Annotated in this window: 56 protein-coding genes (2 of these 56 cut by a window edge); 36 read left to right on the top strand and 20 right to left on the bottom strand. The window is 68.5% G+C overall.

Annotation, left to right across the window (positions count from 1 at the left end; genetic code table 11):
• Nucleotides 1–563: the start of an AI-2E family transporter gene (locus NVV90_RS13285; RefSeq protein ID WP_396125402.1), read on the bottom strand. The gene continues 622 nt to the left of window position 1, outside the view; 563 of the gene's 1,185 nt are visible here — the first part of the coding sequence; the start codon lies at nt 561–563; its stop codon lies off the left edge, out of view.
• A gap of 284 nt (nt 564–847) precedes the next feature.
• Between NVV90_RS13285 and NVV90_RS13280 the strand changes: the two genes are divergently transcribed.
• From NVV90_RS13280 to NVV90_RS13240, 9 genes are all read left to right on the top strand, one after another.
• Nucleotides 848–2,608, top strand: a complete 1,761-nt coding sequence (locus NVV90_RS13280; RefSeq protein ID WP_258437749.1) for a hypothetical protein — start codon at nt 848–850, stop codon at nt 2,606–2,608.
• Nucleotides 2,609–2,646: 38 nt separating this feature from the next.
• Complete coding sequence (locus NVV90_RS13275; protein WP_258437747.1) at nt 2,647–3,639, top strand: tetratricopeptide repeat protein; 993 nt, start codon at nt 2,647–2,649, stop codon at nt 3,637–3,639.
• The gene (locus NVV90_RS13270) at nt 3,639–4,742 is read left to right on the top strand and encodes an NADH:flavin oxidoreductase/NADH oxidase (protein ID WP_258437746.1); all 1,104 of its coding nucleotides are present in this window, start codon (nt 3,639–3,641) and stop codon (nt 4,740–4,742) included. The genes NVV90_RS13275 and NVV90_RS13270 overlap by 1 nt, the downstream gene beginning before the upstream one ends.
• A 22-nt stretch (nt 4,743–4,764) precedes the next feature.
• Nucleotides 4,765–5,568, top strand: coding sequence for an ABC transporter ATP-binding protein (locus NVV90_RS13265; protein WP_258437745.1), 804 nt, complete (start codon nt 4,765–4,767; stop codon nt 5,566–5,568).
• Entirely contained in the window at nt 5,550–7,121 is a 1,572-nt protein-coding gene (locus NVV90_RS13260) for a transporter (protein ID WP_258437744.1), read from the top strand. Before NVV90_RS13265 ends, NVV90_RS13260 begins: the two co-directional genes overlap by 19 nt.
• Before the next feature lie 154 nt (nt 7,122–7,275).
• On the top strand, nt 7,276–8,058 hold the full coding sequence (gene nagB, locus NVV90_RS13255; RefSeq protein WP_258441169.1) for a glucosamine-6-phosphate deaminase: 783 nt from the start codon (nt 7,276–7,278) through the stop codon (nt 8,056–8,058).
• Nucleotides 8,059–8,080: 22 nt separating this feature from the next.
• Complete coding sequence (locus NVV90_RS13250; protein ID WP_258437743.1) at nt 8,081–8,422, top strand: DUF3039 domain-containing protein; 342 nt, start codon at nt 8,081–8,083, stop codon at nt 8,420–8,422.
• Nucleotides 8,422–9,831, top strand: coding sequence for an MFS transporter (locus NVV90_RS13245; protein WP_258437742.1), 1,410 nt, complete (start codon nt 8,422–8,424; stop codon nt 9,829–9,831). The genes NVV90_RS13250 and NVV90_RS13245 overlap by 1 nt, the downstream gene beginning before the upstream one ends.
• On the top strand, nt 9,828–11,609 hold the full coding sequence (locus NVV90_RS13240; RefSeq protein ID WP_258437741.1) for a DEAD/DEAH box helicase: 1,782 nt from the start codon (nt 9,828–9,830) through the stop codon (nt 11,607–11,609). Before NVV90_RS13245 ends, NVV90_RS13240 begins: the two co-directional genes overlap by 4 nt.
• Nucleotides 11,610–11,673: 64 nt before the next feature.
• On the opposite strand, the gene NVV90_RS13235 is transcribed toward NVV90_RS13240, so the two are convergent.
• Together NVV90_RS13235 and NVV90_RS13230 are read right to left on the bottom strand one after the other, a co-directional pair.
• Entirely contained in the window at nt 11,674–12,300 is a 627-nt protein-coding gene (locus tag NVV90_RS13235; protein ID WP_258437740.1) for an isochorismatase family protein, read from the bottom strand.
• Complete coding sequence (locus tag NVV90_RS13230; RefSeq protein WP_258437739.1) at nt 12,300–13,628, bottom strand: nicotinate phosphoribosyltransferase; 1,329 nt, start codon at nt 13,626–13,628, stop codon at nt 12,300–12,302. The genes NVV90_RS13235 and NVV90_RS13230 overlap by 1 nt, the downstream gene beginning before the upstream one ends.
• Nucleotides 13,629–13,807: 179 nt before the next feature.
• Between NVV90_RS13230 and clpS the strand changes: the two genes are divergently transcribed.
• From clpS to rdgB, 6 genes are all read left to right on the top strand, one after another.
• Nucleotides 13,808–14,170 (top strand): ATP-dependent Clp protease adapter ClpS, encoded by a 363-nt coding sequence (gene clpS / locus NVV90_RS13225; RefSeq protein WP_258437738.1) that lies wholly within the window; start codon nt 13,808–13,810, stop codon nt 14,168–14,170.
• Complete coding sequence (locus tag NVV90_RS13220; protein WP_258437737.1) at nt 14,163–14,729, top strand: DUF2017 domain-containing protein; 567 nt, start codon at nt 14,163–14,165, stop codon at nt 14,727–14,729. Before clpS ends, NVV90_RS13220 begins: the two co-directional genes overlap by 8 nt.
• Nucleotides 14,730–14,784: 55 nt before the next feature.
• A complete protein-coding gene (murI, locus tag NVV90_RS13215) occupies nt 14,785–15,882 on the top strand; it encodes a glutamate racemase (RefSeq protein ID WP_258441168.1) in 1,098 nt (365 codons plus the stop codon).
• A complete protein-coding gene (locus NVV90_RS13210; RefSeq protein WP_258437736.1) occupies nt 15,879–16,676 on the top strand; it encodes an MBL fold metallo-hydrolase in 798 nt (265 codons plus the stop codon). The genes murI and NVV90_RS13210 overlap by 4 nt, the downstream gene beginning before the upstream one ends.
• A gap of 130 nt (nt 16,677–16,806) precedes the next feature.
• Nucleotides 16,807–17,565, top strand: a complete 759-nt coding sequence (rph, locus tag NVV90_RS13205) for a ribonuclease PH (RefSeq protein WP_258437735.1) — start codon at nt 16,807–16,809, stop codon at nt 17,563–17,565.
• Nucleotides 17,562–18,200, top strand: coding sequence for an RdgB/HAM1 family non-canonical purine NTP pyrophosphatase (gene rdgB / locus NVV90_RS13200; RefSeq protein WP_258437734.1), 639 nt, complete (start codon nt 17,562–17,564; stop codon nt 18,198–18,200). The genes rph and rdgB overlap by 4 nt, the downstream gene beginning before the upstream one ends.
• A gap of 75 nt (nt 18,201–18,275) precedes the next feature.
• On the opposite strand, the gene NVV90_RS13195 is transcribed toward rdgB, so the two are convergent.
• Nucleotides 18,276–19,052: a VTT domain-containing protein gene (locus tag NVV90_RS13195; RefSeq protein ID WP_258441167.1), complete on the bottom strand. Its 777-nt coding sequence runs from the start codon at nt 19,050–19,052 to the stop codon at nt 18,276–18,278.
• Nucleotides 19,053–19,239: 187 nt separating this feature from the next.
• On the opposite strand from NVV90_RS13195, the gene NVV90_RS13190 reads away from it, so the two are divergent.
• Nucleotides 19,240–20,256, top strand: coding sequence for an exonuclease domain-containing protein (locus NVV90_RS13190; protein WP_258437733.1), 1,017 nt, complete (start codon nt 19,240–19,242; stop codon nt 20,254–20,256).
• Between the two features lie 62 nt (nt 20,257–20,318).
• Complete coding sequence (locus tag NVV90_RS13185) at nt 20,319–20,858, top strand: DUF4395 domain-containing protein (protein ID WP_258437732.1); 540 nt, start codon at nt 20,319–20,321, stop codon at nt 20,856–20,858.
• A gap of 13 nt (nt 20,859–20,871) precedes the next feature.
• On the opposite strand, the gene NVV90_RS13180 is transcribed toward NVV90_RS13185, so the two are convergent.
• Nucleotides 20,872–21,942: an ADP-ribosylglycohydrolase family protein gene (locus tag NVV90_RS13180; protein ID WP_258437731.1), complete on the bottom strand. Its 1,071-nt coding sequence runs from the start codon at nt 21,940–21,942 to the stop codon at nt 20,872–20,874.
• Between the two features lie 166 nt (nt 21,943–22,108).
• Here NVV90_RS13180 and NVV90_RS13175 point away from each other — a divergent pair, with 166 nt between their 5' ends.
• From NVV90_RS13175 to NVV90_RS13150, 6 genes are all read left to right on the top strand, one after another.
• Entirely contained in the window at nt 22,109–22,465 is a 357-nt protein-coding gene (locus NVV90_RS13175) for a YidH family protein (RefSeq protein ID WP_258437730.1), read from the top strand.
• Nucleotides 22,462–22,812 carry a DUF202 domain-containing protein gene (locus NVV90_RS13170; protein WP_258437729.1) on the top strand — a complete coding sequence of 117 codons (351 nt, stop codon included), beginning with the start codon at nt 22,462–22,464 and terminating at the stop codon, nt 22,810–22,812. Before NVV90_RS13175 ends, NVV90_RS13170 begins: the two co-directional genes overlap by 4 nt.
• Before the next feature lie 163 nt (nt 22,813–22,975).
• Nucleotides 22,976–23,923 (top strand): MIP/aquaporin family protein, encoded by a 948-nt coding sequence (locus NVV90_RS13165; protein WP_258437728.1) that lies wholly within the window; start codon nt 22,976–22,978, stop codon nt 23,921–23,923.
• A 70-nt stretch (nt 23,924–23,993) separates the two neighbouring features.
• Nucleotides 23,994–25,208: an exonuclease SbcCD subunit D gene (locus tag NVV90_RS13160; RefSeq protein ID WP_258437727.1), complete on the top strand. Its 1,215-nt coding sequence runs from the start codon at nt 23,994–23,996 to the stop codon at nt 25,206–25,208.
• The gene (locus NVV90_RS13155) at nt 25,205–28,285 is read left to right on the top strand and encodes an SMC family ATPase (RefSeq protein ID WP_258437726.1); all 3,081 of its coding nucleotides are present in this window, start codon (nt 25,205–25,207) and stop codon (nt 28,283–28,285) included. The genes NVV90_RS13160 and NVV90_RS13155 overlap by 4 nt, the downstream gene beginning before the upstream one ends.
• A 116-nt stretch (nt 28,286–28,401) precedes the next feature.
• On the top strand, nt 28,402–29,850 hold the full coding sequence (locus NVV90_RS13150; protein ID WP_258437725.1) for an MFS transporter: 1,449 nt from the start codon (nt 28,402–28,404) through the stop codon (nt 29,848–29,850).
• Nucleotides 29,851–29,893: 43 nt separating this feature from the next.
• Here the strand turns inward: NVV90_RS13150 and NVV90_RS13145 are convergent, their stop codons facing one another.
• A complete protein-coding gene (locus NVV90_RS13145) occupies nt 29,894–30,643 on the bottom strand; it encodes an IclR family transcriptional regulator (RefSeq protein ID WP_258441166.1) in 750 nt (249 codons plus the stop codon).
• A gap of 134 nt (nt 30,644–30,777) precedes the next feature.
• On the opposite strand from NVV90_RS13145, the gene NVV90_RS13140 reads away from it, so the two are divergent.
• From NVV90_RS13140 to NVV90_RS13130, 3 genes are all read left to right on the top strand, one after another.
• Nucleotides 30,778–31,332 carry a flavin reductase family protein gene (locus NVV90_RS13140; RefSeq protein WP_258437724.1) on the top strand — a complete coding sequence of 185 codons (555 nt, stop codon included), beginning with the start codon at nt 30,778–30,780 and terminating at the stop codon, nt 31,330–31,332.
• 72 nt (nt 31,333–31,404) lie between these two features.
• Nucleotides 31,405–32,859, top strand: a complete 1,455-nt coding sequence (gene hpaB / locus NVV90_RS13135) for a 4-hydroxyphenylacetate 3-monooxygenase, oxygenase component (RefSeq protein WP_258437723.1) — start codon at nt 31,405–31,407, stop codon at nt 32,857–32,859.
• A gap of 166 nt (nt 32,860–33,025) precedes the next feature.
• Nucleotides 33,026–34,357: an MFS transporter gene (locus NVV90_RS13130; protein WP_258437722.1), complete on the top strand. Its 1,332-nt coding sequence runs from the start codon at nt 33,026–33,028 to the stop codon at nt 34,355–34,357.
• Between the two features lie 316 nt (nt 34,358–34,673).
• Here the strand turns inward: NVV90_RS13130 and NVV90_RS13125 are convergent, their stop codons facing one another.
• On the bottom strand, nt 34,674–35,222 hold the full coding sequence (locus tag NVV90_RS13125; RefSeq protein WP_258441165.1) for a carboxylesterase family protein: 549 nt from the start codon (nt 35,220–35,222) through the stop codon (nt 34,674–34,676).
• On the opposite strand from NVV90_RS13125, the gene NVV90_RS13120 reads away from it, so the two are divergent.
• Entirely contained in the window at nt 35,112–35,588 is a 477-nt protein-coding gene (locus tag NVV90_RS13120) for a site-specific integrase (protein WP_258437721.1), read from the top strand. The genes NVV90_RS13125 and NVV90_RS13120 overlap by 111 nt on opposite strands.
• Here the strand turns inward: NVV90_RS13120 and NVV90_RS13115 are convergent.
• Nucleotides 35,578–36,762, bottom strand: coding sequence for an RtcB family protein (locus NVV90_RS13115; RefSeq protein WP_258437720.1), 1,185 nt, complete (start codon nt 36,760–36,762; stop codon nt 35,578–35,580). The two genes, NVV90_RS13120 and NVV90_RS13115, sit on opposite strands and share 11 nt — an antisense overlap.
• A 17-nt stretch (nt 36,763–36,779) precedes the next feature.
• Nucleotides 36,780–37,436 (bottom strand): phosphoribosyltransferase, encoded by a 657-nt coding sequence (locus tag NVV90_RS13110; protein ID WP_258437719.1) that lies wholly within the window; start codon nt 37,434–37,436, stop codon nt 36,780–36,782.
• Nucleotides 37,437–37,523: 87 nt separating this feature from the next.
• On the opposite strand from NVV90_RS13110, the gene NVV90_RS13105 reads away from it, so the two are divergent.
• Nucleotides 37,524–37,937 carry a MarR family transcriptional regulator gene (locus tag NVV90_RS13105; protein WP_258437718.1) on the top strand — a complete coding sequence of 138 codons (414 nt, stop codon included), beginning with the start codon at nt 37,524–37,526 and terminating at the stop codon, nt 37,935–37,937.
• 27 nt (nt 37,938–37,964) lie between these two features.
• Here the strand turns inward: NVV90_RS13105 and NVV90_RS13100 are convergent, their stop codons facing one another.
• The 5 genes from NVV90_RS13100 to NVV90_RS13080 form a co-directional block, all read right to left on the bottom strand.
• Complete coding sequence (locus tag NVV90_RS13100; RefSeq protein ID WP_258437717.1) at nt 37,965–38,789, bottom strand: alpha/beta fold hydrolase; 825 nt, start codon at nt 38,787–38,789, stop codon at nt 37,965–37,967.
• Nucleotides 38,790–38,793: 4 nt separating this feature from the next.
• On the bottom strand, nt 38,794–39,123 hold the full coding sequence (locus NVV90_RS13095) for a biotin/lipoyl-containing protein (protein WP_258437715.1): 330 nt from the start codon (nt 39,121–39,123) through the stop codon (nt 38,794–38,796).
• Complete coding sequence (locus NVV90_RS13090) at nt 39,116–40,213, bottom strand: alpha-ketoacid dehydrogenase subunit beta (RefSeq protein ID WP_396125305.1); 1,098 nt, start codon at nt 40,211–40,213, stop codon at nt 39,116–39,118. Before NVV90_RS13090 ends, NVV90_RS13095 begins: the two co-directional genes overlap by 8 nt.
• Nucleotides 40,206–41,252 (bottom strand): thiamine pyrophosphate-dependent enzyme, encoded by a 1,047-nt coding sequence (locus NVV90_RS13085; protein ID WP_258437714.1) that lies wholly within the window; start codon nt 41,250–41,252, stop codon nt 40,206–40,208. Before NVV90_RS13085 ends, NVV90_RS13090 begins: the two co-directional genes overlap by 8 nt.
• 137 nt (nt 41,253–41,389) lie before the next feature.
• Entirely contained in the window at nt 41,390–42,766 is a 1,377-nt protein-coding gene (locus NVV90_RS13080; protein WP_258437713.1) for an amino acid permease, read from the bottom strand.
• Between the two features lie 177 nt (nt 42,767–42,943).
• Here NVV90_RS13080 and NVV90_RS13075 point away from each other — a divergent pair, with 177 nt between their 5' ends.
• The 6 genes from NVV90_RS13075 (at nt 42,944) to NVV90_RS13050 (ending at nt 49,404) form a co-directional block, all read left to right on the top strand.
• Nucleotides 42,944–43,417: an Lrp/AsnC family transcriptional regulator gene (locus NVV90_RS13075; RefSeq protein ID WP_258437712.1), complete on the top strand. Its 474-nt coding sequence runs from the start codon at nt 42,944–42,946 to the stop codon at nt 43,415–43,417.
• A 76-nt stretch (nt 43,418–43,493) separates the two neighbouring features.
• On the top strand, nt 43,494–44,213 hold the full coding sequence (locus NVV90_RS13070; protein ID WP_258437711.1) for an NUDIX hydrolase: 720 nt from the start codon (nt 43,494–43,496) through the stop codon (nt 44,211–44,213).
• A complete protein-coding gene (nadA, locus tag NVV90_RS13065) occupies nt 44,210–45,517 on the top strand; it encodes a quinolinate synthase NadA (RefSeq protein ID WP_258437710.1) in 1,308 nt (435 codons plus the stop codon). The genes NVV90_RS13070 and nadA overlap by 4 nt, the downstream gene beginning before the upstream one ends.
• A 54-nt stretch (nt 45,518–45,571) precedes the next feature.
• The gene (gene nadB / locus NVV90_RS13060; protein ID WP_258437709.1) at nt 45,572–47,374 is read left to right on the top strand and encodes an L-aspartate oxidase; all 1,803 of its coding nucleotides are present in this window, start codon (nt 45,572–45,574) and stop codon (nt 47,372–47,374) included.
• The gene (nadC, locus tag NVV90_RS13055; RefSeq protein ID WP_258437708.1) at nt 47,367–48,239 is read left to right on the top strand and encodes a carboxylating nicotinate-nucleotide diphosphorylase; all 873 of its coding nucleotides are present in this window, start codon (nt 47,367–47,369) and stop codon (nt 48,237–48,239) included. Before nadB ends, nadC begins: the two co-directional genes overlap by 8 nt.
• 7 nt (nt 48,240–48,246) lie before the next feature.
• Nucleotides 48,247–49,404, top strand: a complete 1,158-nt coding sequence (locus NVV90_RS13050; RefSeq protein ID WP_258437707.1) for a cysteine desulfurase family protein — start codon at nt 48,247–48,249, stop codon at nt 49,402–49,404.
• 85 nt (nt 49,405–49,489) lie between these two features.
• Here the strand turns inward: NVV90_RS13050 and NVV90_RS13045 are convergent, their stop codons facing one another.
• From NVV90_RS13045 to NVV90_RS13030, 4 genes are all read right to left on the bottom strand, one after another.
• On the bottom strand, nt 49,490–49,972 hold the full coding sequence (locus tag NVV90_RS13045) for a GtrA family protein (protein WP_258437706.1): 483 nt from the start codon (nt 49,970–49,972) through the stop codon (nt 49,490–49,492).
• Between the two features lie 17 nt (nt 49,973–49,989).
• Nucleotides 49,990–50,838, bottom strand: a complete 849-nt coding sequence (locus NVV90_RS13040; RefSeq protein ID WP_258437705.1) for a fumarylacetoacetate hydrolase family protein — start codon at nt 50,836–50,838, stop codon at nt 49,990–49,992.
• A 103-nt stretch (nt 50,839–50,941) separates the two neighbouring features.
• Nucleotides 50,942–51,541 (bottom strand): DM13 domain-containing protein, encoded by a 600-nt coding sequence (locus tag NVV90_RS13035; RefSeq protein ID WP_258437704.1) that lies wholly within the window; start codon nt 51,539–51,541, stop codon nt 50,942–50,944.
• A 116-nt stretch (nt 51,542–51,657) separates the two neighbouring features.
• Nucleotides 51,658–52,329, bottom strand: coding sequence for a DUF1684 domain-containing protein (locus NVV90_RS13030; RefSeq protein WP_258437703.1), 672 nt, complete (start codon nt 52,327–52,329; stop codon nt 51,658–51,660).
• A gap of 158 nt (nt 52,330–52,487) precedes the next feature.
• On the opposite strand from NVV90_RS13030, the gene NVV90_RS13025 reads away from it, so the two are divergent.
• Together NVV90_RS13025 and NVV90_RS13020 are read left to right on the top strand one after the other, a co-directional pair.
• Nucleotides 52,488–53,318, top strand: coding sequence for a hypothetical protein (locus tag NVV90_RS13025; protein ID WP_258437702.1), 831 nt, complete (start codon nt 52,488–52,490; stop codon nt 53,316–53,318).
• 72 nt (nt 53,319–53,390) lie between these two features.
• Entirely contained in the window at nt 53,391–54,197 is an 807-nt protein-coding gene (locus NVV90_RS13020) for a transglutaminase family protein (protein ID WP_258437701.1), read from the top strand.
• Nucleotides 54,198–54,250: 53 nt separating this feature from the next.
• Here NVV90_RS13020 and NVV90_RS13015 read toward each other — a convergent pair whose 3' ends face one another.
• Nucleotides 54,251–54,712, bottom strand: a complete 462-nt coding sequence (locus tag NVV90_RS13015; protein WP_258437700.1) for a MarR family winged helix-turn-helix transcriptional regulator — start codon at nt 54,710–54,712, stop codon at nt 54,251–54,253.
• Nucleotides 54,712–54,859: the end of an LLM class flavin-dependent oxidoreductase gene (locus NVV90_RS13010; RefSeq protein WP_258437699.1), read on the bottom strand. It continues 971 nt past the right edge of the window; 148 of the gene's 1,119 nt are visible here — the last part of the coding sequence; its start codon lies beyond the right edge, outside the window; its stop codon occupies nt 54,712–54,714. The genes NVV90_RS13015 and NVV90_RS13010 overlap by 1 nt, the downstream gene beginning before the upstream one ends.

Here is a 54,859-nt window from a genome sequence, read left to right as displayed (position 1 = left end):
CCCATGGCCTCGGGGTTCTTGACGAACTTGTCCAGTTCCGCCGTGATGCGCTCGCGGACGCCGAATTGGCTGTCCAGGGAACGGAAGAAATCGGAATCCAGGAATCCGCGGATCCAGTCCGGCGCCTGGCGGACGATCTCAGAGACCTGTTCCACGATGGTGGGGATCAGGGTGGCGAAGAATCCGGCGACGCCGAGCACCAGGGCGGAGACAGCGATCAGGATGCCGGCGGGCCGGGGCAGCTTGCGGCCCTCAAACCAGCGCACTACCGGATCCAGGCCCAGGGCGATGAACAGCGCCGCCACAATCCACAGCAGCAACTGGGCTGTGTTGATGCCGATGTAGTAGAGAAGCAGCGCGGCACCCACGCCTGCGGTTCCCAGGAAGCCTACGTACAAGGGGTGCTGGGCCGAGATCTTCGGCCCGGGGGAGCCAAAGCGGTCCTCGTCCTGACCGGGCTCGAGATGCTCCTCTTCGGGAGGCATCTCGAAACGGACCCTGGTCCTGGCGCCGGGGATCGGCTGGCGCAGTTTGCGTGCCACGGAGGCCAGGCGTGCCTGCACTCCGTCCCCCTTGGTTCCGGAGCCTTCCGTGGACGCCGGCCCGTCAGCCGTGCCGGGCTGTTCGGCGGGGCTCGGGTGCTTGTGCTCGTTCACGGGGATCTGCTGCCTTTTCGCTCCGCGGCCATGCCCTCGGCAGGCCGGTTTTCATGATCATCGCCACAGTACCAGCAGCCCCGAATGGCGCTTCCGCAGCGCGCTGGCGCGGCCTGGAATGCCATTGCGCTCATGCCCGGATCAGGCTCCTTCGTAACAAAACGGTTACCCTAGAACTTCAACGACCGCTGATGATAGGTATTCCTGTGCGATTGAAGACTGCAGCCACGCTGGCTCTGCTGGGCCTCCTGGCGCTGCTGGCCGGCATCGGCCAGCTGACTTTCTGGGCCCCCGCCGAGACCGTGACCGTTTCGGCCCCCGGCGACACGAAAGCCGCCCCGCTGACCGTGATCGACGAGAAGCTGATCGCCCTTCACGGCGGTGCCATGAAGATCAACATCAAGGGCGAAGGAAACTTCCTGGTGGCCACCGGCCGCCCGGACGACGTCGACGCCTGGGTGGGCAAGACCGCCCACACCACTGTGACCGGAGTGTCCGAGGACCAGAAGTCCCTCCAGGTTGCCTCCACCGAGGGCGAGGCCACCGCGCCGTCACCGGCGGGCTCCGATCTGTGGGTCACCGTAGAGAACGGCAGCGGCGAGCTGGACTACACCTGGAACCCGCCGGCCGGCGGCGACTGGACGCTGCTGCTTGCCAGCGACGGCACCAAGGCCGCGCCGTCGTCGATCTCCATGACGTTCCCCAACAAGGCCACCATGCCGTGGGCCGTGCCCCTCATCGTGCTGGGCATCCTCGTCATCCTTGCCGGCCTGGCCTTCCCGTTCCTGGCCAGGTTCCTCAGCGAGCGGCGTGGCAAGGGCAAGGGCCCCGACGGCGGCACCCCCGAAGGCGGGTCCGGACCGGAAGCGGCCCGGACCGGCGACGCGCAGCCCGAGGGCCGCCGCGGCCGGGCCGCAGGATCCAACGGGCAGGCGCTGCGGGTATCCCTCGCCGCCGGGCTCGCAACCGTGCTTGTTGCCGGCTCCGCCGCAGGCGCACAGGCCACCACCACGCCCGCGCCGAGCCCGGCGCAGGGCAGTTCCTCCGCCGCTGCCGAGGAAGCGCCGGTAGTGCCAGTACTGCTGGACGCCCAGCTCAAGCGGGTCCTGGAGCAGGTGGCCAGCGCAGTCGCCGCCGGGGACGCCGCACGGGACGCTGCCAAGCTGGCGCCGCGCGTGGACCAGATGGAACTGCAGGTCCGCACCCAAAACTACAAGATCCGTTCATCGGTATCCGCCTATGAGGCCCGCATGCCTGTCCAGGCAAGCAAGCTGCTCAGCAGCGTGGTCACCACCCAGCGGAGCTGGCCGCGCACCGTGCTGGCCGTGACCCAGGGCGAAGGAAACGTGGTTCCCCAGGTCCTGACGCTCACCCAGGTCTCGCCTCGGGAGAACTACAAGCTCACCGCCAGCGCCCCGCTGCAGCCCGGAACCACCTTCCCGTCCATTCCCCGCGACGGCACCGCTTCCGCTGACCCCGCAGGCAAGGACGGGCTGGCGTACAGCGGAACCGAGGCCCTGGCGGCCCTCGCGGACCGCCTGACCACCGCCGATTCCGCCTTCAAGGACAAACTGGTCGAGACGGGTTCCTCGCCGTACATCGCCGGCGCCCTGGCCTACCAGGCGGACACGATCGCAGCCGGGACCAGCGCGACCTTCAAGGTCACGCACACGCCGGTGCCGGCGCTGACGTCCGTCCTGCGGACCTCCGACGGCGGTGCCCTGGTGATCGGGCGGCTCGATTTCGCGCTCGACGGCACCCCGAAGGCCTCCGGCGACAAGCTGCTGCTGGACGATGACTCCGCAGTGTTCGCCGGCGGCAAGGAAACCACCACGGGCATGGTCCTGACCTTTGCCGAGTCCGTGGCGGTCTACATCCCGCCGGCGGGTTCGACCGAACCCATGAAGCTGATTGCCGCCACGCGCGGCCTGGTGGGCGCCAGCTTCAAGTAGGACATGAGGCTGCCCTGGCAGCGGCTAGAGTTGACCGTATGAGTTCGCCCGGATCCCGTCCCGTCACTCCAGCCGCTGCCAGCCAGCTCAACCTGCGCGGCGCCGTCGACCTCTCGTCGCTGAGGCGCCCGGCGCCCGCCCCGCCGGCGCCTTCCGCCCCGCCGTCGCCTGCGGGAACCGGCAGCGCCACCGAACCCCCTGCCGGCCGATCGCCGCTCCGCGTCGAAGCCGGCGAAGAGAACTTCCAGGACCTTGTGCAGCTTTCTGCCCAGGTCCCGGTGGTCTTCGTCCTGTACTCGCACTATGCCCCGGAATCGCCGGCATTGCTGGACACCATGGAGCAGATTGTCGAGGGCTTTGCCGGCAGGCTGGTGCTGGCAGCGGCCGACGTCGATGCCTTCCCCCAGCTGGCACAGGCCTTCCAGGTCCAGGCCGTCCCCACCGCCATCGCCGTCCTCAAGGGGCAGCCGGTTCCGCTGTTCCAGGGCGCCGCCGAGGAGGAACAGGTGCGTCCGCTCCTCGATGAACTCCTCACGGTCGCCGAGGCAAACGGTGTGACTGGAAGCATCGGCGGAGCCGGTGGGCAGGGGCCCGCCGAGGCGCCCCCGCTGGCGCCGCTGCACCAGGCCGCCTTCGATGCCATCGAGGCCGGCGACTACGCCGCAGCCGCCACCGCCTTCCGGCAGGCACTGGCCGAGTCGCCCGCCGACGCCGAGGCCAAGGCCGGGCTGGCCCAGGTGGAACTGATGGGCCGCCTCGAACGGCTCTCCGCCCCCGAGGCCGAGGCCCTGCGCCAGCTGGCGGCCCAGGAACCGGACAATGCCGAAGCGCAGCTCGGCGTGGCCGATCTGGACATCTCAGGCGGGCATATCGAGGACGCCTTCCAGCGGATCATCACGTACATCAGCCGCAACTTCGGCGCCGAGCGGGAAGCCGCCCGTGTCCGCATGCTGGAGCTCTTCGACGTCGTGGGCACCTCCGATGAACGGGTTGCCAAGGCGCGCCAGGGGCTCGCCCGGGTCCTGTTCTAATGGCCCCATCCGCACTCTTCACACCGCTCCGGCTGCGTTCACTCACCCTCCCGCACCGCGGCTGGGTCTCGCCCATGTGCCAGTACAGCTGCCACCCCGAAACCGGCGAGGGCGTGCCGAACGACTGGCACCTGATGCACCTGGGCTCCTTTGCCACCGGCGGTGCCGCGCTGATCCTCACCGAGGCCGCCGCAGTAAACCCTGCGGGGCGGATCAGCCCCCTCGACGCCGGGCTGTACTCGGACGCGCAGGCGGCGGCCTGGGAGCGGATGGTGCACTTCGTCCACCGGCACAGTGCCGTGGACGGCAAGATCGGCGTCCAGCTGGCACATGCAGGCCGGAAGGCCTCCACCTACTGGCCGTTCTCCGGGAAGTCCGGTTCCGTTCCGGCGTCCGACGGCGGCTGGACCACCGTGGGCCCGTCCACTGAGGCTTTCGACGGCTATGCGGTTCCCGAAGCCATGGGCGAGGAAGACATCCAGGACGTCATCGCCGACTTCGCCGCGGCCGCCACCCGTGCCGTGGACGCGGGCTTCGACACGGTGGAGATCCACGGCGCGCACGGCTACCTCCTGCACCAGTTCCAGAGCCCGCTCATCAACACCCGCACGGACGCCTGGGGCGGCAACGAGGAGGGCCGGAACCGGCTCATGCTTGCCGTGGTGGACGCCGTCCGGGCCGTCATTCCTGACTCCATGCCCCTGTTGCTGCGCATCTCGGCCTCCGACTGGGCCGAGGGCGGCGTGGACATCGGCGCCTCCGTGCGGCTTGCCCGGACGGCGGCCGAACACGGCGTGGACCTGGTGGACGTGTCCAGCGGGGGAGCCGTGGCGCACCAGGAGATCAAACTCGGCCCCGGATACCAGGCCGGCTTCGCCGAACGGATCAAGCGGGAAGCCGGGGTGCCCGCCGGGGCCGTGGGGCTGCTGACGTCGCCCGGGCAGGCCGAGGCAATCGTGTCCCAAGGCCGGGCCGACGCCGTCTTCATTGCACGTGCCGCCCTGCGCGACCCACACTGGTGGCTCCGGGCCGCCCACGAACTGGGGCACAACATTGCGTGGGTTCCCCAGTACCAACGGGCGATTCCCCGGCACGGTTTCTAGGCCCCGAGGCTAGGCTGGAGCCATGACTGACCCGAGCAGCGTCCCCTATCCCGCGCCATCGCCCGGACCGGCGGTGCCGGCACTTTCGATCCGGGGCCTGGCCAAGCGCTTCGGCGGTAAGATCGCCGTCGACGGCATCAGCCTGGACGTCCCGGCCGGTTCCTTCTACGGCGTCGTGGGGCCTAACGGTGCAGGCAAAACCACCACGCTCTCGATGGCGACGGGGCTACTGCGCCCGGACTTCGGCACGGCCTTGGTCCACGGGATCGACGTCTGGTCCCGGCCGCTGGAAGCCAAGAGGCTGATGGGTGTGCTGCCCGACGGCGTGCGGCTGTTCGACCGGCTGACGGGCGAACAGCTCGTCAGCTATGCGGGCCTGCTGCGCGGCATGGACCGCGGGACCGTCCGCTCCCGCGTGCCCGAGCTGCTGGCCGCCCTTGACCTTGGAGCCGACGCCGGCACCCTGGTGGTGGACTACTCCGCGGGCATGACCAAGAAGATTGCGCTGGCATCCGCCCTCATCCACGCGCCGCGGCTGCTGGTCCTGGACGAGCCGTTCGAATCCGTGGATCCCGTCTCGGCCACCAACATCCGCGGCATTCTGGACAGCTACGTGGCCTCCGGCGGAACGGTGATTGTTTCCAGCCATGTCATGGACCTGGTGCAGCGCATGTGCAGCCACGTTGCCGTGGTTGCCGCCGGCCGTGTGCTGGCGGCAGGACCGGTTGACGACGTGCGCAACGGCTCAACTCTCGAGGACCGCTTTGTGGAACTTGTGGGCGGCGGCCGCCCGACGGAAGGGCTGGAATGGTTGCGCACCTTCTGAGCCTGAAGTGGCGCCTGCTGCTCAACGGCTTCAAACGAAGCCCCGGGCAGCTCATTGGCATGGCCATCGGCGGCCTCTACGCCGCGGGCACTGTGCTCACCCTGCTGGTCGGCCTGGTGGCCCTCCGCTGGGCCGACGCCGGAAGCGCCCACACCGTGGTGGTCCTGGGCGGTGCCGTCGCCATGCTCGGCTGGCTGGTGGTGCCGTTGCTGGTCTCCGCGGCCGACATGACTCTGGATCCTGCCCGCTTCACCAGCTCGGCCATCCCGGCACCCCAGATGCTGGCAGGCCTGGCGCTGGCCGGTTTCATCGGCCTGCCCGGACTGTCCACGGCGCTGGTCTCGCTGGCCACGGTGGCCACCTGGTGGCGCAGTGTCCCGGCGGTTGCCGGGTCGTTGCTTGGTGCCGCGCTGGGCGCCCTGAGCTGCGTGGTGCTGTCCAAGGTGGTCACAACGGCCACGGCAAGCCTGGCGTCCTCGCGCCGCTACAAGGACGTCAGCAGCCTGGTCATTTTCGTTCCCCTCGTCCTCATGGGGCCGATCGTGGCGAGCGTGATGCAGGGATTCTCCGGTTCCTCGGACTACCTGCCGGGACTCGCCAAGGGCATTTCCTGGACTCCGCTGGGGGCCGCGTGGTCCCTGGGCGGGGACCTTGAGGCGGGCGACGCCGGCGCTGCCGTGCTCAAGTTCCTGATCGCCGTGGCAACGCTGGCAGGGCTCTTCCTCTGCTGGCACCTCCTGCTGCAGCGGGCATTGGTGACGCCTCCGTACGCCGGCGGCACCTCCCGCAAGGGCGGCAAGCTGGGCCTGTTTGCCCTGCTGCCGGCGACGCCCGCCGGTGCCGTGGCCGCCCGCTCGCTGAGCTACTGGCTCCGGGACCCCCGCTATGCCGGCTCTCTGGTGGTGGTTCCGCTGCTGCCCGTCATCTTCCTGTTCTCCAGCGCGCAGTCCGGCAGCTACGAGATGCTGTCCGTCCTGGCGCCCATGACCGCGTTCCTGCTGGCCTGGTCCATTTCGGCCGACACGTCCTACGACAACACGGCCTTTGCCCTGCACCTGGCTGCGGGCGTCAGGGGCATCCACGACCGCCTGGGCCGCGCCCTGGCCTGCCTGGCGATCTCCCTGCCGGTGGTGCTCCTGTTCGTCATCGGGCCGTTCTTCATCACGGGGGACTGGGTGTGGCTGCCCAGCATCCTGGGGCTCTCCCTGGGCATGCTCTTCACCGGGCTCGGCCTGTCCTCGGTGGTTTCGGCCAGGTACGCCGTGGCCGTGCCGCTGCCGGGCGAGAGCCCGTTCAAGAAGCCGCCGGGCAACGTGGCCCAGACCCTGGCCGTGCAGTTCGGCGGGATGGGTGTCCTGTTCCTGCTGGTGGCGCCCGAGCTGGGCCTGACGATTGTCCAGGCCGTGACCGGCAACCCGGTGCCGGGGTGGATCAACCTCGTGCTGGGGCCGGTCCTGGGCCTGGTGCTGTTTGTGGTGGGCGTGCGGCTGGGCGGGAAGTGGCTGGACGCCCGCGGTCCCGAACTCTTTGCCCAGCTGACCGTGAACCGATGACGACGACGGCGGGACCTCCCGCCGTCGGGCGCCCCGACTGGCACCGGACCCGCCAGGCTTGTTCACTTGTGTTCACCAATGGAGAAGTTATGGGACATGGGATAACCTCTAATTGGATCCTCAACGTAATTTTCGACACAGAAAGGCCGTGACGATGGAAGTTGTCATCCTGCCAGGCAGCAAGCAGATCGGCGCCCTCGCCGCGGACGCCATCGAGGCACTGCTGCGCCGCAAGCCCAACGCAGTCCTGGGCCTGGCGACGGGCTCCTCGCCGCTGCCCATCTACGACGAACTCGCCCGCCGCCATGAGCAGGGCGGCCTGGACTTCAGCCAGGCCCACGGCTTCGCCCTGGACGAGTACGTGGGCCTCGAACCCGGCCACCCTGAGTCCTACCGGGAAGTCATCCGCCGCGAGTTCACCAACCGCGTGAACATCAAGCCGGAAAACGTCCACGGCCCGGACGGCGCGGCCCAGGACATCCTGGCCTCCTGCCAAGCCTACGAGGACGCCATGAAGGCCCTGGGCGGGGTGGACCTGCAGATCCTGGGCGTCGGCACCGACGGCCACATCGGCTTCAACGAACCCGGCTCCTCGCTGGCCTCCCGGACGCGCATCAAGACCCTGATCGAGCAGACCCGCAAGGACAATGCCCGCTTCTTCAAGAGCATCGATGACGTCCCGCACCACGTGATCACGCAGGGCCTGGGCACCATCATGGATGCCAAGCATGTGGTGCTCGTCGCCACGGGTGCGCAGAAGGCCCAGGCAGTCCGCGACTTCGTCGAGGGCCCCGTGTCCGCCATCTGCGCCGCATCCGTGCTCCAGCTCCACCCGCATGCGACCATCCTGATCGACGAGGCCGCGGCTTCCTCGCTCAAGCTGGCCGACTACTACCGGCACACCTACGACAACAAGCCGAAGTGGCAGGGCCTCTGACGGGCACGCCCTAGCGGCTAAGATGGATGCCATGACTACGCTGCCTCCGGATCCATTCGAAAACGACCCCATGCGCGAGCTTTCCGGAGCCGGTACTTCCACTGCCACCATTGAGCGCGAGGAGCTGCGCCAGGAAGTGGAGCCCGGCGACCGCGAGCGCTTCTCGCACTACGTCCGCAAGGAAAAGATCATGGAGTCGGCCATGACCGGCGAGCCCGTGATCGCCCTGTGCGGCAAGGTGTGGACGCCGGGCCGGGATCCGCAGAAGTTCCCGGTGTGCCCTGAGTGCAAGGAAATCTACGAAGGCCTCCGCCCAGGAAATGACGGCGGAGACAAGGGCAGCGGCTCGGGCAACTCCAGGTAGTGGGCGGGGGAGCGCTTTCTCCTGCCCTCCGGCCCCTGACCATCGGCATCCTTGCCCTGGTCAGCTGCGTCGCCTTCGAAGCCATGGCCGTGGCGACGGCCATGCCCCTGGTGGCGCGCGAACTTGACGGTGAGTCCGCCTACGGGCTGGCCTTCTCGCTGTTCCTGACCGCGTCGCTGGTGGCAACCGTGGCTGCCGGGGCGTGGTGCGACCTCAAGGGTCCCCGGCCAGCGCTGCTTGCCGGCCTGGCACTGATCTGCGGCGGCCTGCTGGTCTCCGGCTTCGCCACGGCGTTTGCCGTCATGGCCTTGGGCCGTGCGGTCTCCGGGCTTGGCGGCGGCCTCCTGATCGTGGCACTCTACGTGATCATCGGCGAGGCCTATCCTGCCCGGCTGCAGGCCGTGGTTTTCGGCTGGTTGGCCGCGGCCTGGGTGCTGCCGTCCCTGGTGGGCCCGCTGCTGGCCGGCTACCTGGCCGAAAGCGTCAGCTGGCGCTGGGTGTTCCTGGGCGTCATGCCCATCATTGCCCTGTCCCTGGCCCTGGTGTGGCCGCGGATCAGCTCCCTCGGCGCTCCGCAGCACGGGAGCATGGATGCCGCCACGGGCCGGCGCCGCAGCCTGCTGGGCGCGATCCTTGCCGCCGGCGTCTTTGTGGTCCAGTGGGCCGTCCACGCCCTGGCCGAAGGCCCGGAATGGTACGTGCCCGTGGCCATCGTGGCCGGGGTAGTTGCGGTTGCCCTGACCGTACCCAGGCTCCTGCCCGCCGGTACCGTGGTGCTCAGGCGCGGACTGCCCAGCGTCATGGTCACCCGTGCCCTGCTGGCCCTGGCATTCTTCGGTGCCGAGGCGTTCATCCCGCTCATGCTGGTCACCGCCCACGGGCTGGACGCCGCAGTCGCCGGGCTGGCACTGACCGGCGGCGCGCTGGGCTGGTCGGTGGGCTCATTCCTGCAGAGCCGGGTTAAGATTGAACGGCACCGGATCCTGGTATGCGGTGCAGCGGTGGGAGGCCTGTCCATTGGCGCCCTTTCCCTCCTGTCCGGCCAGGGCAGCCCCTTGTGGCTTGTCATGCTGGCCTGGACGCTGACCGGAACGGTCTTGGGAGCCGCTTTTTCAACGACGTCGGTCCTGGTGCTGAACCACTCGGAACCGCACGAACGCGGCCGTAACTCGGCCTCACTGCAGTTGGCGGACCAGCTCGGCGCAGTCATGGGAACTGCCGGAGCGGGTGCGTTGTTTGCCGCTCTTCGCGATCCGGCGCATCCGGAACAGATTGGTGTTTTTGTGGTTATTTGGGTTTCGCTGGCAGCAGCGGCCTTGTTCGGCATCGTGGCGGCCGCCCGCAGCGGCGTACCTTCGCCTCCGCCCGGTGTACGGATTGTCGAATCCAGGCAGGGGGAGTCCGCATGACCGAAACACTCTTTGGCGGGCCGTCGCTTCCTCCGGCGTACCCGGAACGCGCCGCGTGGGGCACCGCCCCCAAGCTCCGTGCCTGGCAGCAGGAGGCGCTGGACCTGTACCTGCGGACCAGCCCTCGTGACTTCCTCGCGGTCGCCACCCCCGGCGCCGGCAAGACCACGTTCGCCCTGCGCATCGCCACCACACTGCTGGACAGCGGCGCGGTGAACCGCGTGACGATCGTGGCGCCCACCGACCACCTCAAGCGCCAGTGGGCAGATGCGGCCGCGAAGGTCGGCATCGCCATCGACCCCAACTTCAAGAACTCCGACGGCCAGCACGGCCGCGGCTTTGTGGGCGTCGCCGTGACGTACGCCCAGGTGGCCTCCAAGCCCATGCTGCACCGGGCCAAGACCGAGGCCGCCCGCACCCTGGTCATCCTCGACGAAATCCACCACGGCGGCGAGGCCCTGTCCTGGGGCGACGGCTTGCGCGAAGCCTTCGACCCGGCGGCCCGCCGGCTCTCACTGACCGGCACCCCGTTCCGCTCGGACACCTCGCCCATCCCGTTCGTGGAGTACGCCGAGGACCGCGACGGCATCCGCCGCTCCAAGGCCGACTACACCTACGGCTACGGCAACGCCCTGCGCGACCACGTGGTGCGGCCCGTGATGTTCATGGCCTACTCCGGCCAGATGCGCTGGCGCACCAGTGCCGGCGACGAGATGGCGGCCTCCCTGGGCGAAGCCGCGGTCACCAAGGACATCACCTCGCAGGCATGGCGCACGGCCCTGAATCCGGGCGGCGAATGGATCCCGGCCGTCCTGGCGGCAGCCGACAAGCGGCTCGGCGAGGTCCGCCGCTCCGTGCCCGACGCCGGCGGCCTGGTCATCGCCACGGACCACGAGGACGCCCGCGCCTATGCCGCGCAGCTGAAGAAGATCACCGGACAGTCGCCCACGGTCATCCTCTCGGACGACTCGAAGGCCTCGAGCAAGATCGAGGAGTTCACCGCCAGCGAGAAGCGCTGGATGGTGGCCGTGCGCATGGTGTCCGAAGGCGTGGACGTTCCGCGCCTGTCCGTGGGCGTGTACGCCACGTCCACGTCCACGCCGCTGTTCTTTGCCCAGGCGGTGGGCCGCTTTGTGCGTGCCCGCAAGCGCGGCGAGACGGCCTCGGTGTTCCTGCCGTCGGTGCCGCCGCTCATGGCACTGGCCAACTCCATGGAGGCCGAGCGCGACCATGCCCTGGACCGTCCGGAGAAGGAAGACGCCGACGGCCTCTTCAATCCGGAAGACAGCCTCATGGCCGAAGCCAACCGCGAGGACAAAGCGTCCGAGGAACTGACCAAGGGCAAGTTCGAGGCCCTCGACTCACAGGCTTCCTTCGACAGGGTATTGTTCGACGGCGGCGAATTCGGCACCGGAGCGGACATTGGTTCCGAGGAGGAACTGGACTTCCTCGGCATCCCCGGCCTGCTGGACGCCGAACAGGTGGGCACGCTGCTGCGCCAGCGCCAGCACGAACAGCAGTCCCGCAAGAAGCGCCAGTCGCCGCTCGCGGCGGCAGCGGCGCCGCCGCCCGTTACGGACCACCGGATGCTGACGGAGCTGCGCAACGAGCTGGCCAAGAACGTGGCCGCCTGGTCGGCCCGGACGGGCACGCCGCACGGCGTCATCCACACCAAGCTCCGCGAAGTGTGCGGCGGCCCTGCCGTGGCGCAGGCCAGCGAAGAGCAGTTGCAGACGCGCCTGCGCAAGCTCCAGGACTGGTTCATCGGCCGCAAGTAGGCAAACGGGGAAGGGCACCGCAGTTGCGGTGCCCTTCCCCGTTGTTGCCGGAGTTCCGTTCAGCTCAGTCCCGTTCGACCTCGACGCCGTTCTCTTCCATCTCGGCATACGCGGCCTCCAGGTCGTCCGCGATTCCGGCGGTCAGCTCGCCGAGGACCGTCACGGAGTAGCCTGCCTGGACCGCATCCAGGGCCGTGGCCATCACGCAGTAGTCGGTGGCGATGCCCACCACCACAACGTCTTCCACGCCGTGGCTCTGCAGCCAGTCGTCCAGGCCGATGGCGTCCTCGTCCAGGGTCTCGACGGCGGCCGCGCCGGCCTTGAGTTCACCGCTGGGCACCTCATCCTCCGGGGCAAGCACGCCCTCGAAGCCGGAGTAGGCCGCGGTGAACTGGCCTTTCCGGAAGTAGGCCTGGATGTATTCGGTGTCCAGTTCGGGGTGCAGTTCGGCGCCCTTGGTCCCGGCCCTGCAGTGCTGGGGCCAGGAATCCACCATGTCCGGTTCGTCCGAAAAGTGGTCCCCCGGTTCGATGTGCCAGTCCTGGGTGGCCACGATGTGGTCAAAATGCTGGTGGTTGGCGTCCACGTATTCGGTGATGGCGGAGGCCACGTCCGCGCCTCCTGCCACGGCAAGCGAGCCGCCCTCGCAGAAATCGTTCTGGACATCGACAATGATCAGGGCCCGGGACATCAGTCCTCCTCGTAGACGGTGGGGATGGCGGGTTCGCCGCGTTGCAGGCGGTTGACCACGGCGGGCAGCTCGGCCATGGTGGCTGCGTGCCGTTCCTGGGCGCGGACCACGCCTTCGTGGCCGGTCCAGCCGGGGAGGAGCTCTCCGTTCTTGACGAACTGCTGCAGCAGGGCGCGGTCGTTGCCGTCGTCCTCCGGGCGGTGCCCGATGCCGACGATTTCCTGCATGGCGATGCCGCGTTCGTTGAGCCTGCGGAGCGCATACTTCCGGCCGCCCATGCTGGCCTTGTTCTTGGCGGCCTTGGCCACGGAGACGAACTCGCCGGCATCGTTGGTGCGGCTGACCAGCTTGTAGACCATGCTGGCTGTGGGCGCGCCGGAACCCGTGACCAGGGAGGTGCCCACGCCATAGGAGTCCACGGGCGCCGATTGCAGGGCCGCGATGGCGTATTCGTCCAGGTCCGAGGTGACCACAATGCGCGTGTTGACGTTGCCGAGTTCGTCCAGCAACTGCCGCACCCACTGGGCCTGCGCCACCAGGTCGCCGGAGTCCAGGCGGACGGCGCCGAGCTTGTCGCCGGCCAGTTCGACGGCGGTCCGCACGGCGGTCTCGACGTCGTAGGTGTCCACGAGCAGCGTGGTTCCCGGTCCGAATGCGGCGATCTGTGCTTCGAACGCCTCGCGTTCGGTGTCGTGCAGGAGCGTGAAGGAGTGGGCTGCGGTGCCCACGGTCTTGAGGCCGAAGCGGCGCCCCGCCTCGAGGTTGGAGGTGCTGGCAAAGCCGGCAATGACAGCGGCCCGGGCGGCCGCCGTCGCGGATTCCTCGTGGGTGCGGCGCGAGCCCATCTCGATGCACGGCCGGCTGCCGGCCGCCGAGGTCATGCGCGAGGCAGCGGAGGCAATGGCGCTGTCGTGGTTGAGCACGGAGAGGATGTATGTCTCCAGGATGCAGGCCTCGGCGAAGGTGGATTCCACGATCAGGATGGGGGAGTAGGGGAAGTAGGCCTCGCCCTCGGCGTAGCCCCAGATGTCGCCGCTGAACCGGTAGTTGGCCAGGTAGTCCAGCGTCTCGCGGTTCACCACGGCGTTGCGCTCCAGGGACTCCAGCTCGGAGTCGCCGAAGCGGAAGTCGACGATCCCCTCCAGGAGCCGGCCCGTCCCGCCCACCACGCCGTAGCGGCGTCCGTCCGGGAGCCTGCGCGCGAACGCCTCGAACACCGAGCGGCGGTGCGCGGCGCCCGAATGCAGGGCGGCCTGGAGCATGGTCAGCTCGTAGTGGTCGGTGAACAAGGAGGTGCGGGGATGCTCCCACGTGGTGGATCTACTCACGAATTCACTCTAGTCCCCACCGTCTCCCACGTCTCGCTCTGTCCCCACCGGCTCCCACGTCTCGCTCCGTCCCCACCGTCTCCCACGTCTCGCTCCGCTCGACGCGGGGCCCTCGCCGGTGTGGGCCCCCGACGCGGGGCCCTCGCCGGTGTGGGCCCAGGCGGCCATAGAATGGACAGATGACCCCAAGCGTTGCGTTCGGCACGGACATTGATGAGCGGACAGAGGCTGCAGAGCAGACGTTCACAGATGTCCTGACAGCTCCGGACATCCCCTGGAACCTGGTGATCTGGAACGATCCCGTCAACCTCATGAGCTATGTGAGTTTCGTGTTCCAGAGCTACTTCGGCTACTCGGAGGCCAAGTCCAACAAGCTCATGATGGAGGTCCACAAGAAGGGCCGCTCCATCGTGGCGCACGGCAGCAAGGAACAAGTGGAACAGCACGCGGTGGCCATGCACGGCTATGGTCTGTGGGCCACCGTGGAGAAGGCCGCCAGCGGCAACGACGCCCCAGGAAAGGGCGGCAGCGCGCGTGGCTAAGGCATTCAAATACGGGCTCAAGGGCATCACCGGGTACCTCGAACCCGCCGAGCGCGAGCTCCTGCGCGGTCTCCTGAACGACGTCATCTCCATGCTCGAGACGGAGTCGCGCGAGGACGAGGACCCGCTGGCCGCCCTGATCGGCCTGGACATGGACGTCCAGGAACCGAGCGACCGTGCCCTGTTGCGGCTCCTGCCAAACGCCATGAAGGACGACGACGCCGGGTCCCTGGAGTTCCGCCAGCTCACCGAACGCTCCGTCCGGGAAAGCAAGATCGGCGCCCTGCGCGCCACGGCACTGGGGCTGGACAAGGACGATCTCCTGCTGTCTCCGGAAGAAGCGCGCCGCTGGTCCATGGCCCTCAATGACGTGCGCCTGGTGTTGGCCGAGCGCCTGGACATCCGTGACGAAGCCGACGCCGACCACGTCCACAGCATGCAGGACTGGTCCCAGGCCGAGGACGTGGAGAGCTACCTGGCCCTCGTCTACAACTTCACCACGTGGCTGCAGGAGTCCCTGGTGCAGTCCATGCTGGCGGCCCTGGAGCGCAAATCCTGAGGTGCAGGCACCCCCGCCATGTGACAAATCAGACATGAGGCGGGGGCCACAGGTGATGGCTGCAACAGGGGCGAAGCCTTATTCTCGAATAATCATGAGTTCAGCATCGGGCAAGGGGAGCGCCGCATCGGCGGCAACAGAATCCCCAGACAACACCACGGCCGCCAGCCAGCTGGGCTCCCGCCCGATCGGCATCTTCGATTCCGGTGTGGGCGGCCTGACCGTGGCCAGGTCCATCATCGACCAGCTGCCCAACGAATCCATCCTCTACGTCGGCGACACCGCCAACGGCCCCTACGGTCCGCTTCCCATCGCCGAGGTCCGCGCCAGCGCCCTGGGCGTCATGGACGAACTGGTGGACTCCGGCGTGAAGCTGCTGACCATCGCCTGCAACTCGGCCTCCGCCGCCGTGCTCCGCGACGCCCGCGAACGCTACACGGCCCGCTACGGCATCCCCGTCATCGAGGTCATCCAGCCCGCGGTCCGCCGCGCGGTGTCCGCCACCCGCAGCGGCCGGATCGGTGTCATCGGCACCTCCGCCACCGTGGGCTCGCGGGCCTACGAGGACACCTTCGCCGCCGCCCCGGACCTCGCCATCACCTCCGTGGCCTGCCCGGAGTTCGTCAACTTCGTCGAAGCCGGGATCACCACGGGGCCGGAGCTCCTGGCCGCCGCCAACAGCTACCTGGAGCCGCTCAAGGCCGCCGGCGTGGACACGGTGGTGCTCGGCTGCACGCACTACCCGCTGCTGACCGGCGTCATTTCCTTCGTCATGGGGGAGTCCGTGACCCTGGTCTCCAGCGCCGAGGAAACCGCCAAGGATGTGTACCGGGCCCTGGCCACCCACGGCATCCAGCGCTCCGAGGCCAGTGCGCCCAGGCACGACTTCGTGGCCACCGGGGACGCCGGAGAGTTCGAGACCCTCGCCCGCCGCTTCCTGGGTCCCGAGGTTTTGTCCGTCCAGCACGTGGACCACGTGGCCGCGCAGTACCCCACCGGCAGCCTCGCCCGGATCACGCCTGAAATGCTCGAGGCGGCCCGCGCCGGCTCCGGGCGAATCCGCCGATCCAACTTCGTCGAGTCCGCGGCGGGCCTCAACGCGGCGGGCCTCAATGCCGAGGGTCTCAATTCGGCGTCCGGGCGTGGCCTGTGAAACTGACCATTGTGGGCTGCACGGGATCGTTCCCCGGCCCGGGCTCTCCGGCGTCGTGCTACCTGGTGACCGCCCATGATGGCGAACGCCAGTGGAAGATCGTCATGGACCTGGGCAGCGGCGCCCTCGGCGCGATCCAGCGCTACACGGACCTGGAGGACATCGACGCGATCTTCCTGACCCACCTCCACCCGGACCACTGCATGGACCTGTGCGGGCTGCACGTTGCCGTGCGCTGGAAGCCGGGCGGCTGGGGCCGTGGCCGCATTCCTGTCTGGGGACCGGCCGCGACGGCGGACCGCATGGCCACCGCCTATGGCCTGGAGCTTGACCCGGGCATGCATGAGGAATTCGACTTCGCCAACTGGACCGAGCTGCAGTCCGTCACGGTGGGCCCCTTCACCGTGACGCCGTTCGCGGCCAACCACCCGGTGGAGGAGGCCTACGCCCTGCGTGTGGAAGCCACCGAACCGGGCAAGGACGGCGTCCCCGTGACCCGCGTGTTGACCTACTCGGGCGACACCGATTCCTGCCAGGGCCTGGAGGATGCCGCCAAGGACTCGGACCTCTTCCTGTGCGAGGCGGCCTTCGAGGAGGGCCGGGACGATGAGATCAAGGACGTGCACCTCACCGGCAAGCGGGCCGCCGAGGCCGCCACGAACGCCGGTGCCAAGCGGCTGCTGCTGACGCACATCCCGGTCTGGACCTCGCAGACGAAGGTCATGGCCGACGCCCGGCCCGCGTTCGCCGGTGACGTGGCCGTTGCCGTCGCGGGCGTCCACTACACGGTCTAGGCCCAACTGGGTAGCAGTAAGTGACGTTTTGCCCGCTCAAAACGACACTTACTGCTACCCAGTTGGGCGGGAAGTCGGTGCGCTGACCGGCCGGCGTCGGGCGCCTGTGCCGGGTGACTAAGCTTGTCGTATGACTTCTGAAGCAACAACCGCCCCCGTCATCCGTGCCGACGGCCGGACCCCCGATCAGCTCCGCCCCATCAGCATCACCCGCGGCTGGTCCAAGCAGGCCGAGGGCTCGGCGCTCATCGAGTTCGGCAACACCCGGGTGCTGTGCACGGCGTCGCTGACCGAGGGCGTGCCGCGCTGGCTCAAGGGCGAAGGCCGCGGCTGGGTCACGGCCGAATACGCCATGCTGCCCCGGGCCACCAACACCCGCTCCGACCGCGAGTCCGTCAAGGGCAGGATCGGCGGACGCACGCACGAGATCTCCCGGCTGATCGGCCGATCGCTGCGCTCCATCATCGACACCAAGGCCCTGGGCGAGAACACGATTGTGCTGGACTGCGATGTGCTCCAGGCCGACGGCGGCACCCGCACCGCCGCCATCACGGGCGCCTACGTGGCGCTCGCCGAGGCCATCCGCTTCGCGCGCGAAAACAAGATGATCGCCAAGAATGCCCAGCCGCTCATCGACACCATCGCGGCCGTGTCCGTCGGCATCATCGACGGCGTCCCCATGCTGGACCTGCCCTACGTCGAAGATGTCCGTGCCGAAACCGACATGAACGTGGTGGTGACCGGCTCCGGCAAGTTCGTGGAAGTCCAGGGCACCGCCGAGGGCGCCCCGTTCGACCGCGACGAGCTCAACGCCCTGCTGGACCTTGCCCTGCTCGGCACCACCCAGCTGTCCGCCATCCAGCGCGAGACCCTGGCCGAAGCCCCGTGAGCGGGGCAGCCGTGGCGCCCCGGCTCGTCCTGGCGACGCACAACAAGGGCAAGCTGAGGGAGCTCCGTGAGCTGCTGCGCGGCCAGGTTCCAGGGCTCGACGTCGACACCCAGGTGGTGGACGCTGCTGCGGCCGGTGCCCCCGACGTCGCAGAGACCGGCGTGACGTTCGCCGAAAACTCGCTGCTGAAGGCGCGCGCTGTGGCCGAGGCCACGGGGCTGGTGGCCATCGCCGACGATTCCGGACTGTCCGTGGACGTGCTGGGCGGCGCCCCGGGCATCTTCTCGGCCCGCTGGTCCGGGACGCACGGCGACGACACCGCCAACCTCAACCTCCTGCTGGCCCAGCTCTCCGACGTGCCGGACTCCCACCGCGGTGCGGCGTTCGTGTGCGCCGCGGCCCTGGCCGTGCCGGAGGCCGCTGGCGCCCGCGAAGTGGTGGAATACGGCCAGCTCGAAGGGACGCTGCTCCGCGAACCTCGCGGGGCCGGTGGTTTCGGCTACGACCCGGTCCTGCAGCCGCTGGGCATGGACCGCAGCTGCGCCGAACTGAGTTCCGAGGAGAAGAACGCGATCAGCCACCGCGGCAAGGCCTTCCGCGCCCTGCTCCCGGCGATCGTCGCGGCGCTGCAGTAGCCGGTCCCGGACGCACACAAGAAAAGGCACCCCGCCTATGAACCGCGCGGGGTGCCTTTCTGCTTTGTACCGGACTTAGTGGTCGCGGTGGGTTTTCCGCTCGGCCTCGGGTTCGTGCTCTTCGATGAATTCCTCCACGGGGTCCGTGCCCAGGGCTGCGGCCTTGCGCTTGGCGAAGAATCCGCGCGCCACCTCGATAGCCACGGGGATCACCGAGAGCAGCACGATCACGATGAAGATGATGTCCAGGTTGTCCCGGACCCACGGCACGCGGTCGCCCAGCAGGTACCCCAGCAGGGTGACGCCGCCGCCCCAGAGGACGGCGCCGATCACGTTGAAGAGGAAGAACTTGCGCTTGTCCATCTGGGCCACGCCCACGATCACGGGGACGAAGGTGCGGATGATGGGGACAAAGCGGGCCAGGATCAGGGCCTTGCCGCCGTGCTTTTCGAAGAAGGCGTGTGCGCTTTCAACGTTTTCGCGCTTGAACAGCTTGGAATCGGGCTTGTTGAAGATGGCAGGCCCGGCCTTGGAACCGATCAGGTAGCCGGTCTGGTTGCCCAGGACGGCTGAGACGATAATCAGCGCGGCGAAAGCCCACACGTTGAACTTGATGGTGTCCGTGGCCACAAGGAGGCCGGCCGTGAAGAGCATGGAGTCCCCGGGCAGGAAGAATCCGACCAGGAGGCCGGTCTCGGCAAAGACAATGCCGCAGACGAGCAGCACAACCCAGGGCGCCAGGGCCGGGTCAGCAAGGAAGATCTGGGGGTTCAGCCAGTCAGGGAGGAACGAGGCCATGTGCGGCTGCACCGGTCCCGCGCCCCCGATGGTGGATACGGCAAAGTCGCTCATCGCAGAAAAGATCACTGGTCAAGCCTACTTGACGGCCGCCGTCGGGGGCTCTTGAGGGGCGCCTGCTTCCCCGCCGCAAGCGGAGGAGGCCACCTCCGATGTAGCGTTCGCCACAAACAAGGCCGAAGGGGCCGTCCCGCCGCGATTCACGGCAGGGGGCGGCCCCTGCCCGCTGTAACCTTGTGCAGTGGCATTGGACTTTACGGCGATCGACTTTGAAACAGCCAACGGATTCCGGGGGTCCCCGTGCTCCGTCGGCCTGAGCAAGGTCCGCGGCGGGGTGGTGGTGGAAGAGGCCTCCTGGCTCATGCGCCCGCCGGAGAACCACGACCACTTCGAGTTCCACAACACCCGCATCCACGGCATCCGCGCCGAAGACGTCGCCGGCGCGCCGCGGTTCGGCGAACTCTTCCCCGAGATCGGCGCGTTCATCGGCGGCGACGTCCTGGCAGCCCACAACGCCGCCTTCGACCTCGGCGTGATCCGCTCCGGGCTGGAGGTTTCTGGCCTCGCCGGCCCGGCCTACGAATACGTCTGCACCGTCATGCTGTCCAGACGCTGTTATTCGCTGGTCTCCAACTCGCTGCCGTACGCGGCCGAGGAAGCCGGCGTCCCGCTGCTCAACCACCACGACGCCGGTGAGGACGCCCGTGCCTGCGCCGGGATCCTGATCGACATTGCCCGCCGCAACAACGCCAACAGCATCGCCGAACTCTATCTGTCGCTGGGACTCTCATTGCCCAAGCAGCAGGCCTTCGATCCCCGGGACGGACTGTCCAAGGCCACGCTTGCGGCGCTCGCCGGACGCGGCGGGGGAGCCCCCGGCGGCAGCCCGTTCGAACGCACCCTGGAAAACGGGGCAGCGCGCCGCTCCTCGTGGCCCGAGGAAGGCCCCAACCCGCTGCCGAATCCGGGAGCCGAGCCCGGGCACCCGCTCTTCGGGCAGACGGTGGTCTTCACCGGCGACCTCGCCATGGCCCGGTCCGAGGCCAAGGTCCGGGCCGCCGAGATGGGCGCCAGCCCCGAGAGCCGGGTGACGGCCCGCACCACGGTGCTGGTGGTGGGCGATGGCTTCATGGCGGATGATCTGCGCGCCGGACGACTCACCGGCAAAGCCCGGAAGGTCCTGGAACTGCACGGCCGCGGCCAGCAGATCGAGGTCGTCTCCGAGGGTGAGTTCCTGCAAATGGTGGGCGGCAGTTGAGCCTGCGGTCATACGGAGCAACAATGCTTCTCTGCGGAGCCGGCCGCTCCTAGCCTTGACCCATGCGCAACACTGGACAGGTCAAAACCGCCGCTCCCGCCACGCCGGGCCGCGGCGTCGACTGGCGTGCGGTGTTCGCGTTCCCGAACCCCGTCAACGAGTACGCCGCCCGGATCACCGCCGGCCTCGTGGTCCTGCTGGCCGTGGCGACGCTGCTGAGCGGCAACGGCTGGGGCCTGGTGCTCATCGCGGCCGGCTTCTGGCTGCGTGTCCTCTTCGGCCCCCGGATTTCACCGCTGGCCCTGCTCTCCGTCAAGGTCCTCGCGCCGCGCATCGGCCATGCCCGCCTGGTGGCGGGTCCGCCCAAGCGCTTCGCGCAGGGGATCGGTGCCGCACTGACCACGGCCGCCGTCGTGCTTTACTTCACCGGCTTCGCGCCGGCAGCGTGGATTCTGCTGGGTCTGCTGATTGTTGCGGCGTCGCTGGAATCGTTCGTCGGTTTCTGCCTGGGCTGCGTGATTTTCGGATTCCTGCAGCAGCGCGGTCTCATTCCAGAGGAGATTTGCGAAGCGTGCAACAACATCACGCTCCACCAGTCCTGAACCGCCGGCCCTTCTAGCCCGTGGTCACGGCGAGCAGCCGCCCGGCCATCCCGCGGATGACCTCGGGGCCCTCCAGTGCCTGCAGCCAGTCGGCCGGAAGCGCCTCCTCGCCGTACAGGGCGCCCAGGATGTTCCCCGCGATCGATCCGGTGGAATCGCTGTCCCCGCTATGGTTCACGGCGACGCCGATCGCGTTCCGGAAATGCTCGGCCGGGCCCGCTCCCTCCGTTGAGAGCACCGCGTAGAGCCCGACGGCGAGTGCCTCCTCCGCCACCCAGCCCTCGCCGAGCGCCGCGGTGAGTTCCTCTGGGGCCAGCACGGTGCCGGCGGCGCTGAGTGCCAGCGCGGCTTCCAGCCGTTCCGGCAGTTCGGGTGCCTTGGTGGGCACGCCATTCACGTAGGAGAGGGCTTCGGCGGCCGCCTCGCGGACCCCGCTGCCGGCAATGATGTGGTGGATCAGCAGGCTGAAGGCCGCGGCGCTGAGCCTGGCGGAGGGATGCCCGTGGGTCAGGGACGCGGCGTCGGAACTGAGCTTGTAGACGGCTTCGCGGGAAATGTGCGGGATCAGCCCGAAAGGTGCCGAGCGCATCACGGTGCCGCAGCCCTTGGAATCGGGATTCACGGGTCGGCCCACGGTTCCCATGGTCCCGCCGGAGAGGCCGCTGAGGCAGGCATTGCCGGGGGCCCGGCGGTGGTGCAGCACTTCCTGGGCGTCGATCCAGCGTGGCTGCGGGGCCGGGGCCGAGTCCGGGACCGGAACGCCCTGCGTCGCAAGCCACCGGAGGTAGGCCAGCCACAGGCACGCGAGTTCATCGGCGGCCACGCCGTCGTTGGCCCACTCGAGGGCTTCCACCAGGCCGTCAACGGTGTACAGCGTCATCTGGGTGTCGTCCGAAAAGTGGCTGCCGCCGTCGAGCTGTCCGAAGGAGGTGAGCCCCGCGGCGCCGAAGCGTTCCCGGATGGCGCCGATCTTGTCGAACTCCACCGCGTAGCCGAGGGAATCGCCCAGGGCGCCGCCCAACAGGCAGCCGTGGACACGGGATTCGAACGACGGCGGGACGGGCGGGAGGGCTTCAACACTCATGCCTGTAATTTACCGTGGACCCCACGCAGGCGTTGACCCGCCGCTGCTAAGGTGGGGAGGCTGCCGCAGGGGCGGCACTGCCCGATTGCCCCGTTGTTGGGTGCCCTCAGTTGGGTGCCCTCAGCAAAGGTGATCGCTGCCGACTCGAAGGCCTGGAGGACACAACGTGCGGGAACCGGCATGGCGTAAGACGGGGCAGACCCCTGACTACAGATTCTCCCTCGCGAACGAACGCACCTTCCTGGCCTGGATCCGCACCTCGCTGGCCCTGCTGGCGGGTGCCGTGGCCATCGACCAGCTGGCCCCCAACATCGCCCCGCAGCCCGTCCGCGTGATCCTGTGCGTGGTGCTCTCCGTGATCGGGGCGGGGCTCGCGGCGCTGTCCTACCGCCGCTGGGGACAGAACGAGGCGGCGATGCGCAACGACCAGGCCCTGCCGTTTTCGCGCGTCATGCTGTTCATGACCATCGTGGTGGCCGTGGCCGCTTTCACCTTCGCCGTGCTGATCCTGGTGGCGCGTTGAGCCTGGACGTCCGTGATCCGGGGCTGCAGCCCGAGCGCACCACGCTCGCGTGGCGCCGGACGCTGATTTCCCTGCTCGTTGTGGACCTGTTCATCTGGCGGAACTGGCTGACGTCCGAGGCGGAGCCGGGGCAGAGCCCCACCGGCATCCCCGGGCTGGACTACCAGGGCCTCTGCGCCCTCATGGCCGCAGCGGCCACGATCGTCCTGGGCTGCGTGGTGTGGATCCGCTCCCGCCAACTCCATGCAGGCACTGTAGCGCCCTCCCATGCCCTGATCCTGGCCAGCACGCTCTCGGTGATCGGGCTTGGCGCGACGGCAGTCGCAGCCATCGCGCTGGGCGGCTAAGCTCGGACCCGGGACTCAGCCCGGACTCAGGACCAGGCCCAGACTCAGGAACTGTCCAGACTCTGGTGACAGGATACTGCGGGGCCGCTGCCCGTCTGCCGCCTCGCACGCTGCCGTTCACCAACACGACACTGCACCAACATAAACGAAGGATTCATCCGCCATGACCTCTCCTGCGCCAGTCTCTGCCGTACGCGGCCCGGGGCTTGTTGCCCGGTTGTCCGCCGAAGCTCTTGGGACGCTGTTCCTGGTGCTCGTTGCGATCGGCGTGCCGATGTTCACCCTTCCGCAGTCCAACCCACTGCCGGCCTCCCTGGCCGCCGGCTTTGCCGTGACTGCCGGCATGCTGGCCTTCGGCTACATCTCCGGCGGTCATTTCAACCCCGCGATCACGCTGGGCAACCTCATCGCCGGACGCATCCGCCCGCTTGCCGCCGCCGCGTACGTCGGTGCGCAGCTGGTGGGCGCGGTTCTGGGTGCCCTGCTGCTCTTCGGCGTGCTGCGCACTCTTCCGGGCATCCCGGACAGCCGCGCCGCCTTTGACACGGTTGCGGCCGGCTTCGGCGAACACTCCACGGTCCAGGCACCCATGGCCGGCGTCCTGCTGGTCGAGGTGGTGGGCGCCGCCCTGCTGGTGGCCGTCTTCCTGGGCACCACCACGGGCCGGAAGGCTTCCCCGGCCATGGCCCCGTTCGCCGTCGGCCTGACCCTTGCCGTGCTGCTGCAGTTCGGCCAGTCGATCGGCAATACGCCGTTCAACCCGGCCCGTGCCACCGCGCACGCACTGTTCAGCTCCTCGTGGGCCGTCGAAGGCCTCTGGCTCTTCTGGGTTGCACCACTGGTGGGCGCCGCCCTGGCCGGCCTGGTGTACCGCGGCTTCGCTGATGCCGCCGCCCTGGTTCCTGCTGCGGCTGCGGTACCGATTGACGGCGACGACGATATTGACGAGGACGACGACGAGACTTTCGACGCCGATGCTGCGCCTGCTGCGGCCGCCGCTGCCGCCGAGCCGGCCGGGGAAGCCACGGCCGCTCCGTCCGCCGCACCGGCCTCGCCTGCTGCTCCGGCAGCGGACGAAGCCCGCGATTTCTTCGACGGCAAGAAGGCCTGATTCTGCTGCGGTACCGGCAGTGTGGGCCTGTCGGCCCTATATTGTCGGTGCCCGCCGCTAACTTGAAAACATGCGGTTACTCCATACCTCGGACTGGCACCTTGGCCGGTCGTTCCACGGCGTTGGCATGCTTGATGCCCAACGGGACTTCGTCGACCAACTCGTGGCCTGTGTGCAGGAACGCTCCGTCAACGTCGTCCTGATCGCAGGCGACGTCTACGATCGCGCCCTGCCCGGGCTGGACGTCGTGAAACTCCTGGACGACGCCCTCGTCCGGATCACCGCTGCCGGTGCCCAAGTGGTCCTGACCAGCGGGAACCACGATTCCGCGATCCGCCTTGGCTTTGCGTCCCGGCTGCTGGAGCGCGGCGGCGTGTACCTGCGCACGCGTGTGCAGGATCTCGATGTCCCGGTGCTGCTGCCCCTTGACGGCGGTAGCCAGGGGACCGGCAGCCAGAAGCCCGACGCCGGAAGTCCGGCAGGTCCAGCCGTTCTGGCGGTCTACGGCATCCCGTATCTGGAACCGCGGCTCGTCGCTGAGGAACTGGGTGTGGACACGGCCAGCCATTTCGAGGTCACCAAGGCCGCCGTCAGGCGGATCCGCGAGGACATCCGGCAGCGCAGCGCGGACGGAGCCATCCACTCGGTGGTGCTGGCACACACCTTTGCCAGCGGCGGCATCACTTCGGACAGTGAGCGGGATTTGAGCATCGGCGGGCTGGGCGCGGTGCCGCTGGACCTCTTTGCCGACTTTGGGTACACCGCGCTCGGCCACCTGCACGGACGTCAGGAGCTGGCGCCCAACGTCCGGTACTCGGGCTCCCCACTGGCCTACTCCTTCTCAGAAGCAACGCACCGCAAGGGGGCCTGGCTGCTCGACGTGGACGAGTCAGGCATCGGCGCCGTGGAGGAAATCTTCTGGGACGCGCCCAGGACACTCGCGGTACTCCGTGGAAAGCTCACCGGGCTGCTGGACTCCGAAGAGCACGCGTGGGCCGAGTCCGCCTACTGCCAGATCACGCTCACGGATTCCCAGCGGCCGGCGCAGGCCATGGAGCAGCTCCGCGCCCGCTTCCCGGACACCCTGGTCCTCGCCTTCGATCCTGAAGGCGCCCAGGCCCGCAGCAAGAAGAGCTACAGCTCCCGGATGGCTGAAGCCGTGGACGACCTCGGCGTCTGCTGCGGATTCCTGGACCACGTCCGGGGCCGCAGCGCCGGGGAAACCGAGCAAACCGCGCTCCGCGAGGCCCTCGAGGCCGTGCGCGTGGAAGGGGCGGAACTGTGAGAATCCACCGCCTCGAAATCGAAGCGTTCGGCCCCTTCGCCGGGCTCCAGGAGATCGACTTCGACCAGCTCGGTGCCCAGGGACTGTTCCTCCTGAACGGGGCCACCGGCGCAGGCAAGACCAGCATTCTGGACGCCATCTGCTTCGCGCTCTACGGTTCGGTCCCCGGCGCCCGGCAGGATGGCAAGCGCCTCCGCAGCGACCACGCAGCTCCGGCCGCCGAACCCCGCGTGGTGTGCGAATTCTCCGCCCGCGGCCGCCGCTTCGAGGTCAGCCGTTCCCCGGCCTGGGAGCGGCCCACCGCCCGCGGCAAGAACGGCTTCACCACGCAGCAGGCCAAGACGCTGCTGCGGGAACGGGTGGGCGGCGCCTGGATCGACAAGTCCTCCCGCAATGACGAGGCCGGAGCCGAACTCAGCGACGTCCTGGGCATGGACCGTGAGCAGTTCACCCGGGTAGTCATGCTGCCTCAAGGAGACTTCGCCGCGTTCCTGCGATCCAAGGCCGGGGAACGGCTGGACCTGCTGCAAAGGCTTTTCGGCACCCAGCGCTTCGAGGCCATCGAGCAGCAGCTCTCCCGGCAGGCGGCCGCCGCACGTTCCAAAGCGGACGGCAATGACGCCGGCCTCGAGCTGCTGCTGGGCCGGGCCAGGGCCGAGCACGCCCAGTTGGGTCTGCGCCCTCTGGTTGCGGAACACAGCCTGGGTGCGGGACCCGGCGACGGGCCTGGAACATCAGGTGGGGCCCCGTCGGGCACGGCCTCATCGGGTGCGGCAGCTGCGGAGGAACCCGAGGCCTGGCTCGAAGGCCTTGAACAGGAAGCCCAGGACGAATGGGATCGCCGGCAGGACGAAGCCCGCGCCGCCGAATCCAGCAGGCTCCAGCTCGCCGACATCCTTCAAGGTGCCCAGGAAAGGGCACAGCGGCACTCACGCCTGGCAGCCGCCACCTTGCGCCGGGAGGCACTGGAAGCCGGGGCCGCCCCAGCCGAGGAGAAACGGGACCGGCTCGGCCGGCACCGGAGGGCATCCGTCCTCGGCGGCCACCTCGACGCCGTCGACGCCGCAGCACAGGGAGTGATGGCGGCCGGAAGCCGCGCAGACGAGGCACTGTCCCGCCTTGAGGCGGCGTCGCTCGATGCCGCCCACCCTGCCGCCGCCCTGGAAGCAGTGACGGCCAGCTGCGCTGTTCTGCTCGCGCGGGTTCCGGAGGAACAGAAGCTGGAGGACATCGCCGCGCAATTGCTGGCGCTCAGGGAAGAATCGGCGGAACGGCAGGCAGCCTCCGAGGCGGCAGCGGCACGACTCGCCGGGCTGCACGCGGAAGAGGCGGCTTTGCTGGCGGCCATGGAGCCGCTCCACTCGGTGGCCGCAACCCTGGCGGAACGGGAACGTGGGCTTGGCGCAGCCGAAGAACTGGTAGACACCATCGCCAAGCATGGATCCGCGGGGTCAGTCCTGGCTGAAGCCACGGAGCAGCACGGACTGGCCAAGGCGGAATCCCTCGATCTGCGCCAGGCATGGCTGGAACTGCGCGAGGCCCGGCTCACCAACGCTGCCGCCGAACTGGCCGCGGAGCTGAAAGAGGGCCAGGACTGCCCCGTCTGTGGAAGCGCCGAGCATCCCTCGCCTGCCCAAGGTGCCAGATCTGCGCTCGCCATTGCCCAGGAAGAGGCGTCTGCACGCAGCCGCTTCGAGGATAGCGAACGGGAGCTCGAGCGCCTGGCAGCGGAACTGTCCGCGGCGGCGCAGGCTGTCGCCGGACTCGCAGCCCGGGGTGGTGCCGCTGACCCGCAGTCCGCCGCAGCCGAAGCCGCAGCCGCTCTTTCCTCGCTGGACACCGCACGGGCCGCCGCAGACACCCTGGCGAAGCTCTGCCAGGAACACGTGCTGCTGCAGGCCGCCGTCGACCGCCTGGAACAGGAACAGCTGCAGGCCCGGACCGACGCCGTCCGCTCGGCAGCTGACGCAATGTCCCTGCAAAAGCAGCACACCGAACTGGAAGCCACCCTCGCCGGACTGCGGGAAGGGTTCCCGTCCCTGCGGGAACGCATCGAATCCCTGTCCACGCAGCGCCAGCTGCTGCAGGCCGCGGTGGCCGCCGCGTCGCAGCTGGAACGCGTCACCGAGACCCTGGACGATGCCGGAAGGGCGCTGCAGAAAGCCCTTCCTGCGGCGGGCTTCGAATCTGCGGACGCGGCCCGCGCCGAACTGCTGGCCCCCACGGAGGTGCTGGACCTTGAGGACGCCGTGGAAGCCTTCACCGCCGAGCGCGCCCGCGTTGACGAGTTGTTCGCGGGGGAGGACCTCGTGCTGGCCGCCAAGGAACTCCGCGTCGGCGACGTCGCCATGTCCGCTGCCGAACTCCTGGATCTGAGGACGGAAGCCGAGGCCGGGGAGGCGGCCGCCCGTGCGCTGGAGCTGTCCTCGGGCCTGGCAGGGAAATCGGTGGCCGCCCTGCGGCGGATCCGGGCCGAATACCTGGACCTCTCGGCCGCCGGGCGAGGACCCCGCGAACACGCACGGCTGCTGGGCGAGCTGGCCGAAACGGCCAGGGGCTCCGGCGACAACAGCTACCGCATGAGCCTGAACAGCTATGTCCTCGCGGCGCGGCTGGAGCAGGTAGCCTTCGCCGCCTCCGAACGCCTCGTGGCCATGAGCGACGGTCGGTACACGCTGCGGCACAGCGACGCGAAGGCCGCACGCGGTGCCAAGTCCGGGCTGGGCTTGGAAGTCGTGGATGAATGGACCGGACAGCGCAGGGACACCTCCACCCTGTCCGGCGGCGAATCCTTCATGGCCTCCCTGTCGCTCGCGCTGGGCTTGGCCGACGTCGTTCAGCAGGAGGCCGGCGGCGTGGACATCGAAACCCTGTTCGTCGACGAAGGCTTTGGCAGCCTCGACGAGCAGGCATTGGAACAGGTCATGGATGCCCTGGAGAGCCTCCGTGACGGCGGCAGGGTGGTGGGGCTGGTCAGCCACGTCTCCGAGATGAAGCAGCGCATCGCCAGCCAGCTACAGGTCATCAAGGGACGCAACGGGTCCACGGTTCGCATCGCCACATCCGCGCTCCCCTGAAGGGCGGGACCGCCCTCCATGGGAGGCTTGCGGCCGTCCGGTAGAATTATGGGGTTACACCGGGTTCCGCGCATCGGGAGGAGGGACGATGCGCAGACTTTAGCGAACCCGGAATCATGAACAACCCTCTGGCTCCACAGAACCCCGCGGCAGAAGCCGCCACCCTCCTGACCGAAGAAGCACCCGGCGCGCCAGCCTACGCCGCAGCACCCGATGCCCCGGCGTCAGCCGCGCCAGCAGCTGCTGCCCTGGCACCAGCTGCCCAACGCAACGCCGGCCGCCGGCCGTCCCGCCTTCCGGGCCGCCTCGCCAGGCTTCCCGAACTGGCCGGCCCCGGTTTCCTGCCCCTTGGCCTTTTTGCCCGGCTGCCGCTCGCCATGCTCACCGTCGGCACTCTGACCCTGGTCACGGCCGTCAGCAACTCCTACGCCATCGGCGGCATGGCCGCCGGCGCCGTGGGCATCGGCTCCGCGCTGGGTGCCCCCGTCCTCGGTGGCCTGGCGGACCGCGCCGGCCAGCGCATGGTGCTGCTGGTCGCCGCCGTCGTCAACGCCCTGGCCGTGGCCGGACTCCTCGCAGCGGCGTACCTGACCCCCGCCTTCGGCTCTGTGGCAGACGCGGCAACCGTACTCGTAGCCGCCTTCCTGGCCGGAGCCAGCTGCCCGCAGGTGGGCCCCATGGCACGCGTGCGCTGGATGGCCCTCACCACGAGGAACCTGGCCAAGGAACGGAACAGCGTGGCGGCCAACCGCGCGGACCTGGACACCGCACTGTCCTACGAAGGCACGGCGGATGAGATCACCTTCGTACTGGGCCCGGCCCTGGTGGGCGCCCTCGCCAGCCTCGTCGCGCCCTGGCTGCCGCTGGCCATCGCCGCCCTCCTGACCATCACCCTGGTTCCCGCCTTCGCCGTCCACCCCACGCAGCTTGCCGTGGTTCCCGCACGCCGCGGCCCGGCCGCCGCCGACGGCCCTGCCGGGAAGGCCGCACGCCGCGCCGGCTGGCTCGTCGTGGCTGTACCGGTCCTCGCCATGGTGTGCATGGGCACGTTCTTCGGTGCCACGCAGAATGCGCTGAACGCCTATGCCGCCCAGTTCGCCACCGCGGAAATCGCCGGCCTGCTGTACGCGGTCATGGGCCTGAGCTCCGCGGTTGCGGCCCTCTCCGTGGCCTTCTGGCCCCAGCGCTTCGGCCTCGCCGCGCGCTGGATCGTTGCCGCCGCCGCCATGACCGCCTTGTCATTGCTGACGGTGCTTCCGGCTGGCATCTGGCCGATGGTCCTGGTCCTGCTGGTGCTGGGCATCCCCGTAGGCCCGGTCATGGTGACCGTCTTCAGCATCGGCGGTGTGGTGGCGCCCGCCGGCCGGATGGCAACGGTCATGACCGCCCTGGCCAGCGGCATTGTGGCAGGCACCGCACTTGGCGCCTACCTGGCAGGCCTGCTGGCGGAGGCCCAGGGACCGGCCGCGGCATTCATGGTTTCCGTGGCCGCGGCGGCAGCCCTGCTGCTGCTCGGTGGAATCGCAGCACTGGTGCTGCGGCGCAGCAGGCACGCCACGCGCTGACGCCACAGCCCGGCACGCGCTCCGGACTGGACCCTCGTGGGGTCTACGCCAGCTGGCCTTCGATCCGGGCGGCGCTCGCCGCCAGGGCCTCGCCGACGGCGGCCTGGTCCTGTTCGCGGCGGATGTAGACGACGGCGATCGCTGCCGGTCGCCCGCCCGGGACATGGATGGGGGCCGCGAGGGAGGACAGGCCGGCGATGACCTCGTCATGGCTGGCGGCGTAGCCCAGGGCGCGCGCCTCGGCGGCCTCGGGGCGGTAGGGGAGACCCGGGGCCAGCGTGCCCCACTCTGCCTCGCTCATGGTGGACTGGATCGCGATCCCGGGGGCGCCCACGTTCACGGGGTGCCGGGTTCCGGGGTGCTGGGCCAGGGTCGCCGCCGAGTGGCGCGGCTCCACGGTCACCAGCGTGACGCAGTCCTGGTGGTCCCAGACCGCCACGAAGGCCGTCATGTTGAACGTGTTGGCGAGCTGGGTCAGCTCCGGCAGGGCTGCGGTCTGCAGATTGCGGGAGACGCCGCGGGCCAGGACGGCCAGGCCGGGGCCAGGCTGCACCCGCCCGGCATCGTCGCGGACCAGCAGCGAATGGTCTTCCAGGGTGCGCAGGATCCGGTAGGCCACGGAGCGGTGGACGCCCAGGGCGGCGGCAAGTTCCGCAATCGTCAACGGGCGTTCGGCCGCGGCGAGGATCTCGAGGGCCTGGATTCCGCGCGAAAGCGTCTGCGACGGCGAGACGGGCGCCGGGGTGCCCTGCAGGCCCGTGTCCTGCAGCTTGTTCGCGGCGCTGGGAGACATCATGCGCTCCATCCTATGTTGGCGGCTTCGGCCGTCTGGACGCGGCGAGTCTTGTGCTGCCCGTCACAAGCGACTATGGTTCTGTATGAGAATTGATTGTTCAAATATAGAACAATCGCCGACGAGGATCAACGATGATAGCCAAGTCCACCCCGCATGCGGAACCCGGCAGCACCAGCCGGACCGCAAGGCCGCGGGCCCACCACTTCCGCGGCAGCCTGGGCCGGTTCGCCACCGGCGTGGCCATCGTGACCTTCGACGGCGCTGCAACTGCAGGCGGCCCCGGCAGGCGCTACGGCATCACCGTCAACTCCTTCACGTCCGTGTCCATGGAGCCACCCCTGGTGCTGGTCGGCATCGCCCGCACTGCCAGGGCCCACGATGAACTCAACGGCCGCCCCTTCACCGTGAACATCCTGGGCGCCGAGCAGCAGCAGCTGGCCATGCACTTCGCCGGCCGGCCCGGCCCTGAGCCGCTCTGGGTGGAAGGCGGCACTGCGCCGCGCCTGTCGAATGTCCTGGCCTACTTCGAGTGCACACCCTGGGCCGCCTATGACGGCGGGGACCACACCCTCTACGTGGGCGAGGTGGCGGACTTCAACTACCGCTCCGGCGACGCGCTCGCCTTCGCCAACAGCGCCTTCACCACCATCCCGGAGAGCCAGCTCGGCATGGAGGATCTTCTGTAGCCACCCGCGGCGCCAAGCCGGGCGCCGCTTCCACGCAATGCGGTTTCAGCGCACCCATCATTGGAGAGAACCATGGGAATCCGGACCGGACAGCAGTACCTGGACAAGCTCAATGCCATGACGCCGCACGTGGTGATCGACGGCGAAATGGTCACCGAGAGGATCGCCGATCACCCGTCCTTCAGGAACGTGGCACGCACCTACGCCGGGCTCTTCGACATGCAGCACGATCCGCGGTACGCGGACGCCCTCACGTATGAATCCCCGACGACGGGTGACCGGGTCAGTGCCTCGTTCCTGGTGCCGCGCACGCCGGAGGACCTGAAGCACCGGCATGCGGCCATCCGGGTCTGGGCCGAGTACTCCAACGGCTTCCTCGGCCGCACCGGCGACTACATGAACGGCGCGCTCACGGCCCTGTCCGCGGCGGAGAAGTGGTTCTCGCAGGCCGATCCGATGTTCGGCGAAAACATCCGCAGGTACTACGAGCACTGCCGCGAAAACGACCTCCTCGCCACGCACACGCTGATCCCGCCGCAGGCCAACCGCTCCGTCTCGGGTTCGGAGCAGCTCGGCGGCCAGCTCTCCGCCAGGGTGGTGGAGGAGCGTGAGGATGGCATCGTGGTCCAGGGTGCGCGCATGCTCGCCACCATCGCACCGATCGCCGACGAACTCCTCGTCTTTCCCTCCACCCTGCTCCGCTCGACGCCGGAGGATGCCCCCTACTCCTATGCCTTCGCGGTCCCCAATGACGCCCCGGGCATGAAGTACCTCTGCCGGACCTCCCTGTACCAGGGGGGAAGCCTCCACGACGAACCCCTTGCGGGCCGATTCGAGGAGATGGACGCCGTCGTCATTTTCGACAATGTCTTTGTCCCCAATGAGCGCATCTTCATGCTCGGCCACCCGGAGCTCTGCAACGCCTTCTATTCGGAAACCGGCGCCGCCGCGCTCATGACCCACCAGGTGCTCACCCGGACCATTGCCAAGAGCGAGTTTTTCCTGGGGCTGGCCTCGGAAATCGCGGCGTCCATCGGCATCGACGGCTTCCAACACATCCAGGAGGACCTGGCCGAGCTGATCGAGACGGTGGAGATCGGCAAGGCACTCATGGTTGCCGCGGAGGCCCAGGCCGCGCCCAGCCCGGACGGGGTCCTGTTGCCGCACTGGCCCACCCTGAACGCCGCCCGCAACTGGTATCCCAAGGTGGCGCAGCGCTTCCCGGCGATCATCCGCAAGTTCTCCGCGTCCGGCCTCATGGCGCTGCCGGGGGAGGCCGACGTCGCCAGCGCCGCACGCCCGGACATCGAGCTCTACCTGCAGGCCAAGACCCTCACCGGCCCGGAGCGTGTCCGCCTCTTCAAGCTTGCCTTCGACGCCAGCATCTCTTCCTTCTCCGGGCGGCAGGCGCTCTACGAGTACTTCTTCTTCGGCGACCCCGTCCGCATGGCGGGGGCGCTCGTGAACAGCTATGACCGCGAACCGGTCCGCGCCCGCGTGCGCGAATTCCTGGAGCGGGACGCGTGACGCCACCCCTGTCGCCCGGCTCCGTCAGGCACAGAACGACGGCGGCAGCCCGCCGTCGTCCTTGTGCCGTCTGTCACATTGCCTGTACCCTCTTATCTACTGACCGTTCTGTCGGTAATTCATCGCGGGACCTCGGCAACCACCACCCCTCACCACTGGAGTTTCAATGACCGCAACTTCCACTGTCGACGCCACGTCGGGCCCCAGCAGCAAGCGCGAAGAGCGCAGGGTCCTGGCCGGCACCCTGGTGGGCACCACCATCGAGTGGTACGACTTCTTCATCTTTGCCCAGTTGACGGCGACGCTGCTGTCCCCGCTGTTCCTGACCCCGCTGGAGAAGTCGAGCCCGGGCCTGGCGCAGATCCTTTCGTTCGCCACCATCGGCATCAGCTTCCTGTTCCGGCCGCTTGGTGCCTTCGTGGCGGGCCACCTCGGTGACCGGCTCGGCCGCAAGGCCGTCCTGGTCATGACCCTGGTGATGATGGGCGCTGCCACGGCACTGATCGGCCTGCTGCCCACCTACGACGCCATCGGCGTGTGGGCCCCGATCCTGCTGATCACCCTCCGCGTGGCGCAGGGCTTCTCCGCCGGCGGCGAATGGGGCGGCGCGGCGCTGATGGCCGTGGAGCACGCACCCAGGTCCAAGCGCGGGCTCTTCGGTGCCTACCCGCAGATCGGGGTGCCCATCGGCATGATCCTGGCCACCGGCCTGCTGTTCTTCCTGACGTCCAGCATGTCCAAGGAAGCCTTCTCCACCTGGGGCTGGCGTGTGCCGTTCCTGCTCTCCGTGGTGCTGATCGTGGTGGGCTACCTGATCCGGCGCGCGGTGGGCGAGAGCCCGGTCTTCAAGGAGATCTCCGAGCGCAAGGCCGCCAGCAAGGCGCCCCTCGGCGAGCTCTTCCGCCACAACAAGAAGGAAGTCATCCTCGCGGCACTGATCTTCATCGCGAACAACGCCGCAGGCTACCTGCTGATCGCCTTCTTCATCTCCTACGCCACCAAGTCGCTCAAGATGCCTGCTCCGCAGATCCTGCTGGCCACCACCATCGCCTCGTTCGGCTGGCTCATCTTCACCATGGTGGGCGGCTGGCTCTCGGACAAGATCGGCCGCGTCAAGACCTTCCTGCTGGGATACGCCCTCGTGTTCGCCTGGATGATTCCGATGTTCGCGCTGATCGATTCCAAGGACATCCTGCTCTACGGCACGGGCCTGTTCGTCCTGACCATCGGGCTGGGCCTTTCCTACGGCCCCATGTCGGCCATGTACGCCGAGATGTTCCCGGCCCAGGTGCGCTACTCCGGCATCTCCATCGGCTACGCACTCGGCGCCATCCTGGGCGGTGCCTTCGCGCCCCTGATCGCGCAGGCCCTGCTGGACACCACCAAATGGTCCGGATCCGTGGGCGTTTACATCATGGTCCTGTGCGTCATCTCCGCAGTGGGCGTGATCCTGGCCAAGGAAACCCGCGGCCGGCCCCTCGGCTACAGCGCACACTAGGCACCTACGTGAGAAAAAGCGGGCACGGACTCCTTGGTCCGTGCCCGCTCTTGTTATGTACCCTGGCGGCCTGAAACGGCACAGAGGCGGCGGCTTCCGTTGCACCGGCATCATGGGTGGTCTTCAACGGTCAGGAGTCTACTGCTGGCTGGGGCCGGGAAACAGGGAAGCCGCGGCACGGTTCTGCGCTGCGACCCGGGGGTAACCTGCATGGCGCGAATGTTGAGCTTCTTGCCGCACAGGTGGCTGTGACAGGTTTGGCTGGCCCCGGTGGGACGGTTATCTCTGGCCCCACTTCGGCTGGTACGCCCGCGGTTCAACCTTGGCTGAACCTAATTCCTTTGTTGGCGTGACGTGAAATGGCGGGAGCGCCGCTCCGGGCGAATTCCGCCCGGACCAAGGTCCCGATTGGAGGAATCCGTGTCAGTTTGCGGAGGACCGGGATCACGCAGACATAGAGCCCGGTCTCGTCGGAGGTCGATCCGATGAGCACGTCGATATGTGGCGCGACGGATCGCCAGGCCTCGTCGCGCTGGTCCTCTGCGGGAAGCGGCGGTTGTCCATACTGGGTGCCGAAGGCCATGCGTCCGCGCAGGGCGAAGCGGCGAGCCGCTCGTTCAGCCGTGGTCTGCAGCTCTAGCAACTCGGCCGCGGAGGCATCGCACGGTAGAGGTCCCGCTGCGCGGACCATCGCGCGTGTCATCCGTGCCCGGTTCCGACTTAGCCTTAGCGGCGCGCTCTGGATGATTGCGCGGTGGAAAAGGCCGGCTGCTCCATCGCTGATCATGAGGTGGGCGATGGCGTCGCCGCCCGCGGACTGGCCGAAGAGGGTCGCGGAGTCAGCAGTGCCTCCAAAAGCGTCGATGTTTTCGTGCAGCCAGCGCAGTGCGGCCAGTTCTCCTGGACTTCGGTCAGTCCTGTCATCGGTGCGGTCGGTGTGAAACAAATGCCGCAGCGAACCTGCAGGGACCTGGCACGGACCCACCCTGCCTTCGAGGTTCTCGCCTTCAGTCCGCACGACTTCCGCCGGATCTTCTCAACCGATCCGGTCAACTTGGGTCTGCCGATCCACATCGGTGCCCGCCTGCTCGGGCACGTTAACTTGCAGACCGCTCAGGGCTATGTCGCGGTCTTCGAGGAAGATACCGTCCGTCATTACCGGGACTTCCTCTCGCGGCGGGGGCCAGGCCGGGCGGTCCGGGATCCGGAGGCCCCGGGGCCTACCCCTTGACGCAGAGCACGGTGCGGAGGTGCTGCACGGCGTCCACCAGGTCCTTCTGGGCTTCCATCACCGAGCGCAGATCCTTGTAGGCGGCCGGGATTTCATCCACGATTCCCTGATCCTTGCGGCATTCGACGCCGGCAGTCTGGGCGATCAGGTCCTTGACCGTGTAGGCCCTTATGGCGGCGTGGCGTGACATGCGTCGGCCGGCACCATGGGCGGCCGACTGGAACGATGCGTCATTGCCGCGGCCGCGGACCACAAACGATCCGGCGCCCATGGACCCGGGGATCAGTGCAAGCTCGCCCTTGCCGGCACGGATCGCGCCCTTGCGGGTCACCAGCATGGTCTCTCCGTCGATGAGTTCCTCGGCGACGTAATTATGGTGGACGTTGATCTCCTTGCCGAACGTGACGCGCGCCCTCCCGAAATGCCGGGCGAACTGCTCCTTCAACAGGCCCATCATGACGGCGCGGGACCGCGCTGCATACTCCTGGGCCCACCACAGGTCATGGCGGTAGGCGTCCATCTGCGGCGTGCCCGCCAGGAACACGGCGAGGTCGCGGTCTGCAATCCCCTGGTTGCAGGGCAGGGTGCGGGCGATCTCCGTGTGGTGATCCGCCAGTTCCTTGCCGATGTTCCGGGATCCGGAGTGCAGGGTCAGCCACACGTGTCCGGCTTCGTCCACGCAGACTTCGATGAAGTGGTTGCCGCCTCCGAGGGTGCCCAGCTGGGCGCGGGCGCGGGACTCAAGCCGTTGGACGCCGCTGTGCAGATCCCTGAAACCGGACCAGAATCTCGCCCAGCCCTGGTCCAGGCCAAGGCGCTTCAGGTCCACCGGCCTGTCGTGCGAGTTGGGGCCCACCGGGATGGTGGACTCGATGGCCAGCCGCAACGCGTGCAGGTTATACAGTTCGGCATCGATCAGGGAGGTCTTGACCGCACTCACGCCGCAGCCTATGTCCAAGCCGACGGCGGCCGGGGCAACAGCCTGGCGCATGGCAATGACGGAGCCAACTACCGCGCCCTTGCCGACGTGGACGTCGGGCATGACACGGACACCGTAGACCCACTCCAGGGACGCGATGTTGCGTATCTGTTGCAGGGCGGCCGGCTCGATCTGAGTCTCAAGCTCCCACAGATGGACCGGGTGTTTCGTGCCGCGCATTTCCACGGGAAACATGGTTGTTCCTTCACAAGCTAGGACGCAGAACGCTCCAGCATCCGGATGACCTCGCCGTCGCTGAGCTGCTCGAAGTGTTCGTAGAAGGAACCCACTGCCCGGAACTTGCCGGGCGTGTGCAGGCACATCACGAAGTCGCAGACGCGGGCCAGCGATTCGTACGCCTCCAGGGAGGCTACGGGCACTGCCGCCACCACGGTGCGAGCGCCGGCGGCCCGGACGGCCTCCACTGCTGCCCGCATGGTTGCTCCCGTGGCCAGGCCGTCGTCCACGAGCACCACGGTCTTACCCCGGAGCTCATGATCGATGCCGGGGTAGCTACCGGCGCGGCGCAGGAGCTCCCCGCGCTCATGGGCTTCCACGGCGTCCAGGGCGGCCTGGCTGATTCCGTGGCGCAGGATGCGCTCGGCAAGGGGCCGGTTGACAAGGCGGACAACCCGGCCGTTGGCCCAGGCCAGCGCCCCGAACGCGGTCTCCTCGCGCCCGGGGATGCCAAGTTTGCGGACCAGGAGGGTGCCGAAGGGCAGGTAGAGTTCCGCGGCGGCGGCCGAGGCCAGGGGGACACCGCCGCGGGCCAGGCCCAGCAGGATCGTGTCCGGGCGCTCGCGGAACTGGGGGAGCCCTGCCGCGAGGCGCCGTCCGGCCTCTGCACGGTCCCTGAAACGCATGCCCATCTGCCCCACTCCCACGTAGTCCGGCGCTATGCCAAGACTATCGTTCCATGCTTGCCGGGTGCTGCCCGCACTGGAACGATTGGCACTGTGAACAAGCCCATCGGTTACTGGCTCAAGCGCCTGGACGCCGCCCTCGAGGCCCAGCTGGACAACACCCTGGCCCGGCTCAAACTCAGCCGGCGCCAATGGCAGACCCTTAACGTCCTCGCCGGGAACCCCGTGAGCCCGGAACAACTGGACGAGGTCCTGCGGCCCTTCTGGGGCAGCGATACGCGGCTGCGGGAACGTGAACTCGCCACCCTGGTGGGCCGCGGGCTGATCGTGGTCATCGACGGGCGGATAGCGCTCAGTGCCCTGGGCCGGGCCAAGCACACCGAGGCGAACCGCCTGGTGGAGGACGCCCGGCGCGACCTCTCGGCCGGAATCGGCATGGACGAGTACGCCATGGCACTCAGCGTGCTCGAACGCATGAGCCGGAACGCCGAGCGGCTGGCCCGCTAGGCCGCCCGCGGCGGCCTACCCGCACGCTCAGACGCCCAGGAACTCCACCGCTGCGTCCTTGAACGCCCGGCTGGTGACCACGTTGGTGTGGTTGCGCCCCGGCACCAGGACCTGCTCCGCGAGTCCGCCGACGCGGCCGGCAAGGGCGGCGAGTTCGGGCAGGGACACAGCGCGTTCGTCCTTATCCCCGGCCACCAGCAGCACGGGCATGTGCGGCGCGGCCTCGGCGGGATCGAACGGCTCGCCCTTGATGGCTTCGATGAGGGACAGCAGGGCAAACAGGTCGTTGCTGGGGACCAGCTGGGCCATCTTCAGCAGCCCCGCCGTCGATTCGTCCTCGATGGGGGTGCCGTCGGCCAGGTACTTCTGCGCGGCCACGAGGTCGAACTCCGCAAGCGGGTCGGCATTGCTCGGCCCGCCCAGGACCATTCGGTGCACCAGCTCGGGCTGCGTGGCGCCGAACTCCCAGGCAAGGCGCGAGCCCAAGGAGTAGCCGATCACGTCAAGGCCCGTGGACGGGTCGCCGTCGCGCAGCGGGCGGGCACCGGCGTCGATGACGATCTGCAGCAGATCCGCACGGATGCGGCTGGGCGAGTAGGAATCCAGGTCCTCCGGTGAGCCGCTCCGGCCGTGGCCGGGAAGGTCAACGGTGATGATGCGGCGGCCCGCCTCCTGGAGCCTGGCGATCCAGCCGGCGTCGGCCCAGTTCAGCTTGCTGGAGGAAGAGAAGCCGTGGATCAGCAGGACGGGGCGCAGCCCGGCGTCGGTGATTGGCTCGTGGACCTCCACGAACAATCCCGGGTCCGTGCCCTCGACGGTGTGGTGGAGTTCCACTGTGTGCCTGCCGGTCATGGTGTCAGTCCTCATCGAGTACGGCGCTCAGGCGGACCCGGCGCTTGGGTGCGTCATCCTTGGGAACAGTGCCCACGATGCCGGCCGTATTGTCCGGAACCTCGAACACTATCAGCGGCTCGCCGACGTTGATCGTGTCGCCGGGCGCCCCGTGAATACGCACCACTTTACCCGCCTGCGGGCTGGGCAGTTCGAGCGCCGACTTGCTGGTTTCGAGCTCCACGAGCGGCTGGTTCCTCTCCACCTGCTCGCCCGGCGAAACGAGCCAGTCCAGCACGGTTGCCTCGATGAGGCCTTCGCCCAGATCGGGCAGGGGGAAAGAGATTTCAGCCACGGCGGTACTCCAGTACGCGTTGGATCCCAAAGAGGATGCGGTCGATGTTGGGAAGGTATTCGTCCTCCAGGTCGCCGGAGGGGTAGGGGACGTCGAAGCCGGTCACGCGCTCCACGGGCGCCTTCAGCGTGTCGAAACAGCCCTGCGTGATGAGCTGGGCGACTTCGGCACCGAGGCCGGAGGTCAGGGGCGCTTCATGCACGACGACGGCGCGCCGCGTCTTCCCCGCGGATGCCACCAATGCGGGGGCGTCGATGGGTTTGAGCCAGCGCAGGTCCAGGACCTCGACGTCGATCCCGTCCTCGGCGGCGAGTTCGGCCACCTGCAGGCAGCGCGCCACCATTGCGCCCCATGCCACCAGTGTCACGTGCCTGCCTTCCCGGACCACCCGCGCTCCGGTGAGTCCAGCCTCCGGTGGCTCTCCCGCATCGGCGGTGCCGGCGTCGGGCGTTTCCGGTCTAAAGGTGACGGGGCCCTTCTGCCAATACCGTGACTTCGGTTCCATGAAGATGACCGGGTCCGGGCGGGAGACGGCGTACTTGAGCAGGTGGTAGGCGTCGTGCGGGTCCGACGGCGAGACGACCTTGAGCCCGGGAACGTGCGCGAATAGCGCCTCCAGGCTTTCGCCGTGGTGCTCGGGGGCGCGGATGCCGCCGAAGCTGGGCACTCGCAGCGTGATGCGCATCGGCAGGGTGCCGCGGCTGCGGTAGTTCATCCGGGCGATCTGGCACACGATCTGATTGATGGCCGGGTAGGCGAAACCGTCGAACTGGACCTCGGGGATCGGGTGGAAGCCGGCCATGGCCAGGCCCACGGACATGCCCAGGATGCCGGACTCTGCCAGTGGCGTATCGAACACGCGGCCTTCGCCGTGCTTGGCCTGCAGACCGTCCGTGATGCGGAAGACGCCGCCCAGCTGGCCGCAGTCCTCGCCGAAGACCACGGTCTTGGGGCTGGCGGCCAGGATTTCGTCCAGGGCCCGGTTGAGGGCCTGCTGCATGGAGAGATGCTGCACTGGCGCTGTACTGGCCGCCGGGCTCGTGGGGGCTGCCGGTGCCGCTTCGCTGGTGGCGGTGATGGTCTCAGACATGTTCGGACTCCTCGCGCCACGCGGCGGCCTGGGATTCAAGGGCGGGGGTGGTTTCCTGGAAGACGAGATCGAACATCTCGGAACCGGGCCGCGGGCCGAGGGCCTCGATCCCGGCGCGGATGGCCTCCTCTTCGTCCTGGGCGGCCTGGTGCGCCGCGGCGAAGAACGCCTCGTCCGCGGTACCGTCGGCCAGCAGCCGGGCACGGTGGCGTTCCAGCGGGTCCTCGCCTGCGTCGGTCCGTTCCTCGTCCAGGGTGCGGTAGCGGCCGGGGTCGTCGGCGGTGGAGTGCGGCCCGCGGCGGTAGGTCATGGCTTCGATGACCACGGGGCCGTTGCCGGAGCGGGCGTGGGCGAAGGCATTGCGGGTGGCCTCGAACACCGCCGCCACGTCGTTGCCGTCCACCTGCACCGCGGGGATGCCGTAGCCGGCGGCCCGGGCGGCCACGGAGCCCCCTGCCACCTGGCGTTCGGTGGGCACGGAGATGGCCCAGCCGTTGTTCTGGATGAAGAAGACCACCGGGGCCTTCATGACGGCGGCGAAGTTCATGGCCTCGTGGACATCACCCTGCGAGGAGGCTCCGTCGCCGAAGTACGTCATAGCGGCGCCCAGTTCGCCGGCAGGCTTTCCGGACAGGGTTTGGCCGTGGGCCCAGCCGACGGCGTGGAGCACGGAACCGGCCACGACCGCCTGGATGGGCGCAAAGCGGGATTCCAGCGGGTTGTACATGCCGCCGTGCCAGGTGGCCTTGTGGGTGGACATGTAGCCCACCATGTCCAGGCCCATGGCCCGGGCGACGCCCATTTCGCGGTACGTGGGAAAGACGAAGTCGCGGCTCTTATCCACCGCGTAGCCGCTGCCCACCTGGGCCGCTTCCTGGCCAAGCTCCGGGGCGTAGCCGGGGATGATGCCCTGGCGCTGCCAGGCGACGGCCGCGGTGTCCAGCTGGCGGACGGCGGCCATCAGGGAGTACAGCTCACGCAGTTGTTCATGCGTGAGAGGAGCCGCGTCGTCGGCTACGAGGGTGGGCGTTGTATCCATGGCTGTGACCCTAGTCACTGGGATTGGATCTGTGCAATAAGCGCATCAAAAACCGCACACTTTGTACAATTTTGGCAAAAGAAAGTGTCCCTCACCAAACAAACTGTGAGGGACGCTTTCGATGTGGTGAACAAACGCTATTGCGCTGCGCTGCCCGCTTTGACCTTGGCGTTGATGAAGCAGCCCACGGCGATTGCGACGATCAGCAGGAAGGTGCCGATCAGCTGCCCGGCGCTCTCCGGGTTGGCGAAGCCCACCACGAAGATCAGGGCCAGCAGGGCCAGCCCGAAGATGGTCAGGTAGGGGAAGCCCTTCATGCGCAGCGGCAGCTCGGTGCCTTCGCGGTCGGCGCGGCGGCGCAGGATCAGCTGCGACACCAATGCCGTGCCCCAGACCACCAGGCAGGTGGAGCCCACCAGGTTGAGCAGCGCCGGCAGGACGCGCTCCGGGAAGAGCAGCTCGAGGACGGTCGCGATGAAGCCGAACGCAACGGAAACGCCGACGGCGGCGGCCGGTACCTTGGCGCCGCTGAGCCGGGACAGGAAGCCGGGGGCCTCGCCGCGTTCGGAGAGGGAAAAGATCATCCGGGAGGCGCCGTAGAGGTTCGCGTTCAGTGCCGAGAGGAGGGCGACGACGGCCACCAGGGTGATGGCGGCGCCCGCGCCCGGGATATTGGCCAGGTCCAGGACGCCGGCGAACGGGGACTTCAGGCCCGCCGAGCCCACGGGGAGCACTGCGGCAATGACGAAGACGGAGCCGATGTAGAAGACCAGGATGCGCCAGAGCACGGTGCGGACCGCCTTGCCGACGCTGTGGGCGGGATCCTCCGTTTCGGCGGCGGCCACGCTGACAATCTCGGTGCCGCCGAAGGCGAAGATCACCACGAACAGGGCCGCCGCGATGCCGCCGATTCCGGCCGGGGCAAAGGTGCCGAAGTTGGCCAGGCCCGGGGAGACGGTGCCGGGCAGCCAGCCGAACAGCAGGGCGGCGCCGATGGCCAGGAAGATCACGATGGCCGCGACCTTCAGGATGGCGAACCAGAACTCGAATTCGCCGAAGTTCTTCACGCCCGCGAGGTTGATGCCGGTGAACGCCACCATGAAGACCAGCGCCAGCACCCAGATGGGGATGACCGGCCAAATGGAGAACAGCAGGCCGGCCGCGCCCAGGGCTTCGGCGGCGATGACCACCACCAGCTGCAGCCACCAGAGCCAGCCGATCGTTGAGCCGGCGGTCTTGCCCATGGCTTTTTCCGCGTAGACGGAGAAGGCGCCGCTGTTGGGGTTGGCTGCTGCCATCTCGCCCAGGGCCCACATGACCAGGATGATCAGGGTTCCGGCGACGAGGTAGGAGATCAGGACGGCGGGGCCGGCGGCTTGGACGCCTGCGCCCGAGCCGAGGAAGAGGCCTGCGCCGATGGCGCTGCCCAAGCCCATCATGGTGAGCTGGCGCGGTTTGAGGGAGTGACCGAGGCCTGTTGATGGCGCGGTCGCCGCGATGGACTTCGTTGTCATGCGTGTCTACCTTCTATGGGTTACATGGTGGGGAGGTCCATGCCGGCCTCATGGGCAATCCGGGTGCGGCGTCGACGGCGCACCCGAAGGCATGGAATAATTCTCGCAGTTTGTAAGATACATCACTTTCTGAGGCTCTGATGTGATGGTCTTTGATCCCAGGCGACAGGAACTTTGATGCTGGTCGATGCACTTGATGCGAAAATTGTACGTTTCTTCACGGACTCGCCGCGAGCGTCCGTGCTGGAAGCGTCCCGGGTTCTGCACGTCGCACGGGCCACGGTGCAGTCGCGGCTGGACCGCATGCTCGAGTCCGGCGTCATCGGATCGTGGGTCCCGCAGCCTGATCCGGCGAGCTTCGGCTTCCCCGTGGTGGCCTTCTGTTCGGTCACCATCACCCAGGAGCTCGGCCATGATGCCATCATCCAGGCCCTGGGGGCCATCCCTGAAATCATCGAAATCCACACGGTGACGGGCAATTCGGATCTCATGGTCCGGATCGCGGCGCGGTCCAATCCGGACATGCAGCGGGTCCTGGACGCCATGATCGCCACCAAGTCCGTGGTGCGCTGCTCCTCCGTGATCGTGTTGAACAGCCACATCCAGGGCCGCACCCTGCCGCTGCTGGAGGCTGCCGCCGGACCAGTGTGACGCGGAGTATTTTGCACTGCATGCGGCGGGTCGTATCATTAGTTCTAGTCAAAGTGACTTTAACTAACGAAGCGGGGTGAACGCCGTGACTGCAGGATCCGCCAATGTATCCGAACGCAGGCTCGCGCCGCCGTCGTTGGCTATTTCCACGGTGATCTTCGCCCTGCGGCCCAGCGAAACATCCGGCCGGCCCACCCTGTGGCTGCCGCTGGTGCAGCGCATCCGCGAGCCCTTCCGGGGGATGTGGGCGCTCCCCGGCGGCCCCCTGGGGCACGACGAATCCCTTCAGGACGCCGCCTCGCGGAACCTGCGCGAAACCACCTCCCTTGCCCCGGAATACCTCGAGCAGCTCTACGCCTTCGGCGGCCTGCACCGCTCGCCGAGCCAGCGGGTCGTGTCCATCGTCTACTGGGCCCTGGTCCAGCCCACGGAAGCCGCCCTGGCCGAGGAATCCGAGAACGTCCGCTGGTTCCGGGCGGACCGCCTTGGCGAGCTGGCCTTCGACCACAACGCCATCGTGGACTACGCCCTCTGGCGGCTGCGGAACAAGATGGCCTACGGCTCCATTGCCTACCACCTGCTGGGGGAATTCTTCACCCTCGCCCAGGTCCGCGAAGTGTATGAGGCCGTGCTGGACCGCCAGCTGGACCCGGCCAACTTCCGCCGCCAAATCAAAGCCACGCCGGAAATCGAAGAAACCGGTGAATACCTGCAAGGCGGAAAACACCGTCCGCCACGCCTCTACCGCTTCACAGGCACGCCCGGCCTCGGGCCAGACAACAGGAGTACACCATGAGCAGCGTCAACACTGCCGTCCAGCTGATCACGCGGGAAGAAGCCGAAAAGGGCCTCTCCGCCGCCGGAGCCACGTGCAGCCCTGCCTTGGCCAAGGGTCCCTGGGAATATGACCTCGCCGAATCCCTGGCCGGCGCCCCCGCCTACGGCCCCGGTGCCTCCAGCAGCGACGTGGCGCCCAAGGGAACTCCGCGCCAGGGCCAGCTGCCCGAGGAATACAAGCTCGCCAGCGACGACGAGCTGGACGCACGCATCCGTGCCGCCAAGGAAAAGCTCGGCGACCGCGCCGTCATCCTGGGCCACTTCTACCAGCGCGACGAAGTCATCCAGTACGCCGACTTCGTGGGCGACTCCTTCCAGCTGGCCAACGCAGCGCTCACCAAGCCCGAGGCCCAGGCCATCATCTTCTGCGGCGTGCACTTCATGGCCGAAACCGCGGACATCCTCTCCACCCCGGAACAGGCCGTGATCCTGCCCAACCTCGCCGCCGGCTGCTCCATGGCGGACATGGCGGACACCGACTCCGTGGAGGAATGCTGGGAACAGCTCGAAGAGATCTTCGGCACCGAGCCCGACGCCGACGGCCGAGTCCCCGTCATCCCGGTCACCTACATGAACTCCTCCGCCGCCCTGAAGGCCTTCTGCGGCCGCAACGGCGGCATCGTCTGCACTTCCTCCAACGCCAAGGTGGTGCTGGAATGGGCCTTTGAACGGGGTCAGCGCGTCCTGTTCTTCCCCGACCAGCACCTGGGCCGCAACACCGCCAAGGCCATGGGCGTGCCGCTGGAGCAGATGCCCATGTGGAACCCGCGCAAGGAACTGGGCGGCAACGACGAACAGGCGCTGCTCGATTCCCGCGTCATCCTCTGGCACGGCTTCTGCTCGGTGCACAAGCGCTTCAACGTGGGCCAGATCGAAAAGGCCCGCGCCGAGTTCCCCGGCGTCAACGTGATCGTGCACCCCGAATGCCCCATGGAGGTGGTGGACGCCGCCGATTCCGCCGGTTCCACCGACTTCATCAAGAAGGCCATCGCCGCGGCCACCGAGCCCACCACGTTCGCCATCGGCACCGAGATCAACATGGTGAACCGCCTGGCCGCCGAAAACCCACAGCACACCATCTTCTGCCTGGACCCGGTCATCTGCCCCTGTTCCACCATGTACCGCATTCACCCCGGCTACCTCGCCTGGGTCCTGGAGGAACTCGTCGAAGGACGCATCGTCAACCGCATCACCGTCGACGACTCGGTGCAGGACAACGCCAAGATCGCGCTGGAGCGCATGCTGGCATCCCGCCCGCTGTAGCGCCACCCACCCAGCTGACCCGGCCCTTCAGGCCATCGCCGAAATGAGCCCCACATGACCACAGAAAGCCTTGCGGACAGCCCACAGCGTCCGCGGCTGATCGTCGTCGGGAGCGGTATTGCGGGGCTGTACTCCGCGCTGCTTGCCGCCGACGCCGGCGCCGAGGTGGTGCTGCTGAGCAAGGGCGCCCTCGCGGACAGCAACACCTACTACGCCCAGGGCGGCATCTCCGCGGTCCTGGACGAGCCCGCGCCGGGAGACACCGTGGCCGCGCACATCGCGGACACCCTCAAGGCCGGGGCCGGGCACTGCGACGAGGCCGCCGTCCGTGTGCTCTGCACGGAGGCGCGCCTGGACATTGCGGGCCTGGAGCGCTTCGGCGTGCGCTTCGACATGGACGACGACGGCGACCCCTCGCTGGGGCTCGAAGCCGCCCACTCTGCGCCGCGCATCCTGCACGCCGGCGGAGACGCCACCGGCGCGGGCGTGGCCCGGGCACTCATCCGGACCGTCCTGGACGCCCAGGCCGCGGACAGGATCCAGGTGATCGGGCACGCCCAGGTCACATCCCTGGCGCAGGACGAGGGCCGCGTGGTGGGCGTCACCTTCCTCCACGACGGACGGGAGCTGGGCATCCACGCCGACGCCGTGCTGCTCGCCACCGGGGGAGCGGGACAGCTGTTCGCGCAGACCACCAACCCCGCCGTGGCCACCGCTGACGGGCTCGCGCTCGCCTGGCGGGCCGGAGCCGCGGTGGCGGACCTGGAGTTCTTCCAGTTCCACCCCACCTGCATGGTCCTGCACGCCGATGCCTTGGAAGCCGCAGGCAACGATGCCGAGCCGCTGCTCATCTCCGAAGCCGTCCGCGGCGAAGGAGCCATCCTGCTGGACGCCAACGGCGAACGCTTCATGCCCGCCTACCACCCGGACGCCGAACTCGCCCCGCGCGACGTCGTCTCCCGCAGCATCGCCCTGCACCTCGCCACGCTCGGCGACCCCAACGGCCACGTCTTCCTCGACGCCATGGCGGTGGAGGCCAGGCATGGCCAGGGCTTCCTCGAAAAGCGTTTCCCCACCATCAGCGAACGCACCCGCCAGGCCGGCGTCGACTGGACCCGGGAACTGGTTCCCGTTGCCCCGGCGGCGCACTACTGGATGGGCGGCGTGGTGACGGACCTCCACGGCCGGACCTCGGTGCCTGGGCTGCTGGCCGCCGGCGAGGTTGCGTGCACCGGCGTGCAGGGAGCGAACCGGCTGGCGAGCAACTCGCTCCTTGAAGGACTCGTCTTCGGACGGCGGGCTGTTGCTGCTTTCCTTGACGGCAGTTCCACAGATCCCTCGGCGCCTGCGCTCCCGCCTCGTACCGGCGATCGCCTCGCAAGCTCGGCGGCCGGTTCGGGCGATCACGCGACAACGGCGCTTTCGGGACCTCTGGAACTGCCGGGGGTATTCGACGACGCCGCCGCCCCGAGTGCGTGGGAGTTTGACGCCGTTCCGAGGCCTGGTGAAGTCTCGTTGGCTGAGCCGGAGCAGTTTTCCCGGGCCGCTCTTCGTCGGCTGATGACTGCCAAGGCCGGCGTGATCCGTGACGGAGGGTTGTTGGCCGAAGCTGCGGAAGCTCTTGGGTTTTGGGAGGGGGAGGTGCTTCCTGAGAGCGTGCCTGACTCCTTGGATCCCCGGGAGCACGAGGATACGAATCTTCTCTTGGCTGCGCAGCTGTTGGTGCATGCTGCCCGGGAGCGGCGGGAGTCCCTGGGGGCGCATTACCGCAGCGACAGCGTGCCGGGAGCGGCCGCCGTCGACGATTTTGACAAGCGTTACACCATGAGCCGGAAAGCGAGCCTCGTCAATGACTAGCCTGACCCTCCCCGCAGCACCCGTCCGGGACATCCTGGAGCGGGCCTTCGCCGAGGACGCGCCCAGCGGCGACATCACCTCCCAGCTGCTGATCCCGGCCGAGGCCCGGGCCACCGCCGTGCTCAATGCCCGCGTGCCCGGCGTGTTCAGCGGCGGGACCGTCTTCCGCGACGCCATGAAGCTCATAGATCCGGAGACGGACGTGAAGTTGCTGCTTGCAGACGGCGAAGCGTTCGACGCCGGAACCCATCTCGCGCGGGTGAGGGGCAGCGCCCGCTCGGTGCTGCTGGCCGAACGGGTCGGGCTCAACCTCGTGCAGCGCATGAGCGCAATCGCCACCAAGACGGCGGAATTCGTGAAGCTCGTCGAAGGCACCAAGGCCCGCATCACAGACACCCGCAAGACCACGCCTGGCCTGCGCGTGCTGGAGCGCTACGCGGTACGCTGCGGCGGGGGAGCCAACCATCGCTACAGCCTCTCCGACGCCGTGCTGGCCAAGGACAACCACCTGGCCGTCATGACCGGCGGCGACCCCGCCAAGCTCACCGCCCTGCTCGCAGCCGCCAAGGCCCAGCTGGGGCACACCACGCACTTCGAGGTGGAGGTGGACAGCGCCGAGCAGATCGAGCCCGTCCTCGCCGCGGGCGTGGACACCATCATGCTGGACAACTTCAGCCTCGACGAGCTCCGTGCAGGCGTCAAGCAGGTGGCCGGGCGCGCCATCGTGGAAGCCAGCGGCAACGTCAATCTCCGCACCGTGGCGGACATCGCCGCCGCGGGCGTGGACGTCATCTCCATCGGCGGCCTCACCCACAGTGTGGCCGCGCTCGACCTGGGCCTGGACGTCGAACTGAGGGCCGGCTGACGCGGCCATGATCTTCCTCGACGCCGCCGCCACCACGCCCGTCCGCCGCGAGGTCCTCGAGGCCATGTGGCCCTACCTGAGCGGCGAGTTCGGCAACCCCTCCAGCCACCACACCCTGGGCGAGGCGGCGGCATCGGCGCTCGCCGGGGCCCGGGCGGCCGTGGCCAGGGTGCTCGGCTGCCGCCCCGGCGAGGTCACCTTCACCTCCGGCGGCACGGAGGCGGACAACCTCGCCATCAAGGGCATCGCCCTGGCCCGGCAGGCAGCGGATCCGGCGCTCAACCGCGTGGTCATCAGCGCCGTCGAGCATCCCGCGGTGGAGGAATCGGCGCGGTACCTGGAACGGATCCATGGATTTGCCGTGGACGTCCTTCCCGTGGGCGCCGACGGGCGGGTCTCCGTGGACGCCCTGCGGGCCGTACTCCGGCCGGAGACCGCCCTGGTGAGCATCATGTACGCCAACAATGAGGTGGGCACCGTCCAGCCCGTGGCCGAACTGGCCGCCGTGGCCTCGGAGCACAGCGTGCCGTTCCACACGGACGCGGTGCAGGCCGCCGGCTGGATGCCGCTCGATGTCAAGGCCCTCGGCGTGGGTGCGCTCAGCATCTCGGGCCACAAGCTCGGTGCCCCTAAGGGATCGGGCGTGCTCTACGTCCGCGGCCGGATCCGGGTCGAGCCGCTGGTGCACGGCGGCGGGCAGGAGCGCGGACGCCGCTCGGGCACCGAGAACGTCGCAGGTGCCGTGGCTCTGGCCACGGCGCTGACGCTGGCCCACGCCGAGCGGCCGGACCTTGCCGCCCGCGTTGCCGGGCTCCGCGAGCGCTTCATCGCCAGCATCCTGGACACGGTTCCGGGCGCCCTGCTCACCGGACACCGCACGGAGCGGCTGCCCTCGGTGGCCTCCTTCTGTTTCCCCGGCACCAGCGGCGAATCCGTGCTGCTGGAGCTCGAGCGCCTCGGCGTGGTCTGCTCCAGCGGATCGGCGTGTGCCGCGGGCTCGGACGCGCCCTCGCACGTGCTTCTGGCGCTGGGCCTGGAAGCGGAGGTGGCGCAGACCGCCGTGCGCTTCAGCTTCAACTCGACGGTGACCGCCGAGGAACTGGAACAGGCAGCGGCAGCCGTGCAGACCGCCGTCGGGGCCGTGCAGGGGCTCGGCAAACGTTAAACCCGCGTCCCGGCCCAACCAGGTAGCGCTATCTGTCGTTATGAGGCTCCAAAACGACAGATGGCGCTACTTGCTTGGAGAAGGGTCAGACGTGCCGGGCGCGCCGGAAGATCCAGTGCCGCAGCAGCGTGAACCGCACCGCCGTGGCGAGGAAGCCGGACAGCGTGGTGGTCCAGAGCTCCTCCGTGACCGTGGCCCCGGGGTGGAACCAGTGCAGGATCCCCAGGCTGCCTCCCGTGATGACCAGGGCAACCGCAATCACGATGAGGCCGTTCAGGTGGTCCTGCATCCGCTTCCGGCTGCCCGTGATCTTGAAGGTCAGCCTGCGGTTCAGGGCCGTATTCATGACCGAGGTGATGATCAGCGCGGCCGCGTTGGCAAACTGCGGATCGATCCACTGGCGGAGCAGGGCGTACAGGGCCAGGGACGTTGCGGTGCAGATGACGCCGACGCCGGTGAAGCGCAGCAGCTGCCGCACGGCAGGATAGCGGAGGATGCCGCTGTGCCGTTTGCGTGGCTTCTTCCCGGGAGACTCCAGTAACTGTGTGGTCTCCGCGGCATTCTCCATGGCTTAAGCCTGACATATCAGGCGGGGGTTTCCTCCCAGGAAGCTGCCTTGACCGGGTTGCTGAGTTCGCCGATGCCCTCAACGCGGCACACCACGGTGTCTCCGGGCTGGATGCGGGCGCATTCGGCGGGGAAGCCGGTGAGCACCAGATCGCCGGGCTGCAGGGTCATGAAGGAGGTCAGGTAGACCAGGATTTCGTCCACCTTCCAGCCGAGGTCGGCGCTGCTGGCGGCCTTCAGCTCCGTGCCGTTGTGGACGATGCCGATCGACAAATCCGAATCGTCGAGTTCCGTGACGATCCACGGGCCGGCCGGGGTGAAGGTGTCCTGGCTCTTGGCGCTGATCCACAGCTCGTCCGATTTCTGCAGATCGCGCGCCGAGACGTCGTTGCCGATGGTGAAGCCCAGGATGGCGCTGCGGGCGGTCTCCAGCGTCAGGCCGCGCACAGTACGGCCGACGACGACGGTCAGTTCAGCTTCCGGGTCCACGTAACCGACCGCTGAGCTCAGCTCGATCGCCTCACCCGGGCCGATCACGCTGGACGCCGCCTTGTGGAAGGCCTGCGGCGGGAGATCGCGGCCGGGCTGCCCCGTGTTGTGGGCCATGCCGAAAACGTTGACGGGAAGCGACGGAGCGAGGAAGGTGAACGAGTCCTGGTCCACCACGGTGCCGCTCTCCCAGCCGGGCCGGGCCGGGCTGTTGGTGTTCGCGCGGGAGCCCGTGAAGGGGGAATCGATGACCGTCCAGGCCCGGCCGGCCCCGGAGGCGAAGTCCGGGGCATCGTTCGCCACGAAGAAGTGCTCGTCGGGGGCAACCGCGGAGAGCGGGCGGACGCGGGCAAGGCGGCGGGGTGCGCTGACAGTCATGAAGACATCCTACGTCCTCCGCTCGTTGCGAGGCCTCCTTTACGTTCCAAGAACACTCCCACGGACGTAGGGCGGGCCCCGCAAGTCGTTCAGCGGAAGAAATTCACCCCAGCGCCGCGGAACCGAAGGCCACGCTGAAGCGGTCGCACCAGAGCACCACCGTGCTCAGCCCCGAAAGGTCGGTGCCGGCCGGCACGGCATAGTTCTGGTTGCCGTGCGTCGCCTTGATGGGCCCAAGATCGAGGTAGCTGCCGGAACGGTACTTGAACCAGTCCCCGCCCGCCTCCAGGCTGCTCAGCCAGATTTTCACATCGGGCCCGTCGCTGCTGGCCAGGTTCTCGAGCCGCACCACGTGGCTGCCGTCCGGGAGCCTGAGCAGACTGGCCGTTCCGCTGGTGGCATGCTCCTGGGACTGGAAGGCCCCGCTGGAAAGTAAGACGGGCGCCGCGGGCGCCGGGCTGGACGGTGCCGGCGTACTGGTTTCCATGCCCGACGGCGCCGTGCCGGCTGGCGCTGTAGTGGCCGGCGGGGCGGAGGCTGCCGCCGTCGTGCCCGGCAGGGCCTCGTCCACCAGGCTGCTGGTGAAGAGCCTCCACGGCTGGAACAGGGCTGCCCCCACGGCCACTGCCGCCAGCAGGAGGATGCAGGCCACCGTGGCGGCCGCGCGGTGGCGGCGGATGGCTGTGCGGAGTCGGGGCGTCATGCTTTAAGGCTAGGCGCGGGAGGCATCCCGTGGGGGCGCCAAGGATTACCGTCCGATTACCGTTTTGCGGGGCCCGCTCCACGTCCCTGGCATGCCCGCAGGACGTAAAGCGGACCTCACAACACGGGGTAGAGCTCTCCCACCGGGATCTCAGCCGCGAGCCGGTTGTCCGGGCCGGCCAGGGGGCAGGCCCAGGCCTCGTTGTAGGCGCAGGATGGGTTGTAGGCGAAGTTGAAGTCCAGGATGAACTCCTGGCCGCCGTCGGATCCGCGGACACCATGGAAGGCGCCCTTGACGGTGTCCAGCAGGTACCGGCCGGCGCCGTAGCTGCCGCTGGCCTTCCCGGCCGTGGCATCGCGGAACGGGACGAAAATCCCGCCGCCGTAGCTGCGGAGCCGCCACGCGGCGAGCGCTCCCAGGCCGGGCAGCTCGAAGGTGCCCAGCCGCACGAAGGGCACCACGCCGTCGGTGCCGGTCCGGACGTTCATTTCCTGCCCGGCCCCCTCGCCGGAGAGTGCCGCATACAGCCTGAACGCGGGATCATAGTCGGCTGTTCGCAGCCCGGAAAACTCCGCCTTCATGGCCGGTGTCAGTGCGGAGGCGGGATGCGTGGCGAACATGCGGTCCCGCTCCTGGCGCCAGTAGACATGGGCTTCAAAGGGGTCCGTTGCGGCGATCCGGCGGACGGCGTCGTACAGGGCGAACGTCCGCAGGCGCCAGTCCGCGATATCCACCGCCGACATCTCCGGCAGTATGTCCTCAGCCTCATCAAAATGATCGGGAGCCATGCTCCCCAGCCTAATCCCCAATGCCTCCCTAACCTCGCTTCGCTTCGGCCAGGGAACCCTGGCATCGTGGGCCCCTGCGAGGGGCGGACGCGGACCCGGGATTGCGAAACGCTGCCGGTCCTGCCGCCCCTCCCGGCCCGCGCCGCTAGGCTGGCCGCATGAGAGGCAATCGGATCCCCGTGAAGCATTCCATGGTCCTGGCGGCGGTCCTGGTGCTGGCCGCGACGGCGGGCTGCACCACGGAAGGGAAGCGCGGGCCGGAGCCCGCTGTCGGCAGTTCCTCGAATGGCAGCTCACTGAGCGGGACGCCCCAGCCGGGGAGCACGACGACGGCGGGCGAAGGTTCCGCGCCCGCCACCTCCGCTTCGCCGTCGGATCCGTCCGCTTCCGTTCCCGGGCAGGCCGCCACGGCAACGGCCTGGAAGACGTACACGGATCCGGCCAAGAAGGTGGCGTTCGAGCTGCCCCGGGACTGGATCGCCCAGTCGGAGGCCCCGGAGGCCGGTTCCCTGCCCGGCGCCGTGAAGGTGGTGGTCAAGGATGCCGGGGGCCGGTACCTCGGCACTCTGCACACGGGAATGGCAGCGGCTGCTCCCCTCGCCTGCCCGGCCGGCGAGGGGCGTCCCTATGTGGTGATCAACAGCGTGCCCATGGACCTGCCGCACTCCGCAGAGGCCGGGACCATCACGCCGCACGCCGTGTTCCGGGTCATCCAGGGCTATAGGTTCTTCGGCTCCTACGGCATCACCAACATGGTGGCCGGGGCGGACGGGCAGGCCTGCGAACTGAGGAACCGGGTGCAGGGCCCGGCAGGCCAGGGAGACTACTTCTTCGGCGACCTGGCCGCCATTCATGCCTTTGCGGCCGACGAAAAGGTTGCTCCGGCCAAGAGTTTCGACACCCTGGACCAGGCAGCCAAGTACGTCGAGCAAAGCCCGGAATTCGCAAACGTCCAGCGGATGCTACTGTCTCTGAAGGTCAATCTGTAGTCCGCGGTTGGCTGATCAAGAAGACAACGGCGACATCGGGGGCTGTCGTGCCGCACCACACCCCGGAGATCCATGGAACGCAACGTTTCTGCCAAGCTGCTATTCAAGACCGTCGCCGACACCAAAGTGGCCATGGCCATCGCCGTGGCGAGCAATCCGGGCTACGAATCACTGACTGAGACCCTGTCCATCACGGTGGACGGGCTGGATGTTCCCTTCGCGGAACTCACGGACCACCATGGCGGGCGCTTCCAGTACATGGAGTTCGCCGAGCCCAGCGAAGTCACCGTGGACTACCAGGCAACCGTGGTGGGCTTCGGCGCTCCGGATGAATCCTCGCAGATGGAACTCATCAGGTACGTGCGCCCCAGCCGCTATGCGGAATCGGACCGGCTGCTTCCCACGTCCTACGCCGAATTCGGGGGCCTGCGCGGCGAAGAACTGCTCCAGGCGGTCCGCGACTGGGTCAACGGCGAACTCCGGTACGTCAGCGGTTCCTCGCGCGGAACCGACGGCGCCGTGGAGACGCTGCTGCACCGCAGGGGCGTCTGCCGCGACTTCGCGCACCTGGCCATCGCGCTGCTGCGATCCAAGGACGTCCCGGCGCGGCTCACCGCCGTCTACGCGCCCGGGCTGAGCCCCATGGACTTCCATGCCGTGGCCGAGGCACACATCAACGGCGCCTGGCATGTCATCGACCCCACCGGGCTGGCGCCGCGGGAGGCAATGCTCCGCATCACCGCCGGACGCGACTCCTCGGACACCGCTTTCCTGTCCACGGTGGGCGGAAGCCTGTCACTCAAGACCTTGAAGGTCACCGCCGAGGTGGCCGGCGAGCAGCCGGAAGAGGATCCGGCCAAGCTCGTCGTCCTGCACTAGCGCTGCACCAGGCAGTCTGCCGTGCCGGTCACCGCCCGGCACGGCAGCCGCAGTCAGTGGCCGCTGACCGAAGCCCGCAGCTTCTCCGTCAGGCGCAGCAGTTCGCGCTGTTCGGCAGCGGTCAACGCCGGCGCCACCAGGTCCGCGATGTCCCGGACGTGTTCGCGGCCGATCGTCTTCTGCAGCTCGAGACCCGCCTCGGTGAGTTCGAGCAGGACCCCGCGGCCGTCGTCGGGCGCTGCTTCCCGGGCCACCAGCCCGCGCTTCTCAAGGCGGTCCACCAGCCGGCTCAGGCTGGACTGGCTCAACAGGACCTTGTCGTTGATCTCGTTGAGGCGCAGCTTGCCGGAGGGGCAGCGGGAGAGCGTGAACAGCACGTCGTACTCCTTGGCCGGCATCTTCTTGAAGGCCGGTGCGGCCTGGAGCCGCCGCATCACCGCCACCTGGGAACGGAACAGCGCTTCCCAGGTCTCGGCGGCGAGGCGCACAGAGGACGAGCTTGCCTGGCCGGACATCAGGCGTCCCCACCCGCGGTCTCGGCCACGGATCCGACGCGTGCCTCCAGGGCCGCAGCGACGCGCGAGGCGTGCGTGGGGGCATCGGGAACGTGTGCCGGCTTGAGGGCGGCGTACTCCTTGCGCAGCACCGGGAGGACTTCCTCG

This window comes from Arthrobacter sp. CJ23 (genome assembly GCF_024741795.1).
Taxonomy (GTDB): domain Bacteria; phylum Actinomycetota; class Actinomycetes; order Actinomycetales; family Micrococcaceae; genus Arthrobacter.
Note: the sequence above shows the minus strand (reverse complement) of the source record. Positions and strands in the feature narration are given on the sequence as shown.

Excerpts from the sequence above, each read along its gene's own strand:
- NVV90_RS13270 (WP_258437746.1), top strand. The coding sequence starts at position 3,639 with ATGGCCCCATCCGCACTCTTCACACCGCTCCGGCTGCGTTCACTCACC.
- nadC (WP_258437708.1), top strand. The coding sequence starts at position 47,367 with ATGACTAGCCTGACCCTCCCCGCAGCACCCGTCCGGGACATCCTGGAG.
- NVV90_RS13235 (WP_258437740.1), bottom strand. The coding sequence starts at position 12,300 with ATGTCCCGGGCCCTGATCATTGTCGATGTCCAGAACGATTTCTGCGAG.
- NVV90_RS13115 (WP_258437720.1), bottom strand. The coding sequence starts at position 36,762 with ATGTTTCCCGTGGAAATGCGCGGCACGAAACACCCGGTCCATCTGTGG.
- NVV90_RS13130 (WP_258437722.1), top strand. The coding sequence starts at position 33,026 with ATGACCGCAACTTCCACTGTCGACGCCACGTCGGGCCCCAGCAGCAAG.
- NVV90_RS13075 (WP_258437712.1), top strand. The coding sequence starts at position 42,944 with ATGCTGGTCGATGCACTTGATGCGAAAATTGTACGTTTCTTCACGGAC.
- NVV90_RS13045 (WP_258437706.1), bottom strand. The coding sequence starts at position 49,972 with ATGGAGAATGCCGCGGAGACCACACAGTTACTGGAGTCTCCCGGGAAG.
- NVV90_RS13185 (WP_258437732.1), top strand. The coding sequence starts at position 20,319 with ATGCGCAACACTGGACAGGTCAAAACCGCCGCTCCCGCCACGCCGGGC.
- NVV90_RS13280 (WP_258437749.1), top strand. The coding sequence starts at position 848 with ATGATAGGTATTCCTGTGCGATTGAAGACTGCAGCCACGCTGGCTCTG.
- NVV90_RS13015 (WP_258437700.1), bottom strand. The coding sequence starts at position 54,712 with ATGTCCGGCCAGGCAAGCTCGTCCTCTGTGCGCCTCGCCGCCGAGACC.
- NVV90_RS13140 (WP_258437724.1), top strand. The coding sequence starts at position 30,778 with ATGATAGCCAAGTCCACCCCGCATGCGGAACCCGGCAGCACCAGCCGG.
- nagB (WP_258441169.1), top strand. The coding sequence starts at position 7,276 with ATGGAAGTTGTCATCCTGCCAGGCAGCAAGCAGATCGGCGCCCTCGCC.
- nadA (WP_258437710.1), top strand. The coding sequence starts at position 44,210 with ATGAGCAGCGTCAACACTGCCGTCCAGCTGATCACGCGGGAAGAAGCC.
- NVV90_RS13145 (WP_258441166.1), bottom strand. The coding sequence starts at position 30,643 with ATGTCTCCCAGCGCCGCGAACAAGCTGCAGGACACGGGCCTGCAGGGC.
- NVV90_RS13195 (WP_258441167.1), bottom strand. The coding sequence starts at position 19,052 with ATGAGCGACTTTGCCGTATCCACCATCGGGGGCGCGGGACCGGTGCAG.
- clpS (WP_258437738.1), top strand. The coding sequence starts at position 13,808 with ATGACCCCAAGCGTTGCGTTCGGCACGGACATTGATGAGCGGACAGAG.
- NVV90_RS13180 (WP_258437731.1), bottom strand. The coding sequence starts at position 21,942 with ATGAGTGTTGAAGCCCTCCCGCCCGTCCCGCCGTCGTTCGAATCCCGT.
- NVV90_RS13080 (WP_258437713.1), bottom strand. The coding sequence starts at position 42,766 with ATGACAACGAAGTCCATCGCGGCGACCGCGCCATCAACAGGCCTCGGT.
- NVV90_RS13085 (WP_258437714.1), bottom strand. The coding sequence starts at position 41,252 with ATGGATACAACGCCCACCCTCGTAGCCGACGACGCGGCTCCTCTCACG.
- NVV90_RS13160 (WP_258437727.1), top strand. The coding sequence starts at position 23,994 with ATGCGGTTACTCCATACCTCGGACTGGCACCTTGGCCGGTCGTTCCAC.
- murI (WP_258441168.1), top strand. The coding sequence starts at position 14,785 with ATGGCTGCAACAGGGGCGAAGCCTTATTCTCGAATAATCATGAGTTCA.
- NVV90_RS13275 (WP_258437747.1), top strand. The coding sequence starts at position 2,647 with ATGAGTTCGCCCGGATCCCGTCCCGTCACTCCAGCCGCTGCCAGCCAG.
- NVV90_RS13240 (WP_258437741.1), top strand. The coding sequence starts at position 9,828 with ATGACCGAAACACTCTTTGGCGGGCCGTCGCTTCCTCCGGCGTACCCG.
- NVV90_RS13265 (WP_258437745.1), top strand. The coding sequence starts at position 4,765 with ATGACTGACCCGAGCAGCGTCCCCTATCCCGCGCCATCGCCCGGACCG.
- NVV90_RS13100 (WP_258437717.1), bottom strand. The coding sequence starts at position 38,789 with ATGACCGGCAGGCACACAGTGGAACTCCACCACACCGTCGAGGGCACG.
- NVV90_RS13030 (WP_258437703.1), bottom strand. The coding sequence starts at position 52,329 with ATGGCTCCCGATCATTTTGATGAGGCTGAGGACATACTGCCGGAGATG.
- nadB (WP_258437709.1), top strand. The coding sequence starts at position 45,572 with ATGACCACAGAAAGCCTTGCGGACAGCCCACAGCGTCCGCGGCTGATC.
- NVV90_RS13090 (WP_396125305.1), bottom strand. The coding sequence starts at position 40,213 with ATGTCTGAGACCATCACCGCCACCAGCGAAGCGGCACCGGCAGCCCCC.
- NVV90_RS13040 (WP_258437705.1), bottom strand. The coding sequence starts at position 50,838 with ATGACTGTCAGCGCACCCCGCCGCCTTGCCCGCGTCCGCCCGCTCTCC.
- rph (WP_258437735.1), top strand. The coding sequence starts at position 16,807 with ATGACTTCTGAAGCAACAACCGCCCCCGTCATCCGTGCCGACGGCCGG.
- hpaB (WP_258437723.1), top strand. The coding sequence starts at position 31,405 with ATGGGAATCCGGACCGGACAGCAGTACCTGGACAAGCTCAATGCCATG.
- NVV90_RS13035 (WP_258437704.1), bottom strand. The coding sequence starts at position 51,541 with ATGACGCCCCGACTCCGCACAGCCATCCGCCGCCACCGCGCGGCCGCC.
- NVV90_RS13250 (WP_258437743.1), top strand. The coding sequence starts at position 8,081 with ATGGATGCCATGACTACGCTGCCTCCGGATCCATTCGAAAACGACCCC.
- NVV90_RS13025 (WP_258437702.1), top strand. The coding sequence starts at position 52,488 with ATGAGAGGCAATCGGATCCCCGTGAAGCATTCCATGGTCCTGGCGGCG.
- NVV90_RS13050 (WP_258437707.1), top strand. The coding sequence starts at position 48,247 with ATGATCTTCCTCGACGCCGCCGCCACCACGCCCGTCCGCCGCGAGGTC.
- NVV90_RS13020 (WP_258437701.1), top strand. The coding sequence starts at position 53,391 with ATGGAACGCAACGTTTCTGCCAAGCTGCTATTCAAGACCGTCGCCGAC.
- NVV90_RS13150 (WP_258437725.1), top strand. The coding sequence starts at position 28,402 with ATGAACAACCCTCTGGCTCCACAGAACCCCGCGGCAGAAGCCGCCACC.
- NVV90_RS13110 (WP_258437719.1), bottom strand. The coding sequence starts at position 37,436 with ATGGGCATGCGTTTCAGGGACCGTGCAGAGGCCGGACGGCGCCTCGCG.
- NVV90_RS13260 (WP_258437744.1), top strand. The coding sequence starts at position 5,550 with ATGGTTGCGCACCTTCTGAGCCTGAAGTGGCGCCTGCTGCTCAACGGC.
- NVV90_RS13165 (WP_258437728.1), top strand. The coding sequence starts at position 22,976 with ATGACCTCTCCTGCGCCAGTCTCTGCCGTACGCGGCCCGGGGCTTGTT.